The organism is Sphingobacterium sp. UBA1897 (assembly GCF_002337775.1).
GTDB classification, from domain to species: domain Bacteria; phylum Bacteroidota; class Bacteroidia; order Sphingobacteriales; family Sphingobacteriaceae; genus Sphingobacterium; species Sphingobacterium siyangense.
Map to the genome: position 1 here is coordinate 285,592 of NZ_DDGR01000001.1, position 57,671 is coordinate 343,262.

The 57,671-nt window shown below is 38.9% G+C and carries 55 protein-coding genes (1 of these 55 running past the window's edge); 22 read left to right on the top strand and 33 right to left on the bottom strand.

Annotation, left to right across the window (positions count from 1 at the left end; all coding sequences use genetic code 11):
* Positions 1-251: 251 nt before the first annotated feature.
* The 5 genes from B4N43_RS01200 to B4N43_RS01220 form a co-directional block, all read right to left on the bottom strand.
* Positions 252-3,998: an ATP-binding protein gene (locus tag B4N43_RS01200; RefSeq protein WP_286732370.1), complete on the bottom strand. Its 3,747-nt coding sequence runs from the start codon at positions 3,996-3,998 to the stop codon at positions 252-254.
* Positions 3,999-4,167: 169 nt separating this feature from the next.
* Positions 4,168-4,941 (bottom strand): succinate dehydrogenase/fumarate reductase iron-sulfur subunit, encoded by a 774-nt coding sequence (locus tag B4N43_RS01205; protein WP_172840644.1) that lies wholly within the window; start codon positions 4,939-4,941, stop codon positions 4,168-4,170.
* A 14-nt stretch (positions 4,942-4,955) separates the two neighbouring features.
* Positions 4,956-6,890 (bottom strand): fumarate reductase/succinate dehydrogenase flavoprotein subunit, encoded by a 1,935-nt coding sequence (locus B4N43_RS01210; RefSeq protein WP_075990894.1) that lies wholly within the window; start codon positions 6,888-6,890, stop codon positions 4,956-4,958.
* 57 nt (positions 6,891-6,947) lie between these two features.
* Complete coding sequence (locus tag B4N43_RS01215; protein ID WP_088160105.1) at positions 6,948-7,718, bottom strand: succinate dehydrogenase cytochrome b subunit; 771 nt, start codon at positions 7,716-7,718, stop codon at positions 6,948-6,950.
* Between the two features lie 171 nt (positions 7,719-7,889).
* Positions 7,890-8,498: a porin family protein gene (locus B4N43_RS01220; protein ID WP_088160106.1), complete on the bottom strand. Its 609-nt coding sequence runs from the start codon at positions 8,496-8,498 to the stop codon at positions 7,890-7,892.
* An 87-nt stretch (positions 8,499-8,585) separates the two neighbouring features.
* Here B4N43_RS01220 and B4N43_RS01225 point away from each other — a divergent pair, with 87 nt between their 5' ends.
* The 6 genes from B4N43_RS01225 (at position 8,586) to pruA (ending at position 12,941) form a co-directional block, all read left to right on the top strand.
* The gene (locus tag B4N43_RS01225) at positions 8,586-8,795 is read left to right on the top strand and encodes a hypothetical protein (RefSeq protein WP_070561956.1); all 210 of its coding nucleotides are present in this window, start codon (positions 8,586-8,588) and stop codon (positions 8,793-8,795) included.
* A complete protein-coding gene (locus B4N43_RS01230; protein ID WP_075990896.1) occupies positions 8,792-9,133 on the top strand; it encodes a tRNA-binding protein in 342 nt (113 codons plus the stop codon). Before B4N43_RS01225 ends, B4N43_RS01230 begins: the two co-directional genes overlap by 4 nt.
* Positions 9,134-9,142: 9 nt before the next feature.
* Positions 9,143-9,610, top strand: a complete 468-nt coding sequence (locus B4N43_RS01235; protein WP_088160107.1) for a nucleoside deaminase — start codon at positions 9,143-9,145, stop codon at positions 9,608-9,610.
* A gap of 101 nt (positions 9,611-9,711) precedes the next feature.
* Positions 9,712-10,320, top strand: a complete 609-nt coding sequence (locus B4N43_RS01240; protein ID WP_286732372.1) for a superoxide dismutase — start codon at positions 9,712-9,714, stop codon at positions 10,318-10,320.
* A 155-nt stretch (positions 10,321-10,475) separates the two neighbouring features.
* Positions 10,476-11,135, top strand: a complete 660-nt coding sequence (gene msrA, locus B4N43_RS01245; protein ID WP_088160109.1) for a peptide-methionine (S)-S-oxide reductase MsrA — start codon at positions 10,476-10,478, stop codon at positions 11,133-11,135.
* Positions 11,136-11,303: 168 nt separating this feature from the next.
* Positions 11,304-12,941, top strand: coding sequence for an L-glutamate gamma-semialdehyde dehydrogenase (gene pruA, locus B4N43_RS01250; RefSeq protein WP_075990900.1), 1,638 nt, complete (start codon positions 11,304-11,306; stop codon positions 12,939-12,941).
* A 65-nt stretch (positions 12,942-13,006) separates the two neighbouring features.
* Here pruA and B4N43_RS01255 read toward each other — a convergent pair whose 3' ends face one another.
* The 6 genes from B4N43_RS01255 to B4N43_RS01280 form a co-directional block, all read right to left on the bottom strand.
* Positions 13,007-14,188: a metallophosphoesterase family protein gene (locus B4N43_RS01255; protein ID WP_088160110.1), complete on the bottom strand. Its 1,182-nt coding sequence runs from the start codon at positions 14,186-14,188 to the stop codon at positions 13,007-13,009.
* A 19-nt stretch (positions 14,189-14,207) separates the two neighbouring features.
* On the bottom strand, positions 14,208-14,975 hold the full coding sequence (locus B4N43_RS01260; RefSeq protein ID WP_088160111.1) for an endonuclease/exonuclease/phosphatase family protein: 768 nt from the start codon (positions 14,973-14,975) through the stop codon (positions 14,208-14,210).
* Positions 14,976-15,167: 192 nt separating this feature from the next.
* Positions 15,168-16,193: a recombinase RecA gene (recA, locus tag B4N43_RS01265; protein ID WP_046674918.1), complete on the bottom strand. Its 1,026-nt coding sequence runs from the start codon at positions 16,191-16,193 to the stop codon at positions 15,168-15,170.
* Positions 16,194-16,260: 67 nt separating this feature from the next.
* Positions 16,261-16,938 carry an endonuclease III gene (nth, locus tag B4N43_RS01270; RefSeq protein ID WP_075994622.1) on the bottom strand — a complete coding sequence of 226 codons (678 nt, stop codon included), beginning with the start codon at positions 16,936-16,938 and terminating at the stop codon, positions 16,261-16,263.
* A gap of 165 nt (positions 16,939-17,103) precedes the next feature.
* A complete protein-coding gene (locus B4N43_RS01275; protein ID WP_153848161.1) occupies positions 17,104-17,295 on the bottom strand; it encodes a hypothetical protein in 192 nt (63 codons plus the stop codon).
* Between the two features lie 80 nt (positions 17,296-17,375).
* The gene (locus tag B4N43_RS01280) at positions 17,376-19,001 is read right to left on the bottom strand and encodes a S8 family serine peptidase (RefSeq protein ID WP_088160113.1); all 1,626 of its coding nucleotides are present in this window, start codon (positions 18,999-19,001) and stop codon (positions 17,376-17,378) included.
* A gap of 326 nt (positions 19,002-19,327) precedes the next feature.
* On the opposite strand from B4N43_RS01280, the gene B4N43_RS01285 reads away from it, so the two are divergent.
* Positions 19,328-21,436 (top strand): S9 family peptidase, encoded by a 2,109-nt coding sequence (locus tag B4N43_RS01285; RefSeq protein ID WP_088160114.1) that lies wholly within the window; start codon positions 19,328-19,330, stop codon positions 21,434-21,436.
* Between the two features lie 22 nt (positions 21,437-21,458).
* Here B4N43_RS01285 and B4N43_RS01290 read toward each other — a convergent pair whose 3' ends face one another.
* A complete protein-coding gene (locus B4N43_RS01290) occupies positions 21,459-21,722 on the bottom strand; it encodes a hypothetical protein (protein WP_075990905.1) in 264 nt (87 codons plus the stop codon).
* Between the two features lie 575 nt (positions 21,723-22,297).
* On the opposite strand from B4N43_RS01290, the gene B4N43_RS01295 reads away from it, so the two are divergent.
* The 3 genes from B4N43_RS01295 to argC all read left to right on the top strand — a co-directional run bounded on the left by B4N43_RS01295 (position 22,298) and on the right by argC (position 25,476).
* On the top strand, positions 22,298-23,014 hold the full coding sequence (locus B4N43_RS01295; RefSeq protein WP_070561978.1) for a GNAT family N-acetyltransferase: 717 nt from the start codon (positions 22,298-22,300) through the stop codon (positions 23,012-23,014).
* Between the two features lie 161 nt (positions 23,015-23,175).
* Entirely contained in the window at positions 23,176-24,360 is a 1,185-nt protein-coding gene (gene argG, locus B4N43_RS01300) for an argininosuccinate synthase (RefSeq protein ID WP_286732377.1), read from the top strand.
* Between the two features lie 102 nt (positions 24,361-24,462).
* A complete protein-coding gene (argC, locus tag B4N43_RS01305; RefSeq protein ID WP_145327158.1) occupies positions 24,463-25,476 on the top strand; it encodes an N-acetyl-gamma-glutamyl-phosphate reductase in 1,014 nt (337 codons plus the stop codon).
* A 186-nt stretch (positions 25,477-25,662) separates the two neighbouring features.
* On the opposite strand, the gene B4N43_RS01310 is transcribed toward argC, so the two are convergent.
* From B4N43_RS01310 to B4N43_RS01325, 4 genes are all read right to left on the bottom strand, one after another.
* Entirely contained in the window at positions 25,663-26,349 is a 687-nt protein-coding gene (locus tag B4N43_RS01310) for a hypothetical protein (protein ID WP_157625882.1), read from the bottom strand.
* Between the two features lie 10 nt (positions 26,350-26,359).
* Positions 26,360-27,082: an intradiol ring-cleavage dioxygenase gene (locus B4N43_RS01315; protein WP_075990909.1), complete on the bottom strand. Its 723-nt coding sequence runs from the start codon at positions 27,080-27,082 to the stop codon at positions 26,360-26,362.
* Positions 27,083-27,157: 75 nt separating this feature from the next.
* Positions 27,158-27,847: a LytR/AlgR family response regulator transcription factor gene (locus B4N43_RS01320; RefSeq protein WP_075990910.1), complete on the bottom strand. Its 690-nt coding sequence runs from the start codon at positions 27,845-27,847 to the stop codon at positions 27,158-27,160.
* Positions 27,848-27,908: 61 nt separating this feature from the next.
* Complete coding sequence (locus tag B4N43_RS01325; RefSeq protein WP_075990911.1) at positions 27,909-29,063, bottom strand: sensor histidine kinase; 1,155 nt, start codon at positions 29,061-29,063, stop codon at positions 27,909-27,911.
* Positions 29,064-29,492: 429 nt separating this feature from the next.
* On the opposite strand from B4N43_RS01325, the gene B4N43_RS01330 reads away from it, so the two are divergent.
* The gene (locus B4N43_RS01330; RefSeq protein WP_286732380.1) at positions 29,493-30,785 is read left to right on the top strand and encodes a DUF3472 domain-containing protein; all 1,293 of its coding nucleotides are present in this window, start codon (positions 29,493-29,495) and stop codon (positions 30,783-30,785) included.
* A gap of 105 nt (positions 30,786-30,890) precedes the next feature.
* On the opposite strand, the gene B4N43_RS01335 is transcribed toward B4N43_RS01330, so the two are convergent.
* The gene (locus tag B4N43_RS01335) at positions 30,891-31,727 is read right to left on the bottom strand and encodes a hypothetical protein (RefSeq protein ID WP_075990913.1); all 837 of its coding nucleotides are present in this window, start codon (positions 31,725-31,727) and stop codon (positions 30,891-30,893) included.
* A 273-nt stretch (positions 31,728-32,000) separates the two neighbouring features.
* Between B4N43_RS01335 and B4N43_RS01340 the strand changes: the two genes are divergently transcribed.
* Genes B4N43_RS01340 through B4N43_RS01355 form a run of 4 tightly spaced genes read left to right on the top strand, consistent with a single transcriptional unit; the run spans position 32,001 to position 34,327 of the window.
* Complete coding sequence (locus tag B4N43_RS01340; RefSeq protein WP_075990914.1) at positions 32,001-32,516, top strand: RNA polymerase sigma factor; 516 nt, start codon at positions 32,001-32,003, stop codon at positions 32,514-32,516.
* A 41-nt stretch (positions 32,517-32,557) separates the two neighbouring features.
* On the top strand, positions 32,558-33,247 hold the full coding sequence (locus tag B4N43_RS01345; RefSeq protein WP_075990915.1) for a hypothetical protein: 690 nt from the start codon (positions 32,558-32,560) through the stop codon (positions 33,245-33,247).
* Positions 33,248-33,253: 6 nt separating this feature from the next.
* On the top strand, positions 33,254-33,775 hold the full coding sequence (locus tag B4N43_RS01350) for a DUF4252 domain-containing protein (RefSeq protein ID WP_075990916.1): 522 nt from the start codon (positions 33,254-33,256) through the stop codon (positions 33,773-33,775).
* A gap of 6 nt (positions 33,776-33,781) precedes the next feature.
* Complete coding sequence (locus tag B4N43_RS01355; RefSeq protein WP_075990917.1) at positions 33,782-34,327, top strand: DUF4252 domain-containing protein; 546 nt, start codon at positions 33,782-33,784, stop codon at positions 34,325-34,327.
* A gap of 92 nt (positions 34,328-34,419) precedes the next feature.
* Here B4N43_RS01355 and hemL read toward each other — a convergent pair whose 3' ends face one another.
* The 6 genes from hemL to B4N43_RS01385 all read right to left on the bottom strand — a co-directional run bounded on the left by hemL (position 34,420) and on the right by B4N43_RS01385 (position 41,657).
* Complete coding sequence (gene hemL, locus B4N43_RS01360) at positions 34,420-35,730, bottom strand: glutamate-1-semialdehyde 2,1-aminomutase (RefSeq protein WP_145327153.1); 1,311 nt, start codon at positions 35,728-35,730, stop codon at positions 34,420-34,422.
* 87 nt (positions 35,731-35,817) lie between these two features.
* Positions 35,818-36,210, bottom strand: coding sequence for a hypothetical protein (locus B4N43_RS01365; protein WP_182981025.1), 393 nt, complete (start codon positions 36,208-36,210; stop codon positions 35,818-35,820).
* Positions 36,211-36,352: 142 nt separating this feature from the next.
* Positions 36,353-37,321 (bottom strand): porphobilinogen synthase, encoded by a 969-nt coding sequence (gene hemB, locus B4N43_RS01370; protein WP_070561999.1) that lies wholly within the window; start codon positions 37,319-37,321, stop codon positions 36,353-36,355.
* A gap of 90 nt (positions 37,322-37,411) precedes the next feature.
* Positions 37,412-38,998, bottom strand: coding sequence for a hydroxymethylbilane synthase (gene hemC / locus B4N43_RS01375; protein WP_075990920.1), 1,587 nt, complete (start codon positions 38,996-38,998; stop codon positions 37,412-37,414).
* 358 nt (positions 38,999-39,356) lie between these two features.
* Positions 39,357-40,598: a glutamyl-tRNA reductase gene (gene hemA, locus B4N43_RS01380; RefSeq protein ID WP_075990921.1), complete on the bottom strand. Its 1,242-nt coding sequence runs from the start codon at positions 40,596-40,598 to the stop codon at positions 39,357-39,359.
* 219 nt (positions 40,599-40,817) lie between these two features.
* Complete coding sequence (locus B4N43_RS01385) at positions 40,818-41,657, bottom strand: hypothetical protein (protein WP_075990922.1); 840 nt, start codon at positions 41,655-41,657, stop codon at positions 40,818-40,820.
* 221 nt (positions 41,658-41,878) lie between these two features.
* Here B4N43_RS01385 and B4N43_RS01390 point away from each other — a divergent pair, with 221 nt between their 5' ends.
* A complete protein-coding gene (locus B4N43_RS01390) occupies positions 41,879-42,277 on the top strand; it encodes a hypothetical protein (RefSeq protein WP_145327150.1) in 399 nt (132 codons plus the stop codon).
* 136 nt (positions 42,278-42,413) lie between these two features.
* On the opposite strand, the gene B4N43_RS01395 is transcribed toward B4N43_RS01390, so the two are convergent.
* Genes B4N43_RS01395 through rbfA form a run of 4 tightly spaced genes read right to left on the bottom strand, consistent with a single transcriptional unit; the run spans position 42,414 to position 45,196 of the window.
* The gene (locus B4N43_RS01395) at positions 42,414-43,064 is read right to left on the bottom strand and encodes a hypothetical protein (protein WP_088160126.1); all 651 of its coding nucleotides are present in this window, start codon (positions 43,062-43,064) and stop codon (positions 42,414-42,416) included.
* A gap of 2 nt (positions 43,065-43,066) precedes the next feature.
* Positions 43,067-44,155: an aminotransferase class V-fold PLP-dependent enzyme gene (locus tag B4N43_RS01400; RefSeq protein WP_088160127.1), complete on the bottom strand. Its 1,089-nt coding sequence runs from the start codon at positions 44,153-44,155 to the stop codon at positions 43,067-43,069.
* Positions 44,148-44,795 carry a leucyl/phenylalanyl-tRNA--protein transferase gene (gene aat, locus B4N43_RS01405; RefSeq protein ID WP_201666516.1) on the bottom strand — a complete coding sequence of 216 codons (648 nt, stop codon included), beginning with the start codon at positions 44,793-44,795 and terminating at the stop codon, positions 44,148-44,150. The genes B4N43_RS01400 and aat overlap by 8 nt, the downstream gene beginning before the upstream one ends.
* Positions 44,796-44,824: 29 nt before the next feature.
* Entirely contained in the window at positions 44,825-45,196 is a 372-nt protein-coding gene (gene rbfA / locus B4N43_RS01410; RefSeq protein WP_286732390.1) for a 30S ribosome-binding factor RbfA, read from the bottom strand.
* Between the two features lie 672 nt (positions 45,197-45,868).
* On the opposite strand from rbfA, the gene argH reads away from it, so the two are divergent.
* On the top strand, positions 45,869-47,200 hold the full coding sequence (gene argH / locus B4N43_RS01415) for an argininosuccinate lyase (RefSeq protein WP_286732392.1): 1,332 nt from the start codon (positions 45,869-45,871) through the stop codon (positions 47,198-47,200).
* An 83-nt stretch (positions 47,201-47,283) separates the two neighbouring features.
* Here the strand turns inward: argH and B4N43_RS01420 are convergent, their stop codons facing one another.
* Complete coding sequence (locus B4N43_RS01420) at positions 47,284-48,342, bottom strand: aldose epimerase family protein (RefSeq protein WP_286732393.1); 1,059 nt, start codon at positions 48,340-48,342, stop codon at positions 47,284-47,286.
* 250 nt (positions 48,343-48,592) lie between these two features.
* On the opposite strand from B4N43_RS01420, the gene B4N43_RS01425 reads away from it, so the two are divergent.
* Positions 48,593-49,951: a deoxyguanosinetriphosphate triphosphohydrolase gene (locus tag B4N43_RS01425; RefSeq protein WP_286732394.1), complete on the top strand. Its 1,359-nt coding sequence runs from the start codon at positions 48,593-48,595 to the stop codon at positions 49,949-49,951.
* A 110-nt stretch (positions 49,952-50,061) separates the two neighbouring features.
* Entirely contained in the window at positions 50,062-52,173 is a 2,112-nt protein-coding gene (locus B4N43_RS01430) for a type IA DNA topoisomerase (protein WP_286732396.1), read from the top strand.
* A 51-nt stretch (positions 52,174-52,224) separates the two neighbouring features.
* On the opposite strand, the gene B4N43_RS01435 is transcribed toward B4N43_RS01430, so the two are convergent.
* Genes B4N43_RS01435 through B4N43_RS01450 form a run of 4 tightly spaced genes read right to left on the bottom strand, consistent with a single transcriptional unit; the run spans position 52,225 to position 54,401 of the window.
* A complete protein-coding gene (locus B4N43_RS01435; RefSeq protein WP_286732398.1) occupies positions 52,225-53,115 on the bottom strand; it encodes a TIGR01777 family oxidoreductase in 891 nt (296 codons plus the stop codon).
* A 27-nt stretch (positions 53,116-53,142) separates the two neighbouring features.
* Positions 53,143-53,523 carry a hypothetical protein gene (locus B4N43_RS01440; protein WP_075990933.1) on the bottom strand — a complete coding sequence of 127 codons (381 nt, stop codon included), beginning with the start codon at positions 53,521-53,523 and terminating at the stop codon, positions 53,143-53,145.
* A gap of 4 nt (positions 53,524-53,527) precedes the next feature.
* Complete coding sequence (locus tag B4N43_RS01445) at positions 53,528-53,890, bottom strand: hypothetical protein (RefSeq protein ID WP_088160132.1); 363 nt, start codon at positions 53,888-53,890, stop codon at positions 53,528-53,530.
* A 4-nt stretch (positions 53,891-53,894) separates the two neighbouring features.
* Positions 53,895-54,401 (bottom strand): GbsR/MarR family transcriptional regulator, encoded by a 507-nt coding sequence (locus tag B4N43_RS01450; protein ID WP_075990935.1) that lies wholly within the window; start codon positions 54,399-54,401, stop codon positions 53,895-53,897.
* 222 nt (positions 54,402-54,623) lie between these two features.
* Between B4N43_RS01450 and B4N43_RS01455 the strand changes: the two genes are divergently transcribed.
* From B4N43_RS01455 to B4N43_RS01465, 3 genes are all read left to right on the top strand, one after another.
* On the top strand, positions 54,624-55,607 hold the full coding sequence (locus B4N43_RS01455; protein WP_088160133.1) for a hypothetical protein: 984 nt from the start codon (positions 54,624-54,626) through the stop codon (positions 55,605-55,607).
* Between the two features lie 115 nt (positions 55,608-55,722).
* Complete coding sequence (locus B4N43_RS01460; RefSeq protein WP_286732400.1) at positions 55,723-56,127, top strand: energy transducer TonB; 405 nt, start codon at positions 55,723-55,725, stop codon at positions 56,125-56,127.
* Between the two features lie 78 nt (positions 56,128-56,205).
* A complete protein-coding gene (locus B4N43_RS01465) occupies positions 56,206-56,973 on the top strand; it encodes a suppressor of fused domain protein (RefSeq protein ID WP_198386028.1) in 768 nt (255 codons plus the stop codon).
* A 60-nt stretch (positions 56,974-57,033) separates the two neighbouring features.
* Here B4N43_RS01465 and lat read toward each other — a convergent pair whose 3' ends face one another.
* On the bottom strand, positions 57,034-57,671 hold the 3' portion of the coding sequence (gene lat / locus B4N43_RS01470; RefSeq protein WP_145327145.1) for an L-lysine 6-transaminase. It continues 652 nt past the right edge of the window; the window shows 638 of its 1,290 coding nt (coding positions 653-1,290); the start codon falls outside the window, past its right edge — the gene reads right to left on this strand; the stop codon is at positions 57,034-57,036.

Below are 57,671 nucleotides of genomic sequence, written 5' to 3' on the forward strand. Positions count from 1 at the left end.
AGCTTTTTTGTTTATAGTGTACTGTTCTTGTTATACTGATCCTTAAAGCAAAATAATAAGGCTATCCATTAACTGGTTAGTTTTATGCTATCAGTGTTTGAGTTATACCCTAATTGAACGCTATATTTTTATCTACATCAGTTGGTGTGAAGCCCATTTCTTTACACAAATGCTTATTTAGAGACACTGAAGATGGAGCGCATATAAGCTTTCTTCGATGTCTTATTTTTGTTGATTGCTATCTACACATATTAAGACTCTATCTGTTGCAAAGGAAGCAGTATATGGAACGTTGTACCTTCGCCTTCTACAGTCTCAAAATAAATTTGCCCATTACTGGCTTCAATTGTTTTTTTGACAAGAACTAGCCCTAAGCCGTTTCCTGAACTCTTTGTCGTGAAATTAATCTGGAAAATTTTATCCTGCATCTCTTTGGGAATTCCATAACCATTGTCTTTGATGTCTATCTTGACAAATTTGTCTGAGTAGCGTTCAATGGAAATCTCGATCTTCATGTTTTTTCGCCCATAACCTCCTTCAATCGCATTTTTTATTAAATTATTGAAGGTTCTCAATAACTCATTACCATCAGCCTTAACAATAAGGGTTTTGTGATCGGCATTGTTAATGAGACGAATATTTACATTTGGTGTATTGTTGTACAAGGAAATGGACTTTGTTACCTTTTCTACAATATTGATGTTTTCCATTACTGTATTTGGGAATTTTGCGAAGTGCGAAAATTCTGAGGCAATATGCGTCAATGCATCGATTTGTTCGATAAATGAAGTGGAGAATTTATTGAAGCGATCCGGAAATTTAGGGTCTTCATCTTTGTACGATCTACGGAGTTGCTGAATACCTAATTTCATTGGCGTCAGCGGATTTTTGATTTCATGGGCTATTTGTTGAGCCATCTCGCGCCAAGTGGATTCTCGCTCAGTATCTTTGATTTTATTGGCATAGTCCTCAAGTTTTATGATCATGAGATTATATTCTTTGATCAATGTACCTATTTCATCATTTCGTTGCCAAAACAGAGGTTCGTTGGGTTGTCCCAGGCGTAGTTGTGAGATCTTCTTACTGATGATGCTCAATGGATTGGTGACACTGTTGGCCACAAATGTCGCATAAAAACCAAAGCCTATGATGATCAGCGAATAAATGTTCACTATTGTATTTAAAAGAAGATTCTTATTAATATTTTCTTCCTTCTGAAGCGAGAAGTTTGGTATACCTATATAAGCGAGTGTATTATAGTTTTTGTCCCTAATGGTTGCATAACTGGTCTCAAATTGAAAAGTGCCTATACGCTCATCTTCAATCGTCTCCGATTTTTTTAAGATAGAAAGATTCTTCAGTGCAGCTGGATTAATGAAAGTAGAGAAAAGTTCCAGATCGTAGATTCTACGTTGCGAGCTATAAAGCAACCTGCCTGATTTGGAATAAAGATTGAAGTCTTTGGAAATTGTTTCAGATAATGTCTTGAGCATGCTGATAAGCTGCGTCTCGGTGGATGTTTCGTCTGTGTAGCTCAACATATTTTCCATCCGTTTGCCCAATTCGATAATAAAACGTTCCTTACTTGCTTTATTGTTATTATAAAGTTGCTTGTTGATACTTATATACGAAATTACCGCAGATATGAGGATAGCTAGTATTACCGATGAGATAATGGAGGTTTGAATACGTGTAGAGTACTGTATTTTATTTACTATTTTGTAGAACTGATATTTTAAATTACGGAAAGTTAGCTTGGTATTCTTAAGAAAGATATAGAATGATTTTATGAAATGGAAAAACATGAAAATCATAAAAAATACCAGGAACAAAAATGAAGTAGTCGCTAGATAGTCCCAAAAAGAAGGTTTTTGTTTACTGATAACATATGTTGAGAATTTATTGGCAACATAAGCCATATGTAGGTATGCATCACGGTCCAGTACTTGGATATATTCTCCTGGAACACCTTTCAGCCCCCTTAAATTGTTCTCGTAGGTATATTTCCCAAACTGTGTTATTAAAGAACCGCCTTTATAGAGGGCTATCGAATAATCCCCCTTATTATAATATTGCGAATTGTTGATCCGCATATCGGTGAGGATTTCGGGATAGGGAACCGTATAACTAAAATCTTTATTGGAAAGATTGATGATGACATTGACAATCCTATTTTGGTCAATGGTGACAGGAATAATGGAGAAGTATTCATGCGTACCTAATTCCGCACTGGCACGGTAGAAGTTCTGCGTGACTTTTATCGACTTGTTGATTACCTTTTCTCGATATTCATTGATCTTATTCTGACTGGCTGGATTGAGCGGAATATTATTCTGATCATAATAATATGCTTTGAACTCGTACTTGGAAAGATAGCCACTAAAGTATTTTTTCTTGATAAAATCGTTGATCCCCTCGGTATTGGTATAGGGAAGGCTGATATTAAATAAGTGTTTTAATTCTTGATCGTTTGCTAAGCTACTTTCAATATCAGAGAATAATGAGACAGCATTGACATCATCTTCTGATTGTAGATTACTCAACAAGATTTTCATGTCGATTAAGTTCCGTTCCTGATAGAAACGTGCGTGCGTGATCGCACTTATGATTGCCCAAAGTATCAGTACAGCAATATAATTTGTTAATATATGTCTATCGAAATACTTCTCGCCAAATGATTTAATAAGGATGATCAGCGCGAGTAGCAAATTGACCAGGCTATTTTTCTCGATATAAAAGGAAATGATCAGGATGACAAAAATGACACATGCCAGTTGAATATTGAGCAGCTGCGTCGGTTTTAATTCTAATTTTTTAAGAAAAAATAGTACAAGATCAATGTAGATACTTAAAGCCAAAATACCCATGCCAACAATGCCTAGATCTACCCAACTTAAAAAATGTAAATCGACAAGTTTTGTGAAATCAAAATAGATGTTGTTGGAGTGTGTAATCAATGTACCAGCGATGTCATACAATAGACCGAACGATAGATATATACTTAGAATAAATCCGATTGCGATAGGAATTCTAAAGAGCCGGATGTTTTTTATTTTGTCAAAGTTGAGCTCTTTGCGAATTGAATAGATAAATAGAACCAACCATAGCACCAATATGGTGGTGGACATCACGGACCATATATTAGGGAAGAAGCGATTATAGGCGTAATTCCGTGAGTCGAAAATTGAAAATGTCGCATTTTCGGACAGCAGGTTCCACTTAAGATCGGCAAATTTAACAAGGCTAAATATCGACAATAGCAGTATCGCAGACCACCAGGCCCTTCCTGTCTTGGCCATATGTAAGCAGAGGCTATTGAAGAAGATCAGTAACGCGATCCAGGCTAGGAGCCAGCAGAAGAATTGCAAAATTGTATAGGCATTTTCATGCTCTCCATCTTTTAGCTTAACGGAGAACAGATAAGACCCCTCATTGCTATAGATATTTTTAATGGTGACCGTGTCTGTATAGGAGGCGATGTCAATATTTCTGGAGTCGAAGAAGTTTCTCCGCAAAGAGCTATTTAAATAGGGGTTGTTGTTATTTGTATAGCCTTTTACAATAATATAGGCGAGTATACTGATATTGCCAATTGTTTTTTTTCGAACAACGTAAGAACGGTTATCATCCTGAATAAAATTGGATTTTTCTGGAAATCCCTGATCTGTGATAGGCACGAATAGATGTGTGCTCCACATCTTCGGTTCATGGTCCTTAAAAAGAAATAGAAAAACCTTCTCGTTGGTTTTAAATTTTTCAAAAGCCTGATAAACTGCTATCGGATACTGATCGTAGTTTTTAAATGTTTTGAGCAGGAGTGAATCATTGAAAATACGATCGACTTTTTTTTCTTGTTGCGCGATGTAGTCATTGAGTGATTTTGTATCAATGTCTAGTATTTCCTTATTGGTAACAGATTCTTTAATGGTTATAGCTGTTCCTATAAAGCATAAAGTCAAGATAAGTAGGAGTAATCGAATTTTTATACCAGAATTCACGTGCGTCAATTTACATTATTGTAAATATAAAAAAAAGTCCTTGCTTTCTTAGGGCAAGGACTTTTATATTATTTTTCTGAATTACCCATTTTCATGGGCCAGAAAGAATCTTCATTAGGTTTTCGTAGCTGTTGATGCTAGCGAAAACATGAAGGATTTACTATGCTAATTAAACGTGTGGTTCTTCTTGACGGAAGATTTTAGCAGTCAAATACTCACGGTTTAGACGAGCAATGTTTGTTAACTTGATACCAACAGGACATTCTGCTTCGCAAGCTCCCGTGTTGGTACAGTTACCGAAGCCTTCTGCATCCATTTGATCAACCATTGCCTGCGCACGTTCGTAACGCTCAGTTTGACCTTGAGGTAATAAGGCAAATTGAGAGACTTTTGCAGATACAAATAACATTGCAGAAGCATTTTTACATGCAGCAACACAAGCACCACAACCGATACATGTAGCCGATTCGAAAGCTTCATCAGCAATACGTTTGGGGATAGGAATCGTGTTGGCGTCAGGAACACCTCCTGTATTGATATTAACATATCCACCTGCTTGTTGAATGCGGTCAAAAGCCGTACGGTCTGTTGCAAGGTCTTTCAATACCGGGAATGCAGCAGCTCTCCAAGGTTCGATGACGATTGTCTGTCCATCGTGGAAGCTACGCATGTGCAATTGACATGTTGTGGTACCTTCTTTAGGACCGTGAGGGCGACCGTTGATTACTAATGAACACATCCCACAGATACCTTCACGACAGTCGTGATCGAAATATACAGGATCTTCTCCTTTACGAGTCAATTCTTCATTGACAATATCAAGCATCTCTAAGAAAGACATATCATCAGCGATATCGTTTGCCTGATAAGTTACAAATTGACCTTTATCTTTATCATTTTTTTGACGCCAAACTTTCAGCGTTAAATTCATATGTTGTGCCATGATAATTTTCCTTCTTATTTATAACTTCTTTGTGTTAACTGAACGTTCTCGAATACCAAGTCTTCCTTGTGTAATTCCTCAGGTACATTGTCTCCTTTATATTCCCAGGCAGATACATAGGCGAATTCATCATCGTTACGTTTTGCTTCACCTTCTTCAGTTTGGCTTTCTAAACGGAAGTGACCACCACAAGACTCAGCGCGTTGCAATGCGTCAACAACCATTAACTCTCCTAACTCTAAGAAGTCAGCTACGCGACCAGCTTTTTCTAAAGAAAGATTTAATTCTTCGTTCTCTCCAAGTACTCTAACGTTTGTCCAGAATTCTTTTTTCAACTCTTGGATCAAACCTTGTGCTTTTTGTAATCCTTCAGCTGTACGAGCCATACCACAATATTCCCACATGATGAGACCTAGTTTTTTGTGGATATCATCAACAGTTTCTGTACCGTTTAAAGACAACAATTTGTTGATTTTGTCTTCAACTTCCTTACGTGTAGCTTCGAACGCTGGGTGGCTGTGATCTACTGGTGCGAATGAACCTAATTTAGCTAAGTAATCACCCACAGTGTAAGGGATCACGAAATAACCATCAGCAAGACCTTGCATCAATGCAGATGCACCTAAACGGTTTGCACCGTGGTCAGAGAAGTTACACTCACCTAAAGCATACAAACCTGGGATTGTAGTCATCAAGTTGTAGTCAACCCATACACCACCCATTGTATAGTGAACAGCAGGGTAGATACGCATTGGTTGTTTGTAAGGGTTTTCGTCAGTGATTTGGTAGTACATGTCAAATAAGTTACCATATTTAGCACGTACAGCGTCTTCGCCTAGACGACCGATCGCTTCTTTGAAATCCAAGAATACGGCGAAACCAGTTTTTCCAACACCGCGACCATCATCAACAGCTTCTTTTGCATTACGTGATGCTACGTCACGTGGTACCAAGTTACCGAATGAAGGGTATTTACGCTCCAAGAAATAGTCTCTGTCGTCTTCTTTGATATCATTGGCTTTGATCTCACCTTTACGTAATCTTTCTGCCATTTCTTGAGTTTTAGGAACCCATACACGGCCGTCATTACGTAAAGACTCTGACATCAATGTCAATTTGGATTGGTGATCGCCTGTTACCGGAATACACGTTGGGTGAATTTGTGTGTAACAAGGATTAGCGAAGTAAGCACCACGTTTGTGCGCTCTCCAAGCTGCTGTAACGTTACATCCCATTGCATTTGTAGACAAGAAGAATACGTTACCGTAACCACCTGTACACATCAATACTGCATGTGCAGCATGAGTTTCGATTTTACCTGAAACCAAGTCACGAGTTACAATACCTTTAGCATGACCATCGATCATAACCAAATCCAACATCTCATGACGCGTATATGATTTTACTTTTCCTTTTTTGATTTGACGGTTCAATGCTGAATACGCACCTAACAACAATTGTTGTCCCGTTTGACCACGCGCATAGAACGTACGGCTTACCTGAGCACCACCGAAAGAACGGTTGTCCAATAAACCACCATATTCACGTGCAAAAGGAACACCTTGCGCAACACATTGGTCGATGATGTTGACAGATACTTCTGCCAAACGGTAAACGTTTGCCTCACGTGAGCGGTAGTCACCACCTTTGATTGTATCGTAGAATAAACGGAAAACAGAGTCTCCGTCGTTTTGGTAGCTTTTTGCTGCGTTAATACCACCTTGTGCCGCAATAGAGTGCGCACGACGAGGTGAATCTTGGTAACAGAAGGTAATTACATTATATCCTAATTCGGCTAAAGATGCCGCTGCAGATGCACCAGCAAGACCTGTACCAACAACAATAACAGTAAATTTACGTTTGTTAGCAGGGTTAACCAACTTAAGATTAAATTTATGATTTGACCACTTTTGGGCTAATGGGCCCGCTGGTACTTTTGAATCTAACATATCTCTTAATTTTATATTGATCGATAAAGCCTGAGCTTTATCTTAAAAGATTCTGAATTATTTAAAGAAGAAAAACAATGGCATTATTGCAAAGCCAATTGGAATTAATACCCCAAATACCCAAACACCGATTGCTCTGATGATTCCAATATATCTTCTGTGGTTAAAACCTAAAGTTTGGAATGCAGATTGGAAACCATGAATTAAGTGGAATGCCAAAGCTGCCATCGCAATAACATACAAAGCTACCAATGCAACATTTTTGAATGCAAAGTCAACTTGCTTGTACAAATCTCTCGCTTTTAAGATTTGAACATTGTTTTCTACCGTTTCTTGGTAGTCGTGGAATTCAGAAGCTTGAAGTTCTCTCGCTGTGGTTTGTCCAGTTGCCAAATCAGTACGGTATTCGATGTACGGCACTTCATCATTGTGAAACTTCCACCAAAAATTAGACATGTGCGTAGCTAAGAATACTAAAATGACAGTACCTAAGATACCCATGTTGCGTGAATTCCACTTGCTGTTTGCTTGACCATCATATTTGGCATAACCAATAGGACGAGCGGCCTTGTTTTTCATCGACAATGTAATAGCGTAGATGACGTGAACAATTACCGAAGCATACAATAAGTAAGAAACAACTTTGATTGGTGCAAAGTGAGTCATAAAATAGGCGTACTTGTTGAACGCTAGACCCGCATCATCTTTAAATAATTGCAAGTTACCAACCAAGTGAACAACTAGGAATAAACATAGGAAGATTCCTGTTAAGCTCATGATTAGCTTCTTCCCAATCGAAGAACTGAAAACTGGCTTTGATTTACTCATTATCCTTGTAATTTAATTTGAATTAGGCAAATCTACTATTTGCTATTAAATATGATACCATTTTGACAAGAAAAAGCAATAATTTAGAACGGTTCTAAAGTTTATTGAAATAAAAAGTCCGTTTTGAATAAAAACGGACTTTTAAACAGTATATGAACAAGGTTTAAAGAACTATAGGATACTGAATAATCTATAGCCTAAACCGATACTCCACATGTTGATTTTGGGATTTGCCTGACTTTCGTTGTTGACCTTGTTCAAGCCCATTTCGTAACGTAGGTCTACACGTAAGCTTGAAACATCAGCACCTACACCAAAAGCCCAAGCTGTACCACTTTTTTTGTAGTTACCTGGATTCAATTGGTCAATCATCTTGGGCTGATTATCATCTACTTTAAATGAGAAAATTGGACCGGTTTGGATTCTCGCCCCGATTGGACCCAAGCCAAAACGCTTGCCTAATAATACAGGAATATCAACTGTGGTAAACTTAACATCGGTAGTCGTTGAAGCCCCGTCTTCTCCTTGACCTTTCACAGTGGTGTTTTTACCTGTTAAATAAACCTCCGGCTGAATATGGAATCCCAATACACCAACACGTCCATAAAGACCTGCTTGGTAGCCTGCTTTCGTGTCAGAATTGAAATATTTTCCATCGCTTTTAAGTTTAGAGAAGTTCAAGCCTCCTTTTACACCCACCTCAAACCCTGGCAAAAGCTGCGCCTGTGCCGTTGCTACGCTACCACAAATCAAAAGTAATGCTGGTAAAATCTTTTTCATAATCTTTTATTTATGTATATATTGTATCTTTAAACAAACTTTTACAGTTCAGTAAAGATATACAAATTTTATACCTAAATCTTAGTTATGCTGAAAATTAACGAAGAACAGTGGCAAGTAGCCAAAGAAAAACTCCGTCGCAAGTACAACCACTTAAGTGATGAAGATTTAGCTTTTCAAGCAGGAGAGGAAGATAAACTGATCAATAGATTGTCTTTACGTTTGGGACGGAAGCCTTCCTATGTTTTATTTACGATAGGTAAAGAGATTCAGGATATTAGTAGCAACCGATTATGAGTGATGCCATTAGTTGGAGCGATTTTGAGAAAGTGGATTTACGGGTAGGAACTATTTTAGAAGCAAAAGACTTTCCAAGAGCTAAAAAGCCAGCATATCAATTGAAACTTGATTTCGGCGATGAAATTGGTGTATTACAGAGTAGTGCCCAGATTACAGTACACTACAACAAAGAGGAGTTGATTGGGAAGCAAGTTGTCGCAGTTGTGAACTTTCCCAAAAAGCAGATCGCTAATTTCTTTTCTGAGTGTCTAGTGACCGGATTTCCGGACGAAAATGGAGATATTATTTTGACATCTGTCGACAAAAAATTACCAAATGGATCTAAACTTAGTTAAGTTTGTACCATGACATTTATAGATTTTGAAGGAACACAACTCATCGATAGTGACGAGTCGTTCATGCGTATGGCATTGAATGAAGCTAAGGTCGCTTACCAAGAGGGAGAGGTGCCTATTGGGGCAGTTATTGTTCATCGAGGACGTGTTATAGGGAAAGGTCATAATTTGACGCAGCGATTAAATGATGTGACAGCTCACGCTGAAATGCAGGCTTTTACAGCAGCAGCAAATTACCTTGGGGGCAAATACCTGGATGAATGCACATTATACGTTACCATTGAGCCTTGTATTATGTGTGCCGGAGCGGCCTATTGGACACATATTGGTAAAATAGTCTATGGAGCCAAAGATGAAAAGCGTGGCTATTCCCATTTTCACGATAAAATATTACACCCCAAAACTGTCATTACACATGGCGTTTTGCAGGAAGAATGTGCTGATTTGGTAAAATCATTTTTTCGTCAAAAACGGTAGGGAAATAATGGATTTATTGTAACACATAAAAACATAACCGTGTATATTGTGTTATATTTGTATGTATAAACGAAGTAATAAACATTTAAATTAAAATAGATATGGCATTTGAATTAGAAGCGTTACCATACGCAGCCGACGCATTGGAACCACATATTGACAAAACTACAATGGAAATCCACCATGACAGACACCATCAGGCATATGTGGATAACTTAAATAAAGCTATCGCAGGAACAGACGCAGAAAACTTATCCCTATTGGATATTATTAAAAATGTAAGTAAATACAGCGCAGCCGTACGTAATAATGGTGGTGGTCACTACAACCACTCTTTGTTTTGGAAGGTTTTAGGCCCAAATGCAGGTGGAGTTCCAACAGGTGAATTAGCTGAAGCAATCAATGCTACATTTGGTTCATTTGATGAGTTGAAAAAACAACTTCAAGCTGCTGGTGCTACGCGTTTTGGCTCAGGATGGGCTTGGTTAATTGTTGGTGCTGATGGTAAACTTGTAGTAACTTCTACACCAAACCAAGACAATCCATTGATGGATGTTGCTGAGGTAAAAGGTACGCCTATCTTAGGTATCGACGTTTGGGAGCATGCTTATTATTTGAAATTCCAAAATAAGCGTCCAGCGTATTTAGAGGAAATCTTTAATGTTATCAATTGGGATGCCGTAGCACAAAACTATGCTGCAGCTAAATAGTTGATCATTTGATAGAACAATAGAAAAGCGACAATAAGTTATTATTGTCGCTTTTCTATTTTATAAACAACACCTAGTTGGTATTTGTTTATAGGGCATGAATTTAACTCCAATAATTCAGGGAACATAAAAGGAAAGAAGAAGTGTAATTATTTATGAGAAATATTCTGATACTTTTAACAGCACTTTTTGTATTGAACTCCTGCCAGGGGCAGCAGCAGGGGCATCGGGTAAAGAAACCTGATTTCACCAAATTACCTAAAAAAAATACGGCGAGTTTGGATACGGCGACATTTGCTGCAGGATGTTTTTGGTGTACTGAGGCACAGTTTAAGGAGTTAGAGGGTGTTGTACATGTGGTTTCGGGATATACCGGTGGATGGGTAGCAAACCCAAGTTATGCGCAGGTTTGTACCGGGAGTACAGGGCATGCGGAAGCAACCAATATTATTTTTGATCCAAAAGTGATCAGCTACGATAAACTATTGGAGGCCTTTTTTGTAGCACACGATCCAACGGAGCTCAATCGTCAGGGAAATGATGTTGGCACCCAATATCGTTCGGCTATTTTTGTGCACAATAAAGAGCAGCTTGATAAGACGCAATATTATCTTTCGACGTTAGAAAAGGAGCATGTTTTCAATAAACCTATTGTAACCGAAGTAGTTCCGGCAACCGTATTTTATCCAGCAGAGGACTATCATCAAGATTATTATAGATTAAATGGAAAAGAACCATACTGCCAATTGGTGATTAAACCGAAATTGGAAAAATTTAAACGTATCTTTTCCAAGGTGCTCAAAGAAGGACAGTAACTTTGGGTATTCATAAAATTTGAGGTAATTTTACTTCTATTAACGCTATTTAGTGTCATGCTAACAGGTTGAAACCATGGTTTCTGATGAAAATAATGGAATGAACAAACTTGATCCCTTCATGATTCATAAATAGTATTTTTTGGATGAATAATTAATAATTGTAATATGTCTAAAGGATTTTTTACAGTTCCTGTTCCTACCAACGAACCGGTGTACACATACGCTGTCGGAACGAAAGAACGTAAATTGTTGAAAGCAGCAATTGATGAGGCACGTTCGAAACAAATCGATATCCCAATGTATATTGGTGGTAAAGAAATCACTACTTCTAAAAAAGTAAACTTAGCTCCTCCACATGACCACCAACATATTTTAGGTCAATACAATCAAGGCGATAAATCTCATGTAACAGATGCAATCAATGCAGCTTTAGCGGCGAAAAAGGATTGGGAAAATCTTACTTGGGAAGATCGTGCTGCGATATTCTTAAAAGCTGCTGAATTGATTTCAGGTAAATACCGTTATGAGTTGAATGCTGCTACAATGTTGGGACAATCGAAGAACCCATATCAGGCAGAAATTGATTCGGCATGTGAGATTGTGGATTTCTTGCGTTTCAATGTACAATACATGAGCGAAATCTATAAACAACAACCTCCTATATCAGGTAAAGGTGTGTGGAACCGTGTAGAACAACGTCCTCTTGAAGGTTTTGTATTTGCATTGACTCCATTCAATTTTACAGCGATTGCGGGTAATCTACCTTCCTGTGTCGCAATGATGGGGAATGTTGTGGTATGGAAACCATCCAATACCCAAATCTATTCAGCAAATGTATTGATGAAAATTTTCCGTGAAGCTGGTCTTCCGGATGGTGTTATCAACTTGGTGTATGTTTCAGGTCCTGACGCTGGTGATGTGATTTTCCAACACCCAGATTTCGCAGGTATCCACTTTACTGGTTCAACAGGAGTATTCCAGGATATCTGGAAGACGATCGGTAACAATATCCACCGTTATAAAACGTATCCACGTATTGTTGGTGAGACTGGTGGTAAGGATTTTATCGTTGTACACCCTTCGGCCGATTTGAAAGCTGCAAATACAGCTTTGGTTCGTGGTGCTTTCGAATACCAAGGTCAAAAATGTTCTGCTGCATCACGTGCATACATTCCTAAATCGTTGTGGCCTGCATTGAAAGAATCTATGACTACTGACGTAAAATCTTTTACAATCGGTGGAACAGAAGATTTTACAAACTTTTTCAATGCTGTAATTGATGAGAAGTCATTTGATAAATTAGCGAAGTATATCGACAGAGCTAAAGAATCTAATGACGCAGAAATTGTAGTTGGTGGTACATACGATAAATCTAAAGGATATTTCATTCATCCAACAATCATTGAGGCTTCAAAACCAGATTACGAGACAATGGTTGAGGAATTGTTTGGACCTGTCCTGACCGTATATGTTTACGAGGATGCTAAGTTTGAAGAAACCTTAGATATTGTTGATACAACATCTATTTATGCCTTGACTGGATCAATCATTGCGCAAGATCGGTATGCGATTAATTTAGCAACAGATAAATTGAGACATGCCGCTGGTAACTTCTACGTGAATGATAAGTGTACAGGTGCTGTCGTAGGTCAACAACCGTTTGGTGGTGCTAGAGGCTCGGGTACAAACGACAAAGCGGGATCAATGATCAATTTGCTTCGTTGGGTGTCTCCTCGTACAATCAAAGAGACATTTAATCCAGATACAGATTATAGATACCCTTTCTTGGAAAAGGGAGAATAAGAAAGTTCGCATCGCAGCTTTCTTCAATCAAAATAGAAAAAAGGGCGCTTATCAAGCGCCCTTTTTTATTTCTTAAATAATCCCAGTTCTGTGCCATCGTCTCTAGTCATCCGTATGTTCAATGACTTGTTGTTGCCGGCTACATCGATGATAGTTCTTTTCCCAACTTTTGGACCTCCGCCTATAAATACAGGATAATTGTGATCTTTATCTGCGGGGTAGTAGCCATATTGATGTGTATGACCAGAGATCATGGCATCAATTTTATATTTCTGAAACAAGGGATGGAAACATGCTCTGTTATCCAAGGTACCATGCCAGTCATCCGAATGAAAAATCGGTATATGGCTAATGACAACAGTGTGTTGTGCACTCTTTCTTTCCTTGGATTGTAGAACCTTTTCCAGCCATTTAGCCTGTTCTTTTCTGTAGTTATCATAATCGACTGTTCCGGCGTATACCTCATGATTGTCAGGCTTGTCTTCGCCACTGTCCAGCATGATCCAAAAAATAGGACCTCTTTTAAAGGCTTGGTAATACTTGTTGTCAGGATAACCAAAATATCGTTTGAAATTACGTGCGAAGGATCCCCTTGTCTCATGGTTTCCCCGATTCATAATGAATGGTTTGCTTGTCGCAAAAAATTCAATTGGCTTTATTAGTTTCTCTGTAATATCTTGCTGATTGGTGACATAATGGAAGGAATCACCATTCAGTACAAAAAAATCGTAGGGTGAAATATCCTGATGCGGAATAAGGTCACGATAGCTGCTTTTTTCCTCATGTACATCGTTATAGACCAGACAGCGAATCTGTTCTTGATTGTTCTTGGCTAATTTGGCCTCGAAAATAGGGGTTTCTATTTCTTGGCCGTATACGATTTTATAAGGATCGAATTTTTGCATTTCCTTCGCTTTGATGCGATAACGAAATGAACGCGGTGCGTCTTCAATTGTAAAATGAAAGAAATCAGTATTGGCATTGATCATCCCATCTTCGGATTGGTAGATCTTTTTTTGGACATTCCCTCCATTGTCCAGTATCTCGAGCCAAGCAAAGGCATCTTTGCTCAAAATCGTAAAAATACTGATTCCTGTTTCGGTTTGATTTTGTAGATAGGCAGGTACGACAAAGCTAAACTCGTTTTCAATTTCGTTTGAACTGTTTTCTTGAGCGATGCTGATATTGGGCAGTGTAATCCCAGCCAGTGCTAGGGCTTCCAAAAATCTTCTTCTGTTAAAATTCATATTTTAAGGTCACAAGTAGTTATTTAATGTTTATCTCGACATATAATGGCCGATGATCACTCGCATATTGTTCATCCAGAATACGGTGGTTGGAGAACTTTGCGGCAGATGTTTTATTGATCATGATATAGTCGATTTCAGTAGTGGGTTTATCTTGAGGAAACGTAAATCCGTTAGCAATGCTGCTTTTTGTGAATATTTTGCTAAGTTCAGTAATTGCTGGATCATTGGGTTCGGAGTTCAAATCACCGACAAGGATGGTGGGTAGCTTTTCGTTTTTGAAACGCTGGGTGATGAATTTTGCCTGTTCGATTTTGTTTTTGTCTTTCAGGTCAAGGTGTGTATTTGCAAATAAGAGTTTCCTTTTGTGTATCGTGACTTCGATTACAGATAAACTACGTGTTTCGCTTTCCACAGGGGAAGGTAGAAAGTGTTTCTCTACACGTTCAATTGGATTTTTTGATAAGATGGCGGTACCATATTCACCTTTATCCAGGTCTATCCCTTTGGAAAATATATAGTGCATGCCTGTTAATTCGGCTAATTTTTTGGCTTGATTTTCAAAATATGATCTACCGAGATTGACATCGATTTCCTGAAGACCTACGAGGTCAGCTTTTGAATTTTTAATAATTTTGGCAATTGTGTCAAGGTTGATAACTGATTCTTTTTCGGTGGGTGGGTTTCCGTGGTGGATATTAAAGGAGAGTATGCGTATCGTTTGTGCATGTAGATGAAATACTGAGCCTAGCAGTATTAAAAGAAATAGAATTAGTTTACGATTCATTGTTTATATTAAGTTTAGCATTTGGATGTCAGGCGTTTTTAGCTCGACCTGCTAAAATTAATAAAATCTATTAGTACAAATTGAAAACTTTGGACATGTAACAAAATAATCATCTAAGCACTTGAATTTTCGTAAAAAAAATAGCCATCCTAAACAGGATGGCTACCTACATTATACTAATTTTTACAGCAACTAGTCTTCGTTTTCCTCGATGTTAAGCATTGGATCTTCTCCTGTCACTTCAGCACGGATTTTAGCTTCAAGTTCGTCCATTAAATCTGGATTGTCGAATAATAAGGCTTTAACAGCATCTCGACCTTGTCCTAATTTGGTCTCACCATAGCTAAACCAAGAGCCTGCTTTTTTAATAATACCATATTCAACACCTAGATCAATGATTTCACCTACTTTAGAGATACCTTCACCAAAGATGATATCAAATTCCGCTATGCGGAACGGAGGTGCAACTTTATTTTTTACAATCTTCACTTTTACGCGGTTACCCGATACTTCATCAGAATCTTTGATTTGTGATGTGCGACGGATATCTAAACGTACAGAAGCGTAGAATTTTAATGCATTACCACCAGTTGTTGTTTCTGGGTTGCCAAACATCACACCAATTTTTTCACGCAATTGGTTGATGAAAATACAACAACAGTTTGTTTTTGAAATTGTACCTGTCAACTTACGTAAAGCTTGTGACATCAAACGAGCTTGAAGCCCCATTTTAGAATCACCCATTTCGCCTTCGATCTCACCTTTTGGCACCAAAGCGGCAACGGAGTCAATAACAATAACGTCGATTGCACCAGAACGGATTAGGTTATCAGCAATTTCTAAACCTTGCTCACCATTATCTGGTTGAGAAATCAATAAATTTTCTACATCTACGCCTAATTTTTGAGCGTAATATTTATCAAAAGCATGCTCAGCATCAATGATTGCTGCAATACCGCCTTTTTTTTGTGCTTCGGCAACAATGTGAGTTGCTAAGGTAGTTTTACCTGAAGATTCAGGTCCATATATTTCAATGATACGGCCTTTTGGTACACCGCCAATTCCTAAGGCGATATCCAAGCCTAGAGATCCTGTAGAAATAGCTTCGATCGGCTCAACAGCAGTATCACCTAATTTCATAATTGAACCTTTTCCAAAGTTCTTTTCCAATTTATCTAACGTCAGCTGTAAAGCTTTTAGTTTATCTGTGTTGCTCATATTTTTAGTATATATTTCTCAAAATTAAAAATTAAAAATCATAAACCAAATATTTTCACTAAAAAAATTAGTTTTTTGTCTCTGGTATAGCTGAGACACTTTTTATATGGTGATTTTTTTCAAAGTATTTGCACATATAAGTGATAGGGCATTTCTCACACAGTGGCTTTCGGGCCAGGCATATATAACGCCCGTGTAAGATAAGCCAATGATGGGCAATGGCAATCGTATCTTTAGGTAGATTTTTTACCAATTGTTTTTCCACAGCTAATGGTGTTGTTGCACGATAAGTTAGCCCAAGACGGTTTGCAACACGAAAAACATGGGTATCTACGGCCATAGCGGGATTATGATAAACAACAGAGGAAATGACATTAGCAGTTTTTCGACCTACACCTGGAAGTTTCACAAGATCCTCAATTTTTTCGGGTACAATATTGTCGAACTTTTCAATCAGTAGCTGAGCCATCCCCACAAGGTGTTTGGCCTTGTTATTCGGATAGCTTACAGATCGTATATAGCTAAACACCTCGTCTACGCTGGAAGCTGCCAAGCTGTGTGCATCTGGGTAGCGTGCAAACAACTTGGGCGTGACTTGGTTGATCCTTTTATCTGTACACTGTGCAGATAAAATAACGGCAACCAGTAATTCAAAGGGATTACTATAGTTGAGTTCTGTCTGTGCGTCAGGACTATTTTTGGAGAAATAATCTACGAAAGCCTTGTATCGTTCTTGTTTTAACATCGGTTCAAAACTAGCCAAAATTTCCATCAAAAAAGAAATTTTGAAACCTAGTAAAAGGAGAATAATCTGATTTTAGTTTGTGGAAGGTAAGGCGAGTCACAGCTGTTTTACACTATAGCTGATCATGGATGTCGTAAGGTGAAAAAGAAAGGCCTAATCTCTAGATTAGGCCTTTCTTTTTTCTAGTTGTTTAGAATATGCAAGGATATTCTCAACACATCTTTTGCTTGGATGAAGCAACATTTTTGGTAATTGAAGTTTCAATTCATTTTCTATGTCCTCGTCTGTCATTACCTTTTCGTTTTGGGTTAGCAAATTTTGAACTTCGTTTTCTGATTGGGTAAAGTTTTCTACCATAAGCATCTGTTGTTTTGTCTCTGTAAGTTAATTAATTAAACGGACAAAAGATAGTTTTGGTATAAAAAACGAGAAAATATTTATTTTTTCTTTCTGTTAGTATATTCCTCTGCTTTTATAATAGCGTTATATGCATTAACGATTCCTCCAGTGACCGAAATGTCTGCTAATCGAACCGTTTTGCTGGCATCTTCACCAACTTTTACCTGTACCAGTTGATTCGGCTTTTCTACCGATTCCATAATAATTTGTTTCGTTTCCACAGCGCTCAAATTAGGGTAATAAGAACGAATCATGGCGGCCAGACCAGCGACAACGGGAGCAGCCATACTTGTGCCCTGTTCTTCTTTATACTTGGAATCTGGTACCGTTGAGTTGATGTGGACGCCAGGCGCGAAAACATCGACAGTTTTTTTACCATAATTGGAAAAATCGGCTAATAGTTCATTGTCCAAATGAAGGCCGGTTGCACCCACTGTGATCCAAGCATTAGCAACCCCGGTTGTATCACCTTTTACATCCGTATAATACTTCATCGGAAAATTAGGCTCTATATCGTTATCTTCACTGTCATTCCCTGCGGCATGTACCATCAGGACATCTTTGGATTCAGCATATTTGATGGCATCGTCTACGGCCTGTTTATTATAGGCATAACTTTTCCCAAAGCTCATGTTAAGTACTTTAGCGCCATTGTCTGCTGCATAGCGAATGGCATTTGCGACGTCTTTATCACGTTCATCACCATCGGGGACAAGTCTAACTGTGAGTATTTTAACATTGTCCGCTACGCCGTTGATACCAACATTATTATTACGTTTTGCACCAATGATTCCAGCGACATGGCTACCATGTAATGCGTCCGGTCCTTTTACATCTGCATTTCCGTAGTATCGCTCTGAAGCATCTTCATAATTATCTCCAACAATAGGTCGAGAATCGTATGCTTTGTTTAAATGATAATCAACTTGATTGTTGAAATATTTTGCACCTTCGGTGATATCATCAAAAAATTTGGCGAAGCCGCCGTTGTTGATTTCATCCTTTGCATAGCCAAGTGCGATACGTTGCGTGTTTGTGGTTGCTTTGAAATTGTCTATATCCTCCTGTGTGATATCTTCGGGCTTTTTACCTATTTCACGTACCACAGCGTCTATGTTACGTTTGAGCGCATCGTAGGAAAATTGGCCCATCTTAGCTTCTTCTAGCTTGTTTTTATATTTGGCAAGCATCTTTTGATAACTAGCGAAAGATTTTCGACCAGCTTCATTGAGTTCTGTTGCCGCTGTGATGTTTGCAAACTTTTTGTCCAGAACCCTAAGCTGTCTTGTCAATTCCAGGTTATCGAACTGAACGTCCTTTCCATCGGCGTTTCCAATAAAATTCCAGCCGTATTTATCATTAATATAGCCATTACCATCATTATCTATACCATTCGTGAGACTATCTTTCGTATTGATCCACACAACATCTTTGAGATCCTCGTGATAAACATCAACACCTCCATCCAATACCCCAACAATGATTGGAGTAGATTTTCTTCCTTTCAATAACGTTTTATATGTTTTTTCGGTACTGATTCCCATGACCCCATCTGTTTTATAATCCAAATTGAACCAATTTGCTGGAATGGTATCGGATTGTCCGAAAGAGATAAGGGGCAATGAGCCTAAAGCAATTAGATATAGTGATTGTTTTAAATTCATATGTAAATAATTCTTAATGAAGTGTCTGCTTTCATTTGTTGCAATGCACGCGTTCCACCTGGTTATTCTCTCCTGTTTATTTTAAATTTTCTTCATGAGCGTGTAAGCTCGCATATTCCTGCCTATAGCAGAATAGCAAAGATAATGCTAATGCCTCTTCTGAACTGTTAATTTTTATTAAAAGTATTTATAATCCATATCTCTTAGCAAACTGTTGACGAAATATCTTAAATTCAAACCATTTCTAAGAGTCTCCTGTTTTATTTAGATGATCTAGATAGCTAGGATAAGAAAGAGTATATATTGATTAGCGTATAAAAGAGCGAATGCAACAAAATAAGAAAATAGTTTGGCCTAATGTGATGGCCCCAGTGGCGGCAATTTACCCTCATGTCAGAAAGATACATGATGATACTGTGCAAGATGATTATTACTGGATGATTGATTACTTTAAAAAAGGAGAAAAATCGCAAGAAGTTATTGACTATCTGGAAGAGGAAAACAATTATACCAATTTAATGCTTCAAGATACCGAAGATTTACAGGAAAATCTTTTTGATGAATTGAAATCCCGGATTAAGGAAAAGGACGAGTCTGTGCCTTATTACAAAAATGGCTACTATTATTATAGCCGGACGGAAGAGGGAAAACAATATTTTAAATTCTGTCGGAAAAAGGGGACACTGGAGGGCGAAGAGGAAGTGCTGTTGGATGTAGATCAGCTTGCCGAAGGGCATGCATATTATACGGCAAAAGGATTTTCTGTTAGTCCGGATAATCGTTTGCTTGCCTTTAGTGTGGATACTGTCTCTCGGAGAGAATATACCATATTTATCAAAAATATCGAGACCGGAGAAATCTATCCCGACCAGATAAAGAATACAGAGGGAGCCGCTATTTGGGGAAATGATAATCGAACCTTGTTCTATACGGCCAAGAATCCTGTTACCTTGCTTAGTGAAAAGATTATGCGACATACACTGGGGGGCGATCCGGCAGCAGATGTGCTTGTGTATGAAGAAAAAGATAACACAAATTATATCGGAGTTGGTAAATCCAAAAATGGAAAATATGTTATGATCAATTCTGAAGGGACATTATCCTCAGAAATTTGGTTATTAAATGCTGACTCACCGCAATCGGAATTTCGTATTTTTCAGCCTAGGATACAGGATGTTCTCTATTCGGTTGTTGCATTGGAAGATCGGTTCTTAATACTTACCAATGATGGAGCTATTAATTTCCGAATCATGCAATGTCCCTTAGATCGTACAGATCGCAGCCACTGGCAGCCATTCATAGACCATCGACCGGATGTATTGGTCAGCGATATTGAAGAGTTTAAGGATTTTCTGGCGATTGCTGAAAGGAAAAATGGATTGACCCAATTGGCAATTTATAATTTAAAGAGTCAGCATCAGCACTATTTGGATTTCGGAGAAGTTGCCTATACGGTATACCCGGGTATTAATGTTGAATACAACAGTGATAAGTTACGATATGGCTATACTTCTTTAGTGACACCAAGCTCAGTCTATGAATATGATATGGCTAAGCAGAAGAAAATATTATTAAAGCAACAGGAGATTTTGGGAGGGTATGACCAAACCGCGTATATCACCGAACGTGTTTTTGCAACAGCAAGAGATGGTGTTCAAGTGCCCATCTCTATTGTTTATAAAAAGGGAACCAAACTTGATGGTTCAGCTCCATTATTGCAATATGCCTACGGATCTTATGGTGCGTCGATGGATCCCACTTTTTCGAGCAATCGACTAAGTCTGTTGGATCGTGGATTTATCTATGCCTTGGCACATATCAGAGGCGGTGAGGAAATGGGGCGCCAATGGTATGAAGATGGAAAAATGATGCACAAGATGAATACCTTTTATGATTTTGTGGATTGTGGTAAATACCTGATTGATCAACATTATTGTATGCCCGAACATCTCTATGCGCAAGGGGGAAGTGCCGGAGGTTTGCTGATGGGTGTAATCGCTAATATTGCGCCTGAGCAATATCATGGCATAATAGCTCAGGTACCATTTGTAGATGTGGTGAATACCATGTTGGATGATACAATACCGTTGACTACAAATGAGTATGATGAATGGGGTAACCCCAATGAGAAGGAAGCCTATTATTATATGAAGGCCTATTCTCCATATGAAAACATTGAAGCAAAAGAATACCCTAATTTATTGGTCACAACCGGGCTGCACGATAGTCAGGTGCAGTATTTTGAACCAGCAAAATGGGTAGCAAAACTGAGAGCTACTAAAATAGGAGATGCGGTTTTACTGTTAAAAACAGATATGGATTATGGTCATGGTGGTGCATCTGGTCGATTTGACTATTTAAAGGAAATTGCATTGGAATATGCTTTTCTCTTTAAATTGGAAGGGATTATTCCAAATTATACAAACGAACAATAAAAAAGCGGCATTAGCCGCTTTTTTATTGTTGAGCATGATTAATGCTATCCTGTTGTTTTTGTAAACGCTCTTCCCGCTCGATCTCTCTAGAGTCGATCTGATGCTGTTGATAATTGTCCATGGCCACTTTACTGGCTTTCTGCGATACGTAGATCGCTAATAGGGCAACAATAGTAATGATTGCTATTCCCCAGGCATATTTATGTTTGTCCTGTTTGACGAGCCAATACATAAAGATAATGTAAGGGACGGCAAAAATAATATAGAAAATTAAACTCGGTGACATACTATTCTCCATTAAATGATCCCTACAAAAGTATCGTTTTTGACTAAAAATAACGAACCGATAGAAAAAACAACAATTTCAATTGATAAAGCCTTAAACCTTTATCCGTTTTATTGTCAAATTAATATCGCTAATGTGATCGTTCTATTACCGACTTGTTGTGGATTAATTGCTTGAAAATGAAGCTTACAGGAAGGTTTTGACGGTGGATTGTAAATTTTTAATTTTTGCAAAAAATCAATGAGAATATTGTGGAAAAGAAAAAAATATTTTTATACATTTGCATCGTCAGAAACAATTGACAGAGCATAAAAAAATGAAACAGAACAAAAAGAACGATTATTCTTATATTCAAACTTTTGAGAAGTTTATGAAGAAGGTCTTTTGTGCTTTCATTTTTGTAGAAATACCTGTTTTACGCCTCCGACGACCTATACTACCTCGGGCTTGATTTGAGGTAGTGAATCTTTCCAAGCAAGACCATGATTGTCCGATGGTTTTGAATCCATTATTTTAATTTATTTAGTAACAAAACACGACAGTAGTTGTTGTTTTATTATTAGGGTCGTAAGTCAATGACTATATCAGATTTTTTAATTATCCCGGCTAAACCTGAGCATGCACATTATGCAGAGGTTATTTGCGACGAAATGTTCGAGTCTGCAAAGGCTCGTGGTACTGGTATTGCGCGTCGTAAACCAGAATACGTTGCCAACAAGATGAATGAAGGTAAAGCAGTGATTGCTTTACATAGAGATGGCCGATGGGCAGGTTTTTGTTATATAGAAACTTGGGGGCATGGGGATTATGTCGCTAACTCAGGTTTGATTGTCAATCCCGAATTCAGAAAAGTCGGTTTGGCAAAAGCAATCAAAAAAAGAGTCTTTGAGCTTTCACGTGAGAAATACCCTAAAGCGAAGATCTTTGGTTTGACAACCGGATTCGCCGTGATGAAAATCAATTCAGAACTGGGCTATGAACCGGTTCCCTATTCCGAATTGACTTCCGATGATGAATTCTGGAAAGGCTGTCAAAGCTGCGTGAATTATGAGATCCTGATGAGTAAAGACCGTAAAAACTGTATGTGTACCGCCATGCTTTGGGATCCCGAAGAGAAAGAACGTGAATTGCGGGAGAAGATCCAGCGCAAGCATGAAGCGAAAGAACGTTTGGAAAGAATTACACAAAAACAGTCTCTGCTAAAGCGTATACAGGCGAAGTTTTGGAAATCGGCCAATAAATTTATTGCTGTCAATTTTCCGAAGCATAACAAAGTCGCAAAAGGATATTAAGCTAAGGCTGAGCGATTATATTGAAAATAGATGTAACAGGTAACTGAAGATGTTCGTAATAACAAGATCAGTTCAAGGTTCTCTCAACATAATAATAAAAAACCGAGTGAAACGAGCTTAAATCAGCCGTTGAAAACAAACACTCATAAAATAACATTCTAATGAAAAAAGTAGTTTTAGCATTTAGTGGCGGATTAGATACTTCATTCTGTTGTATTTATCTTACACAAGATTTAGGTTTAGAAGTTCATTCCGTAGTTGTAAATACAGGTGGTTTTTCGGATGAAGAATTAAAAAATATTGAAGAACGTGCTTATGCTTTAGGTGTGAAATCACATACAGCTATAGACGAAACGGCAGACTATTACCGCGAAACTATTAAATTTTTGATTTTTGGCAATGTGTTAAAAAATGCGACTTATCCATTGTCAGTATCTGCTGAGCGTGTATGCCAAGCAACCGCAATTGCAAACTACGCAAAGAAAATTGGCGCTGAATGTGTTGCTCATGGATCTACAGGTGCAGGAAACGACCAAGTACGTTTCGATATGATTTTCCAGACCCTGATTTCAGGAGTGGAAATTATCACCCCAATCCGTGATCTACAATTGTCGCGTGAAGCCGAAATAGAATATTTGAATAAGCATGGTGTAGAGTATTCTGCTGAAAAAGCAAAATACTCCATCAATAAAGGTCTTTGGGGTACTTCTGTTGGTGGAGCAGAAACATTGACATCCAACCAATACTTACCAGAGTCGGCATGGCCAACTCCAGTGACTTCTTCAGAGCCGCAACAAATTACAATCGATTTTGAAAAAGGAGAGCCTATTGCATTAAATGGTGAGAAAATGGCTTCCGTTAGAGTGATTCAAGAATTACAGACAATAGCTCAACCATACGGTATTGGCCGTGATATCCACGTTGGTGATACAATCATTGGTATCAAAGGCCGTGTGGGTTTTGAAGCCGCTGCTTCTGTCATTTTAATCAAGGCACATCATGCCTTAGAAAAACATACCTTAACTAAATGGCAATTGTCCTGGAAAGATCAAATCGCTGCTTTCTACGGAAATTATATGCACGAAGGCCAAATGCACGATCCCGTTATGCGTGATATCGAAGCATTCTTGCAATCCTCACAAGAAACAGTGACTGGCCGAGTGATTGTTGAACTTCACCCATACCGTTTTGTCGTCATTGGTGTCGAGTCTGAACACGATTTGATGTCCAATAAATTCGGCAGCTATGGTGAAATGAATAAGGGCTATACAGGTGACGATGTGAAAGGTTTCTCCAAAATTTTTGGAAATCAAACCATCATTTGGCACAAAGTGAATAAAAAATAAGCCGTGTTTTATGCCATGTATTTTTTCTTAAAGTAAACTTGATAAGAAAAAGTACATGGCATGATAGGTGATAACGCATACCTAAATTCTAAATTCAAAAAAATGATAAGAGTAGGAATAATTGGTTCGGCAGGATATACTGGTGGTGAATTATTACGTGTATTGATTTATCATCCTGAGGTGGAAATCGTATTTGCTAATAGCGCTTCCAATGCAGGAAATAAGTTATATGAAGTTCACAATGATCTATTTGGTGATACTGAATTGACCTTCTCTTCGGACTTTCACTCAGCTATTGATGTATTGTTCTTATGTGTTGGTCATGGTGATGCACGCAAATTTTTAGATGCAAATCCAATCGATGCATCCGTGAAGATTATTGATCTCTCACAAGATTATCGTCTTCGTGCGAATACAGCTTTCCAAGGTCAACAATTCGTGTATGGGCTTCCGGAACTAAACAAAGAGGCAATCAAAACGGCTCAGTATATTGCTAATCCAGGATGCTTTGCAACAAATATCCAATTGGCTTTATTGCCATTAGCGAGTAAAGGCTTATTACCTGATCAAATCCATGTTAATGCAACGACTGGATCAACAGGGGCAGGACAAAAACCAGGTGCAACAACGCATTTCTCCTGGCGTAACAATAACCTTTCTGCTTACAAATCTTTTGAACACCAGCATTTGCAGGAAATTTCAGAGTCCTTGGATCAGCTACAAGCGGGATTTTTGCCGGTGTCAGACGGATCATTGTTGGAACGTGCTGCTGCAAAAATTAATTTTGTTCCTCAACGTGGCGATTTTGCCCGCGGAATTTTTTCGGCAATTTATGTAGACACCGATTTGTCTGAAGAGCAGGCCTACGCATTGTATGACAGCTATTATGCCGCTCACCCTTTTACACATGTCAGTCCTAAAAATATTGACCTCAAACAGGTCGTTAATACAAATAAAAGTATTATCCACCTCGAAAAGCACGGAAATAAGCTCCTTATTTTAAATGCGACCGATAATTTGCTGAAAGGAGCATCTGGTCAAGCTGTACAAAATATGAACTTAATGTTCGGTTTAGACGAGCGTACAGGATTAAACTTGAAAAGCGTTGGTTTTTAGCCATTTTTAAAATATTAAACAGCAATATCAACAAGTTGTGAGTAACTTGAGGGATCACCTTAAAAGCGAAATGAGGTTTTCAACATTTTATTAACATCGTGTGGAAAAGTGAAGGGTAGACCCTTCACTTTTTTATGTTTATCGTGGTCGTTATTTTGGAAATCATCGTTTTTTAAATCTATTCCGTTAGAAACACAAAACCACCAAAAGGCCAGTTGCCGATAAGCATTCGATGTCTAAATTTTTTGAATCTGGTAGATAAAGACCATCAGATGGATAAAGAATACGTTCTTCAACTTCAAAATTACCATCTAATGCAAATGCAAATGCGCTTTTTTGGTCTTGGCCAATCTGTAATTCAAAATCATGTTTTCCGGCAAATGCACCGAAGTAGAACTGAAAATCAGTAGCTAAGTCGGTGCCTACAGGATACATCTTGTTTTTCTCAAACGAAGATGAAAGTGGAAGATTCGCAATATGAGGTAGTGTAGGAGTGTTTATTGCCGAATTAAGCACAAATTCTTGAAAGATCGCAGGCTCCCCAACTTCGGATGATGCCTTTATGTGAATTGCCGTATTATTTTCAAAATTGTGTACTAAGATTGTTCCGACAGGAACGGTATAGGTTTGGCCATCCATCGTCACGAGTAGATCCCCAACCAAAGGAATCAAAAATGAGACTGTATCCTGATTGGTCGGGAGTTCCAAAGTCTCTTGAAGCGCGACTTGCCAGCTATTGACTTGTTGCAACCGGCCAATAGCCTCCCGGTGAGGAGCAGCAAAGGAGCCATAATTGAGTGTGCTCCTGACTAAATGTGTTCCGATTGATGTTTCCCCTCGCTGTTCCGCGATATAGATTCTAATATCCTGCATGATCAGGCTGTTAAGCATTAACATGAATCGTCATTTTCATTTGGAAACCTTCAGATAAGGATCCTGTGACCGTAGACATTTCTTTGGTAACACCATCGCTGAATACGTTGTCATTGGCATTATAGGTATATCCTGAAACACCTTTTTTGTAACCATAAGAAGAACCTGTGTTATTGACTTCAAGACACAGACTATCTTGAAAGGCGATTTGCGTCACTAATAGCGATTTACCTGTAGCATCATATACATGAACGTGAATATGTGTTGCTCGACCTTGATACCAGCCCGGAAAGATGGTTTGGAAAGAAACAAGTCCATTGGCATTCGTAACTTGTCTACCGCGGTACCAATTGACAGACTGGTAGTTGCTGGATTGCATCTGTGTTCCGCCATATTGGGAATAGTTACCTTCCACATCACAATGCCAAATATCCACTAAAGCTCCTTCTAGTGCCGCACAGCTATTGTTTGTATTAACAATGGTAATTAAACCGAGCATATTCGCCCCAATACCATCACCTTTGCGTATATCTGATCGGACATAACTTGAAGGTGTTTTTGTCGGAAAAGGCCCTTCGGTTTCCGAAGGTGTTACACTGCAGCTTGAATCGACATTTACGTCAGTGCCCTCATCCGTAATTGATGTGGTATCGTCTTTCTTGCAAGCTGCCCAGACCATTGGCCCTGAAAATGCGAGCAATGATAGGGTTTTTATAAAATTTTTGCGTTCCATATCTCTTCTTTTTTATTTATGGAAGCAAGGTAATAGACGGAGATGTAAAATAATGTTAAGTAACGATAAAGAGGCTTATTGCATCGACGAATCACGTAGACATTGGATAACCTCATTATAGTAACCATCGCCGACTTTCAATGTGAAGTTGGGTAATTGTACTTTACGCTGTGAAAATGTAATGATGTGTTTGACTGCGATAACAAAGCTGCGGTGGATACGGATAAACTGATTTTTTGGCAAACGCTCGAGCATGGCTTTCATTGTCGATAGAGTCAATATTGTTTTTCCGTGTATAAGGTGTATTTTGATATAATCTTGCATGCTTTCCAAGCACTCAATTTCGTCAAGATAGATCTTGATTCGTTGATATTCTACACTCACGATTAAAAAGGGGCGATGGCTCTGTGTAGCTGAACGTGTCATCGCTTTATCGATGGCCCGTTCAAAACGGACGAAGTCAAATGGTTTGAGAAGATAGTCTACTGAATCAAGTTCAAATCCATCTATCGCATACTCCTTATGTGCTGTGGTGAAAATCAATAAAGGTCTTGGTTTTAAGTTCTTTGCAAAATCAATACCATTGATCTCGAGCATATCAATATCCAAAAAAATCAAATCAACACTGTTATTGGCGAGATATAGCTTCGCTTCATGGGGGTTACTGAAGGTTGCAGCAAGCTGTATAGCAGGATGCTTTGCTGTGAACGTCGAAATAATACGAAGAGCCAGGGGTTCATCGTCAAGAGCTATGCAAGTTAACATCGATTAAATTAAGATAAACTGCTTTTGTATATATAATCGTATAGCCTAATATAGAAACAATTTATGAAGAAATGTAAAGGATAAGCTGAACGAAAAAAGAATGATCCTCCTGCTGGATCGTCAGGCGATGTTTGTTGGCATAAAAATGTTCCAATAGACGTTTAACATTTTTAAGACCTGTTCCTGTTCGGTGTTGTTCGGTTGACTGTGTAGCTATGCTATTCTTTACATTTAATACACAGGATGTTGGCGTTAGAATGACTTCAAAACTTAATTGGGAGGGCTCTATTGTGCTTAATCCATATTTGAACGCATTTTCAACAAAAGGAAGCAACACAAATGCGTGTATCGTTTTAGGGTGTTCTAGCCCCGCATAGTGTTCACTGATAGAACAATTTGGGCCAGTGCGTAGCTTTTGGAGATTGATAAAATCTTGTATAGCCTGTATTTCAATCTTGATGTCAATCGTATCACTATGCCGTTCATCCATATAATAACGCATTAATTGTGAAAGACGATGAATACTACTCGCGACGGCATCATCGTTGGTCAATGCTAATGCATAAATATTATTTAAGGTGTTGAACAAAAAGTGGGGGTGGACCTGGGCTTTTAAGAAGGAAAGTTCGGCCTTCATCCGGTCTTGTTCGACCAATTGCATCTTTTGCTGAGTTTCCATCCAGTAGGTTACGATTCTATAGAGTGCGGCAAGGCTAATGGTTAACAGGAAAATATACACGGAAGCAATATCGATGGGTTGTGGCCGTTGTCCCAAGGTCTGCCCCGGACCTCGGTCTGGGGAATGCCTAGCAGATGGCGGCGGTGGAAAATCAGGGTGATGCCTAGACGAAAATTCTCTTTCTCCAGGGGTAGGTAATTGCTGACGTCCAATATGCATCAAGCGATCGAAGGGCTGAAGATAACAGGCTAATAACAAGCCTGTCAAAATAATGGAGATTCCGTAACTGATAAATTTTCGTTTTCTTATCGCATAAGGAATTAGCAGGTAAGCATTGACATAGAATAGGATTAAAAAACAGCCTGTGAAAATCCAAAATGCCGGCGCAAAAAGTATTTCCTTAATTTCCAATTGACCGTTGTTAAAAAATAATACTGGAAAGGATAAGAAAATAAGCCAGGCGAGTCCATGGATCAATATGGAGATTTGTTTTTGTCCTAAGATACGTTTTGATGTGCTATCAGCAGATTTGTCCATGGAGCTTGCTATTTTAGCTTTTATAAAAGGGGACTCTGATCCTAAAAATACACAAAAAGATTAGATCGTATTTTTAAAATGTTAAAATATACATCTCATTTTATAATAGTTCATTTAAATGGAAAGGAATGGTGGTCAATTATTGCTGTTTTTTTACACAATCGATTGATATACATTTCCTTTCTTTTTCTGTAAATCTAAGCCTTATCTTCATCAAATAATCCAGTTTCACAAACCGATACCATCTTTATTCAATAGTAAAGTGCAACAGAAAGATAGCTGATAAACTGAGTTTCAGAATAGCTAAAGGAGTTTGGTTTCGTGAAGTATTCGAGTTTAGCAGCATCTCGAATTCATGGCAAGCATTAATAACCGCAGGTAGTATAACTAGCCTAGGTTTGATATATAAATTGATAAAAAAAATAAAGTATGAAAAGAAAACACTTTATCCAGTATCTCTTTATGGGAGCTTTATCCTGTCTTTCGATAAGCAGTATAGCGCAAACAGTAGGGAAGACTTATGCCGTACCACTTGCCGGGAATGCTTTCATTACCGCAGGACAAGTTGGTGAAGCGGAAATTTCCGGTCGTAATGGCCTTGTAAAATGGTCAAGCGATCAGGAAGTGGTATCGGTTTATTTTAGGGCTCAAAAGGCGGGGAAATTGACTTTGAAACTGAAGGCAAAAAACGATGCTGGAAAATCCAAAATAGCAGTAGACGCTTTAGGAAAAAAGGCGATCGTGAATGTGGAAAGTACTGAGCTGTCGGAAACAGCGCCTCTGTCCATTGATGTAAAATCGCCCGGTTACGTTCAGGTTAATTTAAAAGGCTTAAGTAAATCGGGAAGCAATTTTGCCAATGTAACCGAATTGCTTGTGAGCGGCGAAGCGGCTTCGGGAGGTCTTCTGTTTTCCAATGATCCTGAGTATTACTATTGGTCCAGAAGAGGCCCTTCTTGTCATCTCAATTATACTGTTCCTACGGAGGGTAACGTTAGTTACTATTATAACGAAGTAACCGTCCCTCAAGGAGAAGATAAAGTTGGTTCCTATTTTATGGCGAATGGTTTTGGCGAAGGCTACTTTGGTATACAGGTTAATTCAGAAACCGAGCGACGTATCTTATTTTCCGTCTGGAGTCCATTCCACACAGATGATCCGAAAAGTATTCCAGATGAGCAAAAAATCCATCTACTAAAAAAAGGAAAGGATGTGCATTCGGGTGAGTTTGGAAATGAAGGGTCAGGCGGACAGAGTTACCGTAAGTACTTTTGGAAAGCAGGGGTAACCTATAAGTTTCTCTTGAAAGGCGTGCCCGATGGAAAAGGAAATACTGATTATACGGCTTGGTTTTTTGTACCCGAAGAGCATGCATGGAATGTGATCGCAAGCTTCAAACGTCCGCAGACAAACACCTACCTGAAACGATTCCATAGTTTCTTAGAGAACTTTAGTCCTAATCAAGGCTACCTGGGTAGAAAGGTTGAGTTTGGCAATCAATGGGTCTATGATGGACAATGGAAAGCTGTACAGGAGGCTTCTTTCAGTGTCGATAATACCTATCGTGCAAATCAACGCATTGATGCAATCGGCGGCATTACCAAAAACGGATACTTCCTTAGAAATGGTGGTTTCTTTGATGACGTTGTTAAGCCAGGAAGTAAGTTTGAATTCCGGAATAAAAATAATGCACCGAAAATTGATTTTGACAAACTGCCTTAATCAAAAAGGAATAAAGACAATGTCTTTTTGTCGCTCAAAGTTTGTCCTAAACACAAAAGAGACGCATTTTAATGCGACTCTTTTGTGTTTAGGACAGCCCTCAATTTATTTTTCAGACAGTTTGATATCACGTTCTACCGAAACATTATCTCCGGTAACAGCATTACCATCCTTATCCACTAGAGTCAATTTTACTTTATTGTTGCCCATTGGCAGCCCTTTTATCTCATATGGCCCCCATTTGTCCAATGTAAATGTCTGGCCATTGATATCTGCAATTATCTTGTTGCCGTCTGGAGCAAGTTTGGTATTGACTACGTAAAAATCTAACAGGAGATTTTTTGTTTCATCTCCTTTATACTCACCTTTAGGTCGAGAATAGAAAAGTGATGGTTCCTTTGGTGTTGCATCTGTCGTCAATTTACCCGTTGCATCAATCTTAAATTTTACCAATTTAGAAGCTTCAGTGGTTTTTATGGATTCATGATAGGATCTTGATAAAAATGAGAGCAGGTAATGTTCCGAATTTAACGGTACTGTTACGGAGTTCTCGGGCTTGTAAAGAGCCGTGTAAGGTTTATTGTCTAAAATAAAATGGATATGTTGTCCATCATGCGAATTTGCCATATGGGCAGCATGGGCATCATCGGTCATCTCAGTCAATTTGAAATTCTTGATCGCATATTTTACAGTTACTTTTGCGGAGTCTGTTCCTACCTTTTCTGCAGTGATCGAGGCGATCTGCAGATCAGCTCCAGGAAATTCTTTCGAGTCTGCAATAGGACTGACGGTGATTGAGTCCATTTTTTGTGCAGTATTTGTGTCGATACTGCTGCTTGAGTCAGCTCCACCTGTACTTTTCGTAGAAGAGTTGTTACACCCAACAGCGCCTACTAGGAGTGCTACTGCAGCAGTAATACCTGTAATTCTGTAATACTTCATAATTTTTTTTGTTTAATTTTTTAATCATTCAGCATCTTAAGTAACAGTCTATGTTCCTATTTTGTTTGTAATAAGGTTAAAAATAGGCTGTTTGGGCTACTTATTGAAGTTTAATACACAGTGAATTAAATATTTTTAAAAAAATAGTCATATTAGATGTAATAAATCGATCTGCTGAAATGTCTTGATTATATAAAAGGCACGGGTGATATTGAGATGGAGCATAAGCCGATTAAAAATTAAAATAGAGTAAGTCTCAATATTGACGATAACATGAATCAAGAGCAATTTAAAAATACCGTTTTCATCCATAAGGATAAGCTATTTCGCTTTGCGAAACGGATCTTGATTGATGATGACGAGGCTTTCGATGCGGTACAAAATGTGATGATGCGGTTGTGGCAATTAAAAGATCAGTTGCTTCAATACAAAAATATGGAAGCTTTCTGCATGCAGAGTGTGAAAAATGAAGCACTCAATCGTTTAAAAAGAGATAAGGTCCGGGCGGATTTTGTTGAACAGCATCAGGTTGTTGCGATGACCGAACATACCGTTGGGAATACGAAAGAAATTATTCTGGAGATGATCAATTCTCTTCCCGAAAAACAAAGGCTTGTTATGCATCTGCGCGATGTTGAGGATTATGATATCGATGAAATCGGTGAAGTATTGGAGATGGGAGAGTCAGCAGTCAGAGTTAATCTGATGCGTGCAAGACAAAAGGTAAAAGAACAATTGACAAAATTATTCGATTATGAAACCACGCGGATTTATTCAGGTAAAAAATAAACCCGATTGTTTCATCTTCTTTGAAAATAAGATATACAGTGATGAAAGATAAGAAATTAAAAGAATTGGAAGAGAAGTACTTTAATGGCCAGTCGTCATTAGAGGAAGAAAGAGTATTGAAAAACTCGGATAATGCTTTTTTTCAATCATTGAATCAGGAAAAAAATAAGACAATGGACTGGTCCTTTGAGGACTTCCAAAGTGAGATCAATGATGATAAGAAACGTATTGTGTGGTGGAATAATAGCTGGATAAAATATGCAGCAGCAGCCATGTTGGTAATGGCTATTGGAATTGCACTATTCCTAAATCAGGAATCAGCAATACAAGGACCTGTGCTCGCCAAAAAAGAAATGAGTGAGTCGAAGCCTGCCGATAAGAAGCTGCTTGACGATCAAAATATAGAAATAACAGCTCCCAAACTTAATGATGAGGTAAGTGCGGAGGACAGTGGAAAGGCGATGCGAACAGCAGAAACTTTTAAACGTCCAAAAGTAAAAAAACAGGCCAAAAATTGGATAGTGAAGAAAGAAGTCGTGACTGAAAGTTCGGAATTGACAACAGAAGAGTCCTACCGGGCAGATTATGTTGTTTTGAATGGGAAGCCTGTCGCGAATGAACAGGAAGCTGTTGAACTGACCCTAAAATCTTTGGGCTTACTGGCAAATAATCTGGAAAATGGTGTAGATAAAGCAATGAATATAAAACAAATGTCAATAACGATTAACTAAAATAAAATGAAAGGTTTTTTAATAGCTTGCCTTCTACTTGTAGCAAGTATGGCAAATGCACAAATTTCAAAATTGGATAAACTTTTTGAACAATATCAAGGAAAGAAAGGTGTAACGACACTCAAGATTGGGGCGCCGATGTTCAAACTATTGGGTAATTTGAAAATAGACGATGAGGATATGCAGACAATTACACCACTGCTTAAGAATGTTAAATCGTTGCGGATGCTGATTGTTGAGGATGGAGAAGATAAAGCTTTAACAGGTATTATTCGGGGGGCGGTGTCTAATTTAAAATATGAAGAGCTTATGTCACTCAACAGTGATGGGCAAGATATCCGATTCATGGTAGAAAATATGTCCGCAAATGCCGATATCCTAAACAATCTGTTACTTACAATCAATGGAGATGGGCAAAACCTATTTATGATCCTGGACGGGGCTATACCGTTGAAAGATGTGACTAGCTTGGTAAACGACGGGAATAATAAAGTGAATAAGAACAAAGGAGATAACAACAAAAAGTAGAAAATTATGAAAAGATTACTAACCTTGTTGTGCCTAGTTGGCGTTCTTTTCTCCATGCAATCATGCATGATAAAAAAAGCGTCCAATATGGACTTCGTCAGTCGGTCTAATGTATCTGACGATGCTGAGATTGTTGCGATTAATTTACCGATGTGGTTAACAAAACCCTTTATGAAAAAAGCCTTAAAGGATGATAATGATGAAGATACTCGTGCAATGGCCGAAATTGTAAAGAAATTGAAGAAATTCAGAATGCTGACACTGTCAAATAATGATAAAATAAAGAATGCGCGTATTTTGGACGATTACCATAAGTTTTTAAAGAAAAATAAATTTGAGGAACTTCTGGTTATTAACACCGATGGCCAGGAAATTTCGCTAAATGCTCGTATTGATAAGAACAATGTCATTCAGCGGGTTTCTTTATTGGTCCATGATGATGAAGATGAAAGTGTATTTATGGATATCAAAGGTAAGTTTTCGTTGGATGAGCTTATCGCCGGATTAAATAAGATGAAATCCAAAGATAAGAAGTTGGCAAACAAACTTTAATAAGTATGTTGATTTAAATCGAAACTTCCGCTAACCTCTAAAAAAAGCCCTCCAGTAATATACTAGAGGGCTTTTTTATAGTAGTTTGATTTTTATGCGCTAAAGACAATGTCCAACGCATCAAAAATATGTTTTTTTGCCAGGTCAAGATCCGCTGCTGTATGTGCATCAGAAACAAAACCTACTTCATAGCCTGAAGGGCCAAAATAAACGCCGCGATTTAACAACTCGCGGTGCATAATTTTATAAGATTCCATCGATTTAGGATCGATTTCACTCGCTTTTTTAATTTCTTGCTGTTCTGTAAATGCAAACCAAAAAATAGAAGCAACATGGAAAAGTTGAACTTTATATCCTTTCTCGGCAATATAAGTACGCATATCATTGACGAAAGCTTCTGTTTTGGCATTTAAATTTGTGTAGAAATCCTTTTGAGCCAAGATACCCAATGCAGCAATGCCGGCAGCCATAGCAACTGGATTTCCGGATAAAGTTCCTGCTTGGTAAACTGCACCATCAGGAGATATACAGGCCATCAATTCTTTTGAGGCTCCATAAGCACCGACAGGCATTCCGCCACCAATAATTTTACCGTAGGTAATAATATCAGGTTGTACATCATAGTAAGCTGAAGCACCTTCAAAACCAACACGGAATCCTGTGATCACTTCATCCATAATCAACATTGCACCATGTTCTTTGGTGATATTACGTAAGAAGTGAACATACTCCTTAGATTGCAACAATAAGCCATTGTTTGCAGGTATACCCTCAATGATAACTGCCGCAATCTGATCTTTAAACTCTGCAAAAGCAGCTTCTAAAGCTTGCTTATCGTTTAATTCGATAACAATGGTTTCGTCTGCAAATGCTTTAGGTACACCGGCCGAAGATGTCTCACCAAAGGTTACCAGGCCAGAACCAGCTTTCACCAAAAGAGAATCGGAGTGCCCATGATAACAGCCATCAAATTTGATGATCTTATCACGTTTCGTATAGCCTCTAGCCAAACGGATAGCAGACATTACAGCCTCGGTGCCAGAACTGACAAAGCGAATTTTCTCAATAAATCGATTGTTTTCGATAATCAACTCAGCTAGTTGGTTCTCCAACGCAGTAGGAGCGCCAAAACTTAAGCCTTTCCCGAGTTGTGCCGCTACTGCTTCACGAACTTGATCATTATTGTGCCCTAAAATTAGGGGACCCCATGAACAACAAAAATCGATGAATTCATTGCCGTCCGCATCCCAAAGATGCGCCTTATCGCCACGTTCAATAAATAATGGGGTACCATATACGGATTTGAAGGCCCTAACAGGAGAGTTTACGCCTCCAGGGAAATATTGTTTTGCTTTTTCAAATAGCTCAGCAGATTTTGCTCTTGAAATATCAGGTGCTTGCATAGTCTATGTATTTGAATGCGAAGTTATCTTTTTTTGAGAAGATAAGTCTCATAGAAACGTAAGGAATCCATAATAGCCTGATATTAGCTATTTAAATTGAGTAATAGTTTCCTTTTTTAGCAATTGTATTTCTTGTTTATTGACAAACAGGATAATCTCATTGGCCGATTTAATTTCAATCTCAAAAGCCGTCTTATTATCATTATATTTTCCAAAAAGGCTTGGACTAAAAAAGTACCCACTGAATTTTTTGCTATCTAATATTGCAAAATTGCCCACTTTTTGATGAACTGAAGTTGGGGGACTTTGATGGTTTGAATTTGAAAAGGTGAAAAAGGCGTCGCCATTCTTATTAAATATGATTGATTTCAATTTAGCGTTGGCCGCAATCCAATTGCCTTCTAAAAAGGAGTAAAATGTATGTTCATGTACGGAAGGAGCCGATAACAGGAAACTGCTGATTATAATACTTTTTAACATAATAAGGTGGATTATAATTTTCTGTTTGACCGCAATGTAATAAAAAGGTTTAAATAATATTTTAAAAAAAGCAGAAGCTCGGAAATGAATTCCCGAGCTTCTGTTAGTTATATTCCGATTATCGAAGATAATTTGGAAGTTGTTAAATAAAACCTTTCTCCAATACTTCTTTGGAATGGTAGGATAAGATTGCTGTAGCGCCAGCACGTCTGAAGCTCAATAACGTTTCTAGAATGACACGTTCGTCTAACCAGCCGTTTTGAATAGCCGCCTTTAACATCGCATATTCTCCGCTGACATTATACACCGCAATTGGCAGATCGAAGTTGTCTGCAAGAAGTTTAACGATATCTAAGTAGGGAAGTCCTGGTTTTACCATCAGAAAATCTGCTCCTTCCTGTGCATCGAGCTGTGCTTCGATAAGAGCCTCTTTTGCATTGGCAGGATTCATCTGGTAGGTCTTTTTATCGCCATGCTTGGGCGCCGAGCCTAAGGCATCTCTAAAAGGACCATAATAGGCCGAAGCATATTTTGCCGTATAGGACATCAAAGAAACGTTTGTAAAACCATTATGGTCCAATAGCTCACGGATGTAACCGATGCGACCATCCATCATATCTGATGGAGCAATGATATCTGCACCTGATTGCGCATGTGCCAAAGCCATCTTGCCCAATACCTCTAATGTCTCATCGTTTAGGATCTCACCGTTTTCGACAATTCCATCGTGCCCATCACTGCTGTAAGGGTCCATAGCAACATCCGTTACGATACAAGCTTCCGGAAAATTTTTCTTTACAGCTGCAATCGCACGTAAGTATAAACTTCCATCACGGTAGCTTTCTGTAGCATATTTGTCTTTTAAGGACTCTTCAATGTTAGGGAAAAGATCAAATGAGCGTAAGCCCAACTTTAGGCAACTTTCCACTTCTTTCAATAGATTGTCTATTGAATAGCGATAGATGCCAGGCATCGATTTAACCTCAGTTTTTTGATTTTGCCCATCGACGATAAAAAGTGGGAAAATCAAATTTGACGCGTCTAAACGTGTCTCTTGAATCATGTCGCGAATCACGGCAGATTTACGATTTCTTCTCGGACGTTGTAACATTATATTAAGATTATTTATGATCTATGTTGTTTATTTCAACGTCAGTGGAATCGTTTACCGACGTTGAAATACAAACTACTTTATATGATTCTAATACTCCAATCCAAAAACGGCTTCAGAAAGACCTATTTCATCTGGAGAATAAGGAAGTGTATAAGGGACATTCATCTCATCAAACTTTGCACCGGTAGAGCGGCCAATACAGATTACTTTCTGGCCCGGTTCCAACAAATTGTCCGCAAAATAAGCTTCCACGTTGCTTGGGCTGGTAAAGACCAATACCTCCGCATTGGATGGATCTACATTTTCTTCTAAGACCGTTTCGTATACCGGTATATTGATGATTTTCGTCTCTGGGCTTAACGCTTTTTGAATTGTTTCCAAAGATTCTTTCGCACGTGGAATAAGCACGGTACCACCATTGGCCAATTCAGCAAATTTCTTCGCAATTTCCTCCATATTGATGCCCTCACTGTCGCCAGAGAAATCAGCAACGCGGTCATATTTACGCAAAATCTCCTCCGAGCCGCGGCCAATGACACCGATCTTTGTCTTTTTGCTCAAACGAGGCTCTAAATTGAAAAAGTGCTCAATACCATTTTTGCTTGAAAATATAATCCAGTCAACATGTTTTAGGATAAAAGGATCCAGTTTATTGATAATAGGGAATATTTTGATCAAAGAGCGGCCCTCAATAGTAATATTGTGCTTGGCCATTGCTCTTGCGAAATAGGAATTTTCGTCTACCTCCCGGGAGATAAATACAGATTGTGGCAGCTTTCTATCCTTTGCATACTTATTGAAAATGCGCTCCGCTAAACGTGTCGCATCGGTATCTCTAAGGTAAACACGATCAGGGAAATCTTCACTTGTTTCAGCAATAGAGGCCCAAGCTTCGTATTCGTCACCGCTTTTGCGGCAATAACAGCCAAGTGGCGCATGACATCCTGCATCAAATTTATTTAATACCAAACGTTCTACGGAGATTGTTTGTGCTACTTCTTCATTGTTCAAGGGCTGTAAAGCTTCAAAAAGTTCCCTGTCAACCTCACGGATCTGAATAGCAAGTACCCCTTGCGCTGGTGCCGGAATAATTTCAACGGGAGGAATCTCCTCCACATGAAAATCTGTAATATCCATTTCAATACGGCTAATACCTGCTTTTGCAAGTACTATGGCATCATATTGCTCATCACGTAGTTTTTGGATTCTTGTCTGCAAATTACCACGGAGATCGTCAAATTCTAGATCAGGACGTAGTGCCGAGATCTGCGCTTTTCTACGGTTAGATGATGTTCCAACTGTCGCATTGTGCTTTAATGAGAGACGTTTTTTGATATCCACACAATCTTTGTGGATAATTAATAATTCAGCTGGATCTTCGCGCTCAGAAACCGCTGCAATGATCAATCCTGGAGGATTGACCGTAGGTAAATCTTTGTGTGAGTGTACAGCTAAATCAATGGTCCCGCTTAAAAGCTCTTCCTCAAGCTCTTTAGTGAAAAATCCTTTGCCTTCTAATTTATCCAAACGAAGGTGTTGAATAATATCACCTTGTGTTTTAATGACTTTTAATTCTGCTTCAATTCCGATTTCTGCCAATCGATCTTTTACAAAATTTGCCTGCCACATGGCAAGAACGCTTCCCCGGGTACCGATAATTAGTTTTCTATTCACGTTAATTTTACTTTACCTATTAAAACAATCACAAAGATGTTCCACCGGTAGCTACGTATTCAACTAGCACAGAATGTGTTTCAATTCAATTGAGCCCCGGAAAATGAACAATTTCGGAAAAATGTGTTTAATACCATTAATCAGAGCAAAAATAAATAAATAGAAGGAATATGTTGACACGTTACTGTCATTATATGTCAGGAAATAATTGATAAACCGAAATTTATGGGAAACAGTCAAAGGGTAGCTCCATGGGATGTGAGCAGAGCACATTCAGCGAGCAGAATAACCTTAGTACAAAACCTAGGGTGATAATAAAAAGTAGAAGGAAATCACTGCTCCAAGAGCAGGTTTAGTATTAGTTCTTTTCCGTTTCTGGAGTTTTAACCAAAATTTCTTTCGCCATAACCATTGGAACCTTGATGTATTTCTTTTCCATATAGTTGATGACTTTTTCCAAGACCTCTCTCGCTTCGGGGGTTAGGGCTTGAACCTCTTGGGCAAAAACCTCATTTAGAGCGAATGATTTAATTTCTTTAATCTTCTCAGGAACCTCACGCATAGCAACTTCTACGCGTCGCTGTTTGATTAAAGGTAAAAATTCTTGGATATTGTCCTGGATAATCTTTTCGGCACTCTCCAATTCATTATAACGCTCTTGGATGTTTTTCTCCGCAATAGCTTGTAAGCTGCTCACTTCGATATAATGAATCGGATTATTTTGGAGAACTTCAGCATCAACATCATTCGGAACGGCTAAGTCAATGATAATTTTCTTATCAGTCTCTCCGTTTAATAACGATTGGTAAAGTGTGTTGTCAATAATGGAGGTAGGCGCACCTGTACAAGTAATCAGAATATCAAAGCCTTCTTTGTACTGATCAATATCGGCCAAGGGGTAAGCTTCAGCATTTAATTCTTCGGCTAGGGCCTTTGCATTCTCCACTGTGCGGTTGAAAATAACGAACTTAGCTTTTTGGTTCTTCTGGAAATATTTTGCTAAATTCTGATTGGTTTCTCCAGAACCAATGATGACGATTCTAGGGTTTTCAACCAGTTTTAATTCGCGTAATTTGCGATAGGCAAGAGAGACAACTGAAATTGGGTTTCTGGAAATTTTAGTATAGGTGTATACTTCTTTAGCAGTTTTTACGAGACGATCCATCATCAGACGTAGAAAATCTCCAGTAAAACCAGCTTCTCTACAACGATCATATGCGCGACGTACCTGTGCCAAAATTTCTTTTTCACCAACAACAAGACTTTCAAGTGAACATGACATCCGAAGCAGGTGATTTAAAGCATCCATACCCTCGTATTTGTTGACCTGTCCCAAGTAACATTGTAGTCTTTCCTGAGGAACACAGAAGTTTAATTTCCCCATAAAATCAGCAATGAATTCATGGGTCAATTCATGAGCACCATAAAATACAAACTCTACTCGGTTACAAGTACCAATATAAAAGATCTCTGGAATGTCTAGGCTATGCTTTAGATTGATGAGGCGACTTTCTAAATCCTCATTGCAGATCACTAGATTACCTAGATCTTTTAGTTCGACATGTTTATGAGTAAACGCTAATACTTTAAGATTTTTCAAAGCTCTAATCCCTCGCTTATATTTAACGGTACAAATGTAGCTTAAAAGCTTTGTGCTTGTGTCAAAAATCTGTCAAAGGGATTAATTTAGAAAGATTTTAAATAGCTGTTTTTTCTATTTAATAATCTGTTTTATAATTACTTATGTTATAGCTTGATGCTAAATGATTTTCGTCACGATAGATCGTGACGAAAATTTTAAGCGATAAAATACGATAATCTATTCTTTAATACCCGTATTTGTGCTTGCAGAGTCGATGGTAACATCTTCCAATTCTTCCACATAAGGTTCTTCTTCAGAAGTAGTAGCTTCTTGAATTTCACTATCACTATATTGATAATAGCTGTCGAAGGTCTTGCTGCTTTTATTGTAAATTAATGCGTACTTGGAGTTTTTGTTCTTGACAATAATTCCATCGGCAGGAGCAGGTACTAACTTCATCTCGTCCATAAAAATTTTCTGTCCCTTTTTGAAGCTGTTAATGAGTGGCAGTTCGCTTGAATATTCCTTCCAGAATAAAATATCGCCTTTTGCCGATATGATCCAGATGGCACTACTCTGGTAGTCGTTCTTTTCTACTAGGAAAGCCATTTCTTTATTCCAACTGTCTGAATCGTTGCGATCTGTAAAGTTTCCATAGCAGAAAACAGATTTAGCCCGATCTTTTATCCGGGTAAACTTGTATATAGGTTTATCATCTACGGGCTCTAGGTAGCTATTGCCCATAAATATCTTTGTAATCCCCCTTCTGTAGCGTAATGGAATGTTGTCGTATTCCGGAAGAGTGAAGATTGCATTATTCCAATGTTGATAGTCTTCTAATGAACTCCATCCATCAGCATCTTCCAGGTCTTTGGGATCGGCATTGTCAAATCCGACGGCAGCCGTGGCGGCACTGTCTACCTGCAAGCCGTCGAAAGCTTGTCGCTGGCTATAATTGTAATACCCGCCACCCGCTAGAATAACCAATAGGACGGCGCCAATAATGATATATACCCTTTTCTTTTTATTTGGCTGTGCGGGTTGTTCTGCAGCGATTTCTTCAACTTCTCTTTTCATGTTTATTGTTCGGCTTAATGCTAAAAATTATACTCATCTCTTTTAAACAAGAGAAAAATAAGGTTTAAATTACTGATATTCTTTTTGTTAGCTTTGTTTTTTATTTGTTCTAAGCGTTAATTGCGCTTAAAAATAGAATAATTTTTCAAAAAGTGAAATACAAGTTATATATGTGTCAATATTCAACTTATATTCGTAGCAGTTTTAAAGGAATTTGAATCATGATTATTATCAAAAAATACGTTGCCATCGTTGGACTAGTCATTTCTTTTTTGTCCAGCATGACGCCGTTCTTAAAAGTGCCTATTAAAGGAAATTGGAATTTATATCAGGTAGATGCCTATTTATTCTTTATTACATTACTTATTCTGGGGGTAACTGCCCTTTTATTTTTTGTTCGTGCAGTTCGAGCTTATCAATGGATGACTCGATTAGCCGCCTGTTGGTACCTGTTGAGTATAACAGCGGTCTGGTTTAAGATCAATAACTATTTCGGTTGGGGATTTGCCGATAAATTGCTTTCTAAATCCTTGCACATGCGCTGGGGCTGGGTTGTCTATTTGATTGGAATTTTAATGTTATTGTTCAGTACCAAGAAGGTTTCTGCGACAACTGAATAAAATAAAGCCGTTTGTCCAAATAAAACTTTCATGACTTCGCAGACACCAACAGCAATCAAAGCGGACTGGAGGTTCTTTCTGGCCAATAAGATCAAGCAGTTTCAGAAAAAAATAAGCTAGATGAAATTCATCTAGCTTATTTTTTATTTGGACGATGCGGTACGAAATGACTTTTTAGCTTGTCCAGTCCTAAATCCTCTTCAATCTTATCCAGTTCGTAAGACCATATTTTTTCATCCAAAATTTCGTTAAGGACTTTTGGATTAGTAAGATCTACAGGACGTACACGTTGTTCTCTGTTGATTGGTGAGGTCAGTTCCTGCAAACTGCCGCTATGACGTATGATCTGAAAACGGAAGGTAGGCCATTTACCAACATTTGCAAAGTTGCCTGTGTAAAACTGCATAGAGTCATGCGGTGGTATCTTATTACTGAAAATACCTTTCACTTTATTCGCTGTAGCTTCAGCGACGGATACCAGAAGCTCAAAACTCGTTTCATTGATGATGTGTAATTTGGCAAGTCCATCTTTGTGATCTCCCGAGATGGCCAAAAGTATTCCTTTTTCGATAAATCGATGTGGTGTCAGTGGTGTCGCATGTTGGTCAAGTTCATCATCTGCACGGCGCATATTACCGAAGACAAGGGTAATTTTATCCATGGGTACCGGAATCTCAAAACCAGTGTCGTCTGTAACGCCTACAATATCGTTGGGCTGCATGGATGTGATATGCCCCTCAATGGGTTCATCGACAAACCGTACTAAGTCGCCTATTCTAAATTTCATGTTTACTTTACTTTTGTGTCAATAATATATAGTAGCTTCTCAAGGTCCGCGTGATCATTGTATAAATGAAATCCGACACGGATTCCCGAACCTCGGGGAAAGCATTTTATGCCCTCATCCAGGAGTGTTTGATAATTGTCGGGGTTGATCTGAATATTGAAAATATTACTCTGTGGACGTCTATTGATGATGCTGTCCAATAACAGTTTTCTGTCGGCAAGTTCAGTGCGGGCATCTTCGATCAATTTTTGGGTATAGGCCACAGTTTCGGCAAAGCCCCATTCCTCCAATTGAAGAAGAGACTGCTGTAGCGTTCCGTGCGATAGTGTGTCCAAATGCCCTGGTTCAAAACAGAGTTGTACCACAGATTTATTCATCCATTGATTGTTGAGGAAGCTGTAATTTTTTTGGATATCCGCATAAAGCATCGCTTTGAGTCTTTCACTTAAGAGGACAAAGCCATTACCAAAGCCAGCCATAAGCCATTTGTATCCACTTGATAATACGGCGTCAAAGCCAGAAAGTGCGAAATCAAAAAGATCTGTCCCTAAGTATTGGGTGCCGTCGCCTACAATCAACAACTCGGGATGCTGATGCTTTAATTCCTGTATGAAGGATAGATCTATTTTTAACCCCGAAATATATTGAACAATGGAAAGGATGAGAACATCTGGTTTGAATGTTGCTATTGTGTCCAATAAATTCGTTTCCAATTGTTCGTCCATCGTGACAAATTGGTGTTCAAAACCACTTAATATCGTCGGAAAATTAACGGAAGGATAATCATTATTCAGTAATAAAACCTTAGCTTGTTTTGGTAAACCTGCCAATAGCGCATTGAAGGCAAAGGAAAAACAACTTGATAAGAAGACATTTTGGGAAGGGCAATTGAAAAATTTACCGAGCGTATCCCGACAGGCATCTAAAGTTGCACCTTGCTGTTCACGTAAGGTGCTGTTCGCGTCGAAGAAATCTTGGTCTCTTTTGGCGCGCCAGGCCTTTGTTTCACGTGAAAGTAAGCCGGATCCTGGTGTGGTGAGGTAAGTTACCGCTGAAGCGATGTCAAAATGTTTACGATAGGGATTACTCATGTCTTTGGTCTTTTGTTAGTATTGCTAAATAATCTGTCAAGGAGAGGTATTCTCCGCCCATGCTTTCCAAATGATCCGTGTGAAATTGGCAATCAATTAAACGAAGTTCAATTTCTTGGGCGATGTAAATCAGAGCCGCTTTCGAAGCGTTGGCGACTTTTGAAAACATGCTTTCGCCACAAAAGACCCCATTGATTAACACGCCATAAAGCCCCCCAACCAGTATACCATCTTGCCAAACTTCCACCGAATGTGCATACCCCAGCTCCGCAAGTTTACTATATGCTTCGATCATGTCCTGTGTTATCCAGGTTCCAGTCTGATCTTTTCTATTCATAGTTGCGCAAAGCTGAATGACTTCTTTAAAGCTGCGGTCTATCGATAAGGAAAATGTTTTTTTCCGGAGAACACTCGCCATGCTCTTGCTGATCTTGATCTTGGACGGATCGATCACAAATCGGGGATTTGGGGCATACCAAAGTATCGGGCTATCATCACTGAACCAGGGGAAAATTCCGTTACTATAGGCCAGTAGCAAACGATCTACCGAAAGATCTCCTCCTACGGCGAGTAAACCATCTTCTTCTGCATAGCTTGGGTGTGGAAACTCCAGTCTTTTAGTATCCAGTTCAAATACCATGGTTACTTAACATGCTGCGATAGATGGTATTATTCTGGTTGACGCGGTTCTTTGCCTATCTCTTCAAATAGTTTATCCATGTGTTCAACATATTCGTTGGTATCATCGAGGAAGAACTCCAATTGAGGAACAATCTTTACCTGGTTCTTAATTTTTGCACCCAGTTTAAAGCGTATTTCAGATGTTTTGGAACGAATGGCCTTAATATCCTCCTGTGCCGTTTTTGTGTTTAAAAAGCTCACGTAAACGCGGGCAATCGCTAAATCCGGCGTAACACGAACCCGTGTAACCGTAATAAATGCTCCAGGAGCCCATGAATTACCTTCGCGTTGAAATAATGCTGCTAAATCCTGTTGAATCACCCCAGCAAAACGTTGCTGTCTCTTGCTTTCTGTTCCCATCGTATACGTTTTATGTTGAATATTCTCAATTATGTCAAACAAAAATAGCCAAAATTTCAATTAAAAGAGAAATTTGGCTTGACCTCTTGTCGCTTACTTGACAAAAAATATACAATAAACCATCGATTGGTAGCGAACGGATTATAGCTTTGAAAACAATAAAATAAGCAGCACAAGAAAAAAGGCACATCTTGGTTTGACGTGCCTTTAAATTTCGATTCACAATTGGTTAGGTAATTTCTTTCAAGTTTTAAGACTTTGGGGTCTATCATATTTGGTTTGAAATTTCGGTGTATTTAAAGCGGTAAGTATTTACTAACCTTACCATCTTCTATTTTTTCATCTCCCTTACACTACAAACATAGGAATACTTAAAAAACTGACAAAATAACTTTTAAAAATAAAGTGAGTGGTTACTTATAATGTGTGTTTATTGCGATTTAACAAACTTTTAACATTTAATTTTTTTTGTAACGGCCCTTTTATTTTACCAGATTTTTTGTTTTTCATCAAATTGTCCGAGCAAAATGTATGCAATCTTTGCATTGATATAACCATTTGCAATTGGTATTTTTGTAAAAATTGTATGTGATAGAATTATCAGGAGCTTCAATCAACGCTAAACCGACCAAGGGCTTTTGATAATAACGGGATCAAAAAGAAATTATACGAATGAAAATCTGGCAAAAAAATATAGATGTCGATTCTTTTGTAGAATCGTTTACGGTGGGCAATGACCGCGTAATGGACCTGCAACTTGCTGCTGCGGATGTTTTGGGTTCATTGGCTCATACACGCATGTTGAATAGCATAAATCTGATGACCGATGAGGATCTAGTGCTTGTACAAAAAGAACTGAAAAATATCTATAAAGAAATTTTAGCCGGTGACTTTCGTATTGAGGACTCGGTAGAAGATGTGCATTCACAGGTCGAAATGCTGCTTACACAGCGTATTGGAGAGGCAGGTAAGAAAATTCACTCCGGCAGATCCCGTAATGACCAGGTTTTAGTCGATCTAAAATTATACTTCCGCTCAGAGATTCAGCATATCATCCAGAATACAGAAGCTCTTTTTAATGAATTGATCCAACTCAGCGAGCGATATAAGCATATTCTGATTCCGGGATACACGCACTTGCAGATTGCAATGCCTTCATCGTTTGGATTATGGTTTGGTGCTTACGCAGAAAGCCTTGTTGATGATCTGGAGATGATGCGTGCAGCCTGGAAGGTTTGTAATAAGAATCCTTTAGGATCTGCTGCAGGCTATGGATCATCTTTTCCATTAAATAGAACGATGACGACGCAATTGCTGGGATTTGAAGACCTAAATTACAATGTGGTTTATGCACAGATGGGGAGAGGTAAGACCGAACGTATCTTGGCACAGGGCATGAGTTCCATCGCGGCGACATTGGCCAAATTTGCAATGGACGTATGTCTGTATATTAATCAAAATTTTGGCTTTATCTCCTTTCCGGCACATTTAACCACGGGGTCGAGCATCATGCCGCATAAAAAGAATCCAGATGTCTTTGAGTTGATCCGTTCACGCTGTAATAAGATACAGGCATTGCCAAATGAAATTGCGTTGATGACTACTAACCTGCCGTCTGGTTATCATAGAGATCTTCAATTGTTAAAGGAAAATTTATTCCCGGCTTTTAAATCGCTGAATGAATGTCTTGAAATGGCAGCTTTCATGTTGGAAAATATTTCTGTTAAAGAGAATATCCTGAACGATCCAAAATACGATTATTTGTTCTCTGTTGAAGTCGTAAACAACGAGGTTCTGAAAGGGGTTCCTTTCCGGGAGGCCTACAGGACTATCGGCATTGATATCGATGAAGGCCGTTTCAAGCCATCAAAAGAGGTAAACCATACGCACGAAGGAAGCATTGGAAATCTATGCAATGATCAGATTCAACGTATGTTCGGAGAGGTCAAAGCAACTTTTGGTTTTGAAAAAGTCGAATCAGCATTGGATGATCTTTTAAAATAAAAATGTGCTGTGACCTTACAAAGTAAACAGCACATCAATATAATACGGCCGATAAGCACATGCTTACCGGCCGTATTCTTTTCTTATTTTTTTATAGAGAACTTAAAATGTGTCTCGGAGTCGAACGATTCGCCCGCTTTTAACAGGGTTGAAGGAAATTCCGCCTGATTGGGCGTATCCGGAAAATGTTGTGTTTCCAGGCAGAATCCGGCGTAAGGCAGATACTTATAACCTCTTTTGCCAAAATCATTTCCCGTCATCCAGTTTGCTGTATAGAGTTGTACACCCGGTTCCGTTGTGAAAACATCCAGCTGAATGCCCGTGTTTTTTGAATAAACTGTTGCACAAGGCTGCGAAATAGGCTGGTTGTTGACATAACAATGGTCATAGCCTTTGGCGGCGATCAATTGTTCGTTATTTGCAGTAATATCTTGAACAATTGGTTTGGGGGTGCGAAAGTCGAAGGCGGTGCCCTCCACAGGTACTATTGCATTTGGTATCTGGTTGTCGTCAACAAATAAGACCTCATCTGAGTTGATCTGAAGGATCTGCTGCAATACGTCGCCACTGCCTTCCCCATCCAGATTGAAGTACGTATGATTGGTCAAGTTGATGTGTGTATCAGCATCCGATTGCGCGTGATATTTGATAATGATCTCGTTATTTCTGGTCAGGGTATAAGAAACCATAACTTTTAAGTTTCCTGGAAAGCCCTCTTCACCATCTGGGGAAACATAATAAAATTCGACGTGCGATTGGTAAGTTACCCTTCTGTCCCAAACCTTATCATGAAAGCCCGAAATACCGCCATGAAGACAATTATTGCCATTGTTTTGCGGAAGCGTATACTGTTTTCCGTTGAGCTCAAATTTGCCATCAGCAATGCGATTGGCAAAACGTCCGGCAGTACAGCCATGGTATTTTTCATCAGAATCCAAATACGCCTGAATGGAATCGAACCCCAGTGCAACATCCACTAAATTTCCCTTGTTATCAGGTACCAAAATGCTGACAATACGTGCACCGTAATCCGTTAAGAGTACTTGCATGCCGCCTTCGTTTTTTAATAAGAGCAAATGCGTGTTTTTGCCTTCGATTGTACCTTCAAAATGTTTTGGAATAAGTGTTTGATATTTCGTCATGATGGATCCCTATTGGTATTTAGGTTAAAGATACAGAATATAACCTGTATAAAAATGACTTTGATACCAGCTGTATGTAAAATTTGTCATTTTGAAATGCAATCATCGATAATGTTGCAAAAATGACTCCTGAATAGGTGAATAACAGGAGTAATATATAGCGATATACGGACAGTCATTCGGGTAATTTCCGAATCGTTCTTCTATGATTATAATTGTATTTAAAGGCAAATTTATCTAAGTTTGCGCTATGTCTGAAAAAATGAATTGGAAAGATTTGCTCTCTGCAAAGCGCTGGGGTTACGAAGATCGGAGCGTAGATAGTTACCTTGTGGCCCGGTCGGAATTTCAACGGGATTATGATCGTTTGATCTTTTCATCCCCATTTCGGAGATTACAGAATAAGACGCAGGTTTTTCCACTTCCCGGCGCTGTATTCGTGCATAATAGATTAACTCATAGTCTAGAAGTTGCCAGTGTGGGCCGCTCTTTGGGGCGTATGTTTTATGCGCAGCTGAAAGAGGAAAATCCAAACCTGGATAATGATTACCCCTTTTTGCAAGAAGTCGGAAATATTATCTCGGCGGCATGTCTTTCACATGACTTGGGCAACCCAGCCTTTGGCCACTCGGGTGAATCCGCCATATCTACGTATTTCACAGATGGAGATGGACGTAAATACCAAGAGCAGGTCACAGCCGAAGAATGGGCAGATCTGACCCACTTTGAAGGAAATGCAAATGCCCTGCGGATTTTGACGCATGCCTTCCAGGGCAAGGATCCCAAAGGTTTTGCATTGACCTATACTTCGCTGGCTTCCATTGTAAAATACCCCTGTTTGGCAATTGATGGCCACCTTAAGAAGAGCCATCACCGCAAGAAATATGGCTTTTTTACAGAAGAACAAAAGGCGTTTGAGAAGGTTGCCAATGAATTGGGACTATTAAAAGATCCCTCTAATCCAAAGGGCTATCTGAGACATCCCCTGGTTTATCTCGTGGAGGCTGCAGATGATATCTGTTACAATATTATTGACTTAGAAGATGCTCATCATCTTAAAATATTGTCCTATCAGGAAGTCGAAGAATTACTATTGCCACTATGTGGTAAAGAAAATCTTCGTGACAGACTCGATGGATTGCTGGATACCCCAAGTCGCGTAGCATTGTTACGTGCCAAAGCGATCAATACCTTGATTAAAGGATGTGTTGATGTCTTTGTACGTGAACAGGACAAGTTTCTGTCAGGAACTTTCGGATCAGCGTTGATGGATGCCCTAGATGAAGATATTGTTACACAAATGAACAAAATCTCGAAGATTTCCATTGCAAAAATCTATAATGCACCCACAGTTGTACAGATTGAGATTGCTGGCTACAGGGTGATGGATGCCCTATTGAAAGAATTTGTTCCGGCATACCTGAAGAAGAACAAGAACAATTACGATAAAAAGCTAGTTGCGTTAATTCCTGAACAATTTTATACGGACAAACAAGATTCGTATTCGAAAATTCGTTGTGTATTGGATTTTGTTTCAGGTATGACTGATGTTTATGCGATAGAGCTGTATCGTAAAATCAAAGGAATAACGATACCATCCATAGAATAGGGACGTTTAAGGTAAAGGGTTAAAACATCAATATTAAATTGAGACTAGCTGTAATACCCTCGGGCATTACAGCTAGTCTCGGATCGAAAATCTAACATCTCATATCTAAAATGAAGGTTGTAATTGCTGAAAAGCCCTCCGTGGCGCGTGATCTAGCTCGAGTGATGGGGGCGAAGGAAGTCAAAGACGGTTATATCGCCGGCAATGGCTATGCTTTTACGTATGCTTTTGGTCATTTGGTTCAACTCTGTACGCCACAGGCTTACGGATACAATTCGTGGACAATCTCGAACTTGCCGATCATTCCACCAACATTTAAGCTGGAGTCAAAGAAAGTGAAGCGTGATGGCAAACAGATGGATGATAGCGGAGCAGTTAAGCAACTCAACACCATAAAATCCCTTTTAGAACAGGCCGAAGAAATCATTGTGGCTACCGATGCTGGACGGGAAGGGGAGTTGATCTTTCGTAATATATACTATTTTTTGGGTTCTAAAGTTCCTTTTAAACGCCTTTGGATATCGAGTCAAACAGATAAGGCCATTAAAGAAGGATTTGCCAATCTGAAAGCAGGTGCGGAATACGATAGCCTATATATGTCTGCCCGCTCACGTTCGGAATCAGATTGGCTCATCGGTATCAATGCGACGCAGGCCATCACCTTGGCGGCGGGAAATAAAGGATTACTTTCTTTGGGCCGTGTACAGACGCCAACTTTGGCCATGATTTGTTCACGCTATCTGGAAAACAAAGATTTTAAACCCCAGGCATTTTATAAAATCCAGGCCGGGTTTGAAAAAGACAATATCAGTTTTAAGGCAACCTCCAATAAGATCGATAAAAAGGATGTTGCCGAGCAAACCATTGCGCGATTGACCGTTGGTTCCAATGCCCGTGTGGCAAAGGTGGAAGCCAAAGAAACAAAAGAACAGCCACCCTTGCTATTTGATTTGACATCGCTGCAACAGGATGCAAATAAAAAATATGGTTATTCGGCAGATCAGACACTGAGTATTGCGCAAACACTTTACGAAAAGAAGGTCATCACTTATCCGCGTACGGGCTCCCGTTACATCGGTGAGGATGTTTTTGAAGAAATTGGCGCACTTTTTCAACATTTAGCAGATACCGCAGATGAATCCATCGCGTCTATTGCAAAAAATCTGATCGGCGCAAAATTGAACAAACGTTCTGTCGATGACAAAAAGGTAACTGATCACCATGCCTTGTTGGTGACGGATGAAAAGCCGGGGCCCATGCTCAAAGAGCAACAGAACGTTTACAATATGATTGCCAAGCGTATGGTGGAAAGTTTCTCGGAAGTTTGTATAAAAGATATTACCACCGTGACAATTGATGCGCAGGGAGTTGAACTTATCGCCAAAGGTACTGTGATCAAGCAATACGGCTGGCGTCTTTCCGCGGAGCAGATCGAAGCGCCTGATGAAGATAAAAACAATGACGATCAGGATAACGAAAATGCGCAATTACCGAAGCTATTAGCCGAGGAATTATTGCAGATTCTGACCCTCGAACTTGCCGAACGTTTTACCAAAGCAAGACCCATACATACCGAAGCTTCGTTATTGAAGGCCATGGAAACCTCGGGAAAGGAAATTGAAGACGATGAGATGCGACAGGCTATGAAGGACTGTGGACTTGGTACACCTGCTACGCGTGCTGCAACCATCGAAACACTTTTCCAACGTGATTATATTAAGCGCGACAAGAAAAAACTGATTCCAACGGAAAAGGGGCTTGCGGTATACAATCTTGTAAAAGATCGTTCCATTGCCAAAGTAACCTTGACCGGTAAATGGGAGCAGAAGCTGGAGGAAATGCGGGCCAATAAAGTGTCTTATGATGTTTTTATGAAACATATTAAGGACTATACCGCCAAAATCACAAAAGAATTGTTGACACTGCGGATTTCTCTCGCGCAAGAGGAAGTTAAACCTCAACAAAAAGGAAAGATAAAATGTCCGAAATGTGATAAGGGATTGATTTTGCTCTACGATAAAGTGGCCCAGTGCGACCATTATGCCCGTGGATGTGATTTTAAGATCTGGCGGACATTAAATGGTATCTTTCTGGACGAAAAAGAGATGAAGAACCTATTGGAGAAAGGAAAAACCTCCGAGTTTAAAGGCGTAAAAAATAACGAGGGCACTATTGTCACTGCGCCACTTGTATTTGAAAATTTCAAGGTTAACGTGGGATAATTTGGTTTACCCCACGTATTGGTTTACCCCACGTATTTAACTTTTTGGTTTTTATCCTCGCTGCAGAATATCCTGCAAAGCTGTTGAAATCGTTGGAAACTTGAAGGTAAATCCACTGTTCTCCAACCTTTCAGGTAATACCCAACGGCTTTTTAAAAGCAGCTCTGTCTCCGTCCCGATTAAAGCCGCACCTATTTCCAGTAGCAATTTTGGAGATGGTAGGCCAATTTTACGGTTCATTACCTGTCGAAAAGTTGCCATAAAAGTCTTATTCATAATCGGGTTGGGTGCCGCACAATTGACGACACCATACAAATCTTCATGACCTTTTAAGAACAGAATAAGCTGAAATAGATCTTCAATATGAATCCAGCTAAAATATTGCCGGCCATTTCCCTGTATACCCCCTAGTCCGGCACGTACAAGATTTTTAAAAGGAAGGATGACCCCTCCATCTGCGCCCAAAACTATCGCCATCCGAAGCGCCACCTGTCTTGTCTTTTCCGATTTGAAGTCGAAAAAGGTTTTTTCCCATAATGTTGCAACATCAACGGAAAAACCTGTTCCGATCTCCCCCGAATTTTCTGTCATTGGACGATCTTCGGCGTGACGATAGATGGTGGCGGTACTCGCGTTTAGCCATAGCTTTGGTGGATTGGTACAGCCTGCTGTGAGCTCGCCGAGAAGCGTAGTCGTTGCTGTTCGTGAGGAAAATATTTCGGCCTTATTTTTTTCGTTATACCGACAGTTGACAGATTTTCCGGCTAGATTGATTAGCATCGCTGCATTTTCCAGTGAATCGGAAATAGCGGATCGATCGGTCCAAAGGATATTGCCCGGCCGACGGCCAATGATGATCACCTGATAGCCTAATGTACGAAATCTCTCGGAAAGATATTGTCCAACAAAACCTGTTCCTCCAGCGATGACTATTTTATTCATGGCAAGTGTATTTACAGTCTGTTTTAATTATGCATTGAAGGTTGTATCCATGTTTCTTCGTTGTTTTGCAATCCGTTTGCCTCTAAAGAAGAGAAACATATTAAGAAAGAGCATTACACCAAGATATATGCTAAATCCACCGATTTTATAACTCAGGCGCTCAATAAGTTCCTGAATGCTCGGCTTGTACAGGCTGATTTCAAGTATGTAGAGTGCAAATCCCAAATTCATGAGGTAGAATCCAATGCGAAATAAATTATTCGTCGCATGGGCTACCTCCGGCCTACCGGCAAAGATATCATTCATGTAAACAATGCTATTTTTAAAAAGCACGTAGGCAACATAATAGGTTAATCCTATTGCAATGGGTAAGTAGATAAAGTACCCGATAACTGTTAAATTTCCCATGATATTAATGTTTAATGGTTAATGAATTCTTTTTTTTTGCGAAGAAGTAAATACTGAGCATATTGAAGTAATGTAACCCAACAAGGACAAAAAGTAATCGTCCTGTTTTAAAGGCAATGCTGCAGATCATTTCATCAAATGATTCAATTTGTCGCCAATAACTAAACTGCAGGATTGCATAGCCGATGTTGAGTAGGTAATATCCAAGCAGCAATAGATTATTTGTCGTATCGGCCAAGTTGACCTCCTGGCGGAAAAGCGATAGGATGAAAATCCGGCCATTTTTATGGAATAACCGACCGACCCAAAGAATAATATAACAGGTGAGCAGGCCGTAGATTGCGTACGCTAGGATATTGAAGTTCATGACGCTACATCATTAGTTTGATCAATTTGATTAATAAATCTCCACCGCTTGTATTGAAAATCTTGTTGGCAATAGTTTCGAGTTGATCCGTCAGATTTTGGATGTCCTTTACCGTTTTATGGAACTCCTTACCTTCTGCAGTCTGGTCCTTTTCGGTATTCTGGCTTATATCCTTTAGAATATCCATTACGGGGTCAAGCTCTTTCTGCTTACGCATCACTGCAATTTTCATCGCCCATTTTAAGACCTCTTTCTCTGCGACGAAATATTCCTTTCGATCACCAGCAATATGTTTTTTGTAGACAATACCATAATCGATCAATTGCCGGATACTCATATTGGCATTCCCGCGGGAGATCACTAACTTTTCCATAATCTCATCTGTAGACATGGGATTGCTTGCAGAAAGGAGTAGGGCATGAACCTGAGCAACAGATTTGTTGATCCCCCATTCAGAACCTAATGCGCCCCAGGTGTCTATGAACTGTTGTTTTGCTTCTTGTAATTCCATCGTGCTTTTATTTTGCCAATACCTCAATTTATTTTTATCGGACTATTGAACCGATCGGCTTTCCCATCCTTTTTGTGATTGCCTATATCAAAGGTATTTAAAGTTTTTGAATTTTCAATAATTTCTGAAAATAAAATAAGTTTAAGAATGCAAGTCACCATATCGTAATAAGAATTTGCTTTTCTTGCGGACTTTTCGATTTGTTTTAACTTTGCCAGCATTATGGCGACAACTTTGTATAATCCATTCAAACAATTTCAGTTTGATTCAGATATTTGTTTTTTAACAGGGAATAAGCTTCAGTCGGAAGAAGAATCCATTCAGGTGTTTCCTGTATGGATGATGAAATCTTTTCAATTGGAAGATAAACCTTTTAAAATGCTGGATGAGAATCTGGTTACTTACAAATCGTTGAAACTACCGTGTTCCATGGCTGCAGCCGAAGCTATTGAGCAAATGGAGCGTGCGGTAGAACAGTCGTTTGAACAAGGCTATGAAGCCGTCAAACAGCTGGATCCATTACTATTGTTTCAATGGATGACAAAAATCATCTATGGGGTGGTTTTTAATGAAATTCTTGCGGGAATTCAGCAGCAAAAAGCTTCTGGTGAAGATATGAACTTTTCTCAGGCGCTTGCACAGCGTTTTACGAATCTACATGCGATGTTACAGTCTCTGGTTGTACCGATGGAGTTTGAAAATACATTCCCATTTTCATTGGTTGTTGTACCTGTTGAGAATGCACCGGATACATTTATGTATCGTGATGAAATCAATACATTGATCTTCTCGATCCGTATGAAGGACTTTGCTGTAGTTGCCTGTCTTCAAGATAATGCGACAAACAATATTTATCACGAAGATATTCTCAAAGTCATTGCGGGCAAAACATTACACCCGATCCAGTTTGAAGAATTGTGTGCACGCTATTTTTATTCAGCCTACTTATTTAATCGTCTGCCAGATTATACCTATCTAAACACCCCGCAAAAAGTCTATGTTGAACCTATGCCATTAGCGGATATGTCGATGAAACCTATCTTTGATCATTGGCAAAATAAGACTTATGGCCAAGTTTTGGAAAATTTTTGGAAACCTTGGGGATTGACTTTATTCGAGATTATTAAAAATCCGGAGCATCCGATCAGTTTTCTTGTTGATGAAACAGGGGCGTTTAATGCAGAGGTTGCTATGCCGCTCAATTAGTCCGGAGGATTTAAAGCAATAAATTATCTTATACAAGCGTTAAATGGTACGATTATGGATAGGATAGATTATGTATTTAACTGGATTTAAGACTTTTTTTTCAATTCTACTTTTTATGGTATTGTGTACTTCTGCAAGTGCACAAGTGATTGCTAAACGGGATATTCCTGCAGACAGTATTGCACAGAACGTTGATGATTTTCCCTATTTCAAGGGCGGGGTGGTGGCCTGGTCCAGATTTTTGCAAAATAACCTGGATTTGTCGGGAACAATCAGGGCAATGGACAGTGTGGCCTATGCAAAATATGGATCTCGGCAGACGGCAATGCTGAAATTTATTGTTTGTGAAGATGGAGCGATCTGTAATATTGAAATCGAGAATCCCGATAAAGTGAGTCCCGAGTTTGCAAAGGCTGTGTTATCTGCTATGCGCAGATCGCCACAATGGATGCCGGGACAGGTCAAAGGAAAACCAGTTAAAACAAGATTTAGACAGCCTGTAGTAGCTGTAATTGAATAAATTTGAATAGAAAATAATCGCTAAAATTTTCACCATTTATAAGATAATATGTCATTTTGGGATAAAGTCAAAAAAATTATGAGCGGCGAAGAGGAAGAATCTCCGTCCGAAAAAAAAGATACAGAAATTACTGCTGGAGGGTCTACGGTCTACCGTTATGAAGATCAATCTGATGATAAGGATCCAAAAAACCTATTTCCGGAGGTACAATGTGTTTATCTGGATGAAATCGAGGAGCATTTGACCAAATATATTGCCGAACCCGATATGGTGTTCCATGAAATTATCTCCGAACTTGTTCATATCGATGTGCATTGGATTAAACCAAGTGCAAACTATCCATTCCATATATTGGTTACTTCAGGCATGAGTGATTTGGCTATGCATGTTCCAGATGAAGTGGAAAACAAAGAGTCTTATGAACGGGCGGAGCTGATGGTCGTGTTGCCCGCAGATTGGAAGATCGGAGAAGAGGAATTTCAGGATGACAACAATTATTGGCCGGTCTACTTTTTGAAAAGATTAGCGCGGTTTCCACATGAGTACAAAACCTGGTTGGGATATGGGCATACCATTCCCAATGGGATGGAAGCCGAGGATATTGCAAATACAGGTTTCGGTTGTATGTTGCTGCTTCCACCTATGCTAAGTTTTGATGAGGAATTTTTGGAGTTAAAGACCAAAGATGGTAATCTGATCAATTTTTATGCAATGATCCCTGTATATAAAGAAGAGATGGATTACAAACTTGAAGAGGGTACAGATGCACTCTTAGACCTGTTTGATGAGTATGGAATTTCAGAACTGGTCGATATTGACCGTCCCAATGTATGTAGAGATAGATAGTTTATAAAAAAATAAGCAATACTATAGGCTACATTGAAGCTTTTTAGCATTGCTTATTTTTTAGGAAATACTCTTTTCTATAATTGCTATCGTTTTATTGATATCCTCATAACTCACATTAAGGTGCGGTCTAAAACGTATACTTTTCTCTCCACAGCCTAACATAATCAGTTTATTTGCATAGGCATTTTTGATAAATTCATTGCGTGCAGCTTCCGATGTGAAATCCAATGCAACGAATAAACCCTCTCCTCGTAAATTGGACAGCTGCGGTTTTTTCACTAGCAGTTCCTGGAGCTTATCTTGTAGATAGTGCCCTTTTTCTGCTGCATTTTGAACGAGATTTTCTTGTTCTATGACTTCAAGAATTAATTTAAAGCGGAGCATATCCATAAAATCACCACCAAATGTTGAATTGATACGACTGGACTCTTTAAAGACATGATGTTCCACCTGATCAAATTTTTCCTTACTCGCCAGTATACCACATACCTGTGCTTTTTTGCCGAAGGCAATGATATCGGGAATTACGTTGTAATGTTGGTAAGCCCACATTTTCCCCGTAATACCCAATCCGGTCTGTACTTCGTCAAAAATCAATAGAATCTGATTTTCATCACAGATTTGACGAAGCTGTACGAAAAATTCCTTTCGAAAATGGTTGTCGCCACCTTCGCCCTGTATCGGTTCAATAATGA

What these genes read in the sequence shown, in the direction of transcription:
- B4N43_RS01205 (WP_172840644.1), bottom strand. Translation starts at nt 4,941, where the DNA reads ATGGCACAACATATGAATTTAACGCTGAAAGTTTGGCGTCAAAAAAAT.
- B4N43_RS01210 (WP_075990894.1), bottom strand. Translation starts at nt 6,890, where the DNA reads ATGTTAGATTCAAAAGTACCAGCGGGCCCATTAGCCCAAAAGTGGTCA.
- B4N43_RS01215 (WP_088160105.1), bottom strand. Translation starts at nt 7,718, where the DNA reads ATGAGTAAATCAAAGCCAGTTTTCAGTTCTTCGATTGGGAAGAAGCTA.
- B4N43_RS01220 (WP_088160106.1), bottom strand. Translation starts at nt 8,498, where the DNA reads ATGAAAAAGATTTTACCAGCATTACTTTTGATTTGTGGTAGCGTAGCA.
- B4N43_RS01225 (WP_070561956.1), top strand. Translation starts at nt 8,586, where the DNA reads ATGCTGAAAATTAACGAAGAACAGTGGCAAGTAGCCAAAGAAAAACTC.
- B4N43_RS01230 (WP_075990896.1), top strand. Translation starts at nt 8,792, where the DNA reads ATGAGTGATGCCATTAGTTGGAGCGATTTTGAGAAAGTGGATTTACGG.
- B4N43_RS01235 (WP_088160107.1), top strand. Translation starts at nt 9,143, where the DNA reads ATGACATTTATAGATTTTGAAGGAACACAACTCATCGATAGTGACGAG.
- B4N43_RS01240 (WP_286732372.1), top strand. Translation starts at nt 9,712, where the DNA reads ATGGCATTTGAATTAGAAGCGTTACCATACGCAGCCGACGCATTGGAA.
- msrA (WP_088160109.1), top strand. Translation starts at nt 10,476, where the DNA reads ATGAGAAATATTCTGATACTTTTAACAGCACTTTTTGTATTGAACTCC.
- pruA (WP_075990900.1), top strand. Translation starts at nt 11,304, where the DNA reads ATGTCTAAAGGATTTTTTACAGTTCCTGTTCCTACCAACGAACCGGTG.
- B4N43_RS01255 (WP_088160110.1), bottom strand. Translation starts at nt 14,188, where the DNA reads ATGAATTTTAACAGAAGAAGATTTTTGGAAGCCCTAGCACTGGCTGGG.
- B4N43_RS01260 (WP_088160111.1), bottom strand. Translation starts at nt 14,975, where the DNA reads ATGAATCGTAAACTAATTCTATTTCTTTTAATACTGCTAGGCTCAGTA.
- recA (WP_046674918.1), bottom strand. Translation starts at nt 16,193, where the DNA reads ATGAGCAACACAGATAAACTAAAAGCTTTACAGCTGACGTTAGATAAA.
- nth (WP_075994622.1), bottom strand. Translation starts at nt 16,938, where the DNA reads ATGTTAAAACAAGAACGATACAAGGCTTTCGTAGATTATTTCTCCAAA.
- B4N43_RS01275 (WP_153848161.1), bottom strand. Translation starts at nt 17,295, where the DNA reads ATGGTAGAAAACTTTACCCAATCAGAAAACGAAGTTCAAAATTTGCTA.
- B4N43_RS01280 (WP_088160113.1), bottom strand. Translation starts at nt 19,001, where the DNA reads ATGAATTTAAAACAATCACTATATCTAATTGCTTTAGGCTCATTGCCC.
- B4N43_RS01285 (WP_088160114.1), top strand. Translation starts at nt 19,328, where the DNA reads ATGCAACAAAATAAGAAAATAGTTTGGCCTAATGTGATGGCCCCAGTG.
- B4N43_RS01290 (WP_075990905.1), bottom strand. Translation starts at nt 21,722, where the DNA reads ATGTCACCGAGTTTAATTTTCTATATTATTTTTGCCGTCCCTTACATT.
- B4N43_RS01295 (WP_070561978.1), top strand. Translation starts at nt 22,298, where the DNA reads ATGACTATATCAGATTTTTTAATTATCCCGGCTAAACCTGAGCATGCA.
- argG (WP_286732377.1), top strand. Translation starts at nt 23,176, where the DNA reads ATGAAAAAAGTAGTTTTAGCATTTAGTGGCGGATTAGATACTTCATTC.
- argC (WP_145327158.1), top strand. Translation starts at nt 24,463, where the DNA reads ATGATAAGAGTAGGAATAATTGGTTCGGCAGGATATACTGGTGGTGAA.
- B4N43_RS01310 (WP_157625882.1), bottom strand. Translation starts at nt 26,349, where the DNA reads ATGCAGGATATTAGAATCTATATCGCGGAACAGCGAGGGGAAACATCA.
- B4N43_RS01315 (WP_075990909.1), bottom strand. Translation starts at nt 27,082, where the DNA reads ATGGAACGCAAAAATTTTATAAAAACCCTATCATTGCTCGCATTTTCA.
- B4N43_RS01320 (WP_075990910.1), bottom strand. Translation starts at nt 27,847, where the DNA reads ATGTTAACTTGCATAGCTCTTGACGATGAACCCCTGGCTCTTCGTATT.
- B4N43_RS01325 (WP_075990911.1), bottom strand. Translation starts at nt 29,063, where the DNA reads ATGGACAAATCTGCTGATAGCACATCAAAACGTATCTTAGGACAAAAA.
- B4N43_RS01330 (WP_286732380.1), top strand. Translation starts at nt 29,493, where the DNA reads ATGAAAAGAAAACACTTTATCCAGTATCTCTTTATGGGAGCTTTATCC.
- B4N43_RS01335 (WP_075990913.1), bottom strand. Translation starts at nt 31,727, where the DNA reads ATGAAGTATTACAGAATTACAGGTATTACTGCTGCAGTAGCACTCCTA.
- B4N43_RS01340 (WP_075990914.1), top strand. Translation starts at nt 32,001, where the DNA reads ATGAATCAAGAGCAATTTAAAAATACCGTTTTCATCCATAAGGATAAG.
- B4N43_RS01345 (WP_075990915.1), top strand. Translation starts at nt 32,558, where the DNA reads ATGAAAGATAAGAAATTAAAAGAATTGGAAGAGAAGTACTTTAATGGC.
- B4N43_RS01350 (WP_075990916.1), top strand. Translation starts at nt 33,254, where the DNA reads ATGAAAGGTTTTTTAATAGCTTGCCTTCTACTTGTAGCAAGTATGGCA.
- B4N43_RS01355 (WP_075990917.1), top strand. Translation starts at nt 33,782, where the DNA reads ATGAAAAGATTACTAACCTTGTTGTGCCTAGTTGGCGTTCTTTTCTCC.
- hemL (WP_145327153.1), bottom strand. Translation starts at nt 35,730, where the DNA reads ATGCAAGCACCTGATATTTCAAGAGCAAAATCTGCTGAGCTATTTGAA.
- B4N43_RS01365 (WP_182981025.1), bottom strand. Translation starts at nt 36,210, where the DNA reads ATGTTAAAAAGTATTATAATCAGCAGTTTCCTGTTATCGGCTCCTTCC.
- hemB (WP_070561999.1), bottom strand. Translation starts at nt 37,321, where the DNA reads ATGTTACAACGTCCGAGAAGAAATCGTAAATCTGCCGTGATTCGCGAC.
- B4N43_RS01385 (WP_075990922.1), bottom strand. Translation starts at nt 41,657, where the DNA reads ATGAAAAGAGAAGTTGAAGAAATCGCTGCAGAACAACCCGCACAGCCA.
- B4N43_RS01390 (WP_145327150.1), top strand. Translation starts at nt 41,879, where the DNA reads ATGATTATTATCAAAAAATACGTTGCCATCGTTGGACTAGTCATTTCT.
- B4N43_RS01395 (WP_088160126.1), bottom strand. Translation starts at nt 43,064, where the DNA reads ATGAAATTTAGAATAGGCGACTTAGTACGGTTTGTCGATGAACCCATT.
- B4N43_RS01400 (WP_088160127.1), bottom strand. Translation starts at nt 44,155, where the DNA reads ATGAGTAATCCCTATCGTAAACATTTTGACATCGCTTCAGCGGTAACT.
- aat (WP_201666516.1), bottom strand. Translation starts at nt 44,795, where the DNA reads ATGGTATTTGAACTGGATACTAAAAGACTGGAGTTTCCACACCCAAGC.
- rbfA (WP_286732390.1), bottom strand. Translation starts at nt 45,196, where the DNA reads ATGGGAACAGAAAGCAAGAGACAGCAACGTTTTGCTGGGGTGATTCAA.
- argH (WP_286732392.1), top strand. Translation starts at nt 45,869, where the DNA reads ATGAAAATCTGGCAAAAAAATATAGATGTCGATTCTTTTGTAGAATCG.
- B4N43_RS01420 (WP_286732393.1), bottom strand. Translation starts at nt 48,342, where the DNA reads ATGACGAAATATCAAACACTTATTCCAAAACATTTTGAAGGTACAATC.
- B4N43_RS01425 (WP_286732394.1), top strand. Translation starts at nt 48,593, where the DNA reads ATGTCTGAAAAAATGAATTGGAAAGATTTGCTCTCTGCAAAGCGCTGG.
- B4N43_RS01430 (WP_286732396.1), top strand. Translation starts at nt 50,062, where the DNA reads ATGAAGGTTGTAATTGCTGAAAAGCCCTCCGTGGCGCGTGATCTAGCT.
- B4N43_RS01435 (WP_286732398.1), bottom strand. Translation starts at nt 53,115, where the DNA reads ATGAATAAAATAGTCATCGCTGGAGGAACAGGTTTTGTTGGACAATAT.
- B4N43_RS01440 (WP_075990933.1), bottom strand. Translation starts at nt 53,523, where the DNA reads ATGGGAAATTTAACAGTTATCGGGTACTTTATCTACTTACCCATTGCA.
- B4N43_RS01445 (WP_088160132.1), bottom strand. Translation starts at nt 53,890, where the DNA reads ATGAACTTCAATATCCTAGCGTACGCAATCTACGGCCTGCTCACCTGT.
- B4N43_RS01450 (WP_075990935.1), bottom strand. Translation starts at nt 54,401, where the DNA reads ATGGAATTACAAGAAGCAAAACAACAGTTCATAGACACCTGGGGCGCA.
- B4N43_RS01455 (WP_088160133.1), top strand. Translation starts at nt 54,624, where the DNA reads ATGGCGACAACTTTGTATAATCCATTCAAACAATTTCAGTTTGATTCA.
- B4N43_RS01460 (WP_286732400.1), top strand. Translation starts at nt 55,723, where the DNA reads ATGGTATTGTGTACTTCTGCAAGTGCACAAGTGATTGCTAAACGGGAT.
- B4N43_RS01465 (WP_198386028.1), top strand. Translation starts at nt 56,206, where the DNA reads ATGAGCGGCGAAGAGGAAGAATCTCCGTCCGAAAAAAAAGATACAGAA.